The organism is Streptomyces resistomycificus (genome assembly GCF_001514265.1).
In the GTDB taxonomy this organism is placed as follows: domain Bacteria; phylum Actinomycetota; class Actinomycetes; order Streptomycetales; family Streptomycetaceae; genus Streptomyces; species Streptomyces resistomycificus.
This window is the reverse complement of record NZ_KQ948989.1, coordinates 809,936-867,606: the sequence shown is the minus strand read 5'-3', so window position 1 is coordinate 867,606 and position 57,671 is coordinate 809,936. Positions and strand designations below refer to the sequence as shown.

Genomic DNA, 57,671 nt, shown 5'->3' with positions numbered 1-57,671 from the left:
ACCCTCACCCATCACCCATCAGAGGAATCCCCCATGCTCAACGCCTTGTGGAACCCGACCGTCGTCGGAGAGATCGCCCTCCCGCACCGGCTGGCCATGGCCCCCCTGACCCGCAGCAGGGCCACCCCGGACGGCGTACCGACCGAGCTGAACGCCGAGTACTACGCCCAGCGCGCCTCGCACGCGCTCATCATCACCGAGGGCACCCAGCCCTCCGCCGACGGCCAGGGCTACCCGGTGACCCCGGGTATCTACACCGAGGAACACATAGCCGGCTGGCGCAAGGTCACCGACGCCGTACACAAGGCCGACGGACGCATCGTCATCCAGCTGATGCACACCGGGCGCATCTCCCACCCGGACAACACCCCCCACCACCGGCAGCCGGTGGCACCCTCCGCGATCAAGCCGGCCGGCCAGATGTTCACTCCGTCCGGGCTCCAGGAGATGCCGGAGCCGCGCGAGCTGTCCACCGAGGAGGTCGCCGCGACGGTCGACGACTTCCGGAGCGCCGCCGCGGCCGCCATCGCGGCCGGCGCCGACGGCGTCGAGATCCACGGGGCCAACGGCTACCTGGTCAACCAGTTCCTCTTCCCCAGCGCCAACCAGCGCACGGATCAGTACGGGGGCTCCCTCGACAACCGCATCCGTTTCGCTGTGGAGGTCGCCACGGCCGTGGCCGACGAGATCGGCGCCGGCCGCACCGGCATCCGGATCTCTCCCGGCAACCCCTTCAAGCTCAACGACCTCGCGGAGAGCGACCCGCACGAGCTCTACCCGCACCTCCTGCGCGCCCTTGCCCCCCTCAACCTCGCCTACCTGCACATCGGCCACGGCGGCGACGAGGAACTCCTCTTCACCCTCCGCAAGTTGTGGCCGACCACGCTGATCCTCAACCGGGCCGGTGCCGACATCGCCACCCGCGCCAAGGACGTCGAAGAAGGTCTGGCCGACGTCGTCACCGTCGGGACCATGGCCCTCGCCAATCCCGACCTCGTCGAGCGCGTACGCGCCGGCGCCCCTCTGAACACCCCCGACCCCGCCACCTTCTACGGCGGTGGCGCGGCCGGCTACACCGACTACCCCACCCACGCCGCCTGACGAAGAGCACAGCGCCCGAAGGAATCATGCCCTTCGGTCGTCTGGGCACGACTGCGGCGCACGGCGGCCGGCGACCCGAGGAGTCATCGGGCTGCCACCGACGTGCGCCGCAGTCGTTTCACCTCGCACTCCGGCGTTCTGCGCCGAGATCGAGGGAGTCCGGCATCACGACCCAGACCGATACCGGTCGCCGCCGAGGCTCACCTCTGCGAGGGAGGCACCGGGAAGAGCATGCAGCTGCTGGTGGCGTGGGCGAGCAGACGGTCTTTCGCGTCGACCAACTGCGCCTGAGCGAGGGCGGTTTGACGGCCCTTGTTGACGACCGTACCGATGGCGCGCACCGTGCCCGTGTCCACGGTGATCCGTCGCAGGAACTTCACCGTGAGGTCGAGCGAGGTGTACGCAACACCCTGGGGAAGGGTCGACTGGACTGCGCAACCAGCCGCCGAGTCGAGCAAGGTGGCAAAGATGCCGCCGTGCACGCTGCCGATCGGGTTGTAGTGCTCCTCACCCGGTGTCAAGGAGAAGACCGCCCTGCCGGGCTCCACCTCGCTCAGAGTGAAGTCGATGGAGTAGTTGATGGGCGGCCCCGGCAGTCGCCCCGCCTGCAACTCACGCAGGAAGTCGATGCCGGCCATGCGTCCGGCGGCTTCCGCCAGGATCGCGGGATCTTCCCATTGATACGTACGCGTTCGTCCCACGACCGGGCACCTTCCGTCTGACTTTTGAAAACGAAGCTAGTTTCCCGCTCGCCTGACTGTCAATGACGAAGCCAGAACCTTACGATGGCGGGATGGAGTGGCTTGAGGCGAGCACGGAGAACTGCCCCGTCCAGCGCACGCTCGACGTGGTCGGAGAGAAATGGACGTTGCTGATCCTGCGTGACGCCGTCAACGGAGTCCGCCGCTTCGACGACTTCCACCGCCACATCGGCCTGTCCGAAGCCGTCCTCAGCGACCGCCTCCGGAAGCTGATCGCGGCCGGCGTCCTGAAGACCGTTCCCTACCAGGAGCCGGGCAGCCGCTCCCGCAACGAGTACCGCCTGACCCGCAAGGGCTGGGATCTGTGGCCTGTCCTGATGGCGCTGAGCCAGTGGGGCGAGGCGTACGCCCTCGGCCCCGAGGGGCCCGTACTGGACATCCGTCACACCGACTGCGACGCCCCGGTCCGCGTCATTGTCGAGTGTTCCGCGGAGCACTCCACCCTTACCGCCTCGGAAGTCACCGCCCGACTCGGACCCGGTGCCCGCGTCCGGACGTGAGCACGCCGGTCATGCGGACGCCGGACATGGGCACGCCGGTCATGGTATTACGCGCGTCAGGCCATGGATTACCCTTGAGTGCGAAGCATCGGCCTTACGGAGCGAACGGAGGAAGCTCGTGGTGCGCTACGCCAAGGAGCACAAGCAGGTGACGCGGCGACGCATCATCGAGAAGGCCGGCCACCGGTTCAAGCAGGACGGCATCGACGGCTCGGGCATCTCCACGCTGATGGCGGACGCGGGGCTCACCAACGGAGCCTTCTACGCCCACTTCGCGTCCAAGGACGACCTCGTCACCCATGTCGTGGCCGAGGAACTGCACACGCAGGTCGCGAGGTACGGCACCCTGCGACCCGGCCGCCCGGGACTCGAGGACCTCATTCGCGAGTACCTGTCCCCCGAGCACCGGGACCACCCCGGCCTCGGATGCCCCTCCGCCGCCCTTCTCGACGAGATCGGCCGCTGCGAGGACGGGACCAGGCAGGCCTACAGCGACGGCGCGCGGGCCATCCTGGAGGAGATCTCCGCCCGCCTGACACCCGAGGACCCGCGGTCCGCTCAGGCCAAGGCCATCGGCCTCTTCACCATGCTGGTGGGGACGTTGCAGCTGTCCCGCGCCCTGTCCGACCAGAAGCGCGCCGACGAGGTCCTTGAGCTGGGGATCGAGAACGCTCTCGCGTTCATGGGGTGAGGCGGAAGGCGAGGTCGCGTCAGTGAACGGGCGCCTCGAGCCGCTCACCCAAAGGGCGCCACGACCCTGAGGCACGCCCTCGGGGCCGGTGTGGTCAGGCGGCGAGGAAGTCGGCCACCTGCCTGGTGAAGGCCTTGGCGTACTGGAACAGGAACGCGTGGCCGGCACCGGTGTAGAGCACGAAGAGTGGCGTGCACCGGCACGACCAGGTCACACAGCGGCGGGTGCCGACCCATGCCTCGTTCCGATCACCCAGGCGTCCACCTCGCCGAGCACTGAGGCTGCGCTGACCGGCCCAATTGAATTACGTTCATAATACTGTGTACGGGGACGAAGGGACGCAAGCGAGCCTCACAGCCGGCCATACTCCGCGACGCGTGATGAACACCCCCGAGCGAGGGGGTGCCGCGCCACCCGGCACGACACCTCGCCACCGAACGGGCAGTCACTGGAGCCTCGGATCTATTGAAGTACGATCGGAATACAATCATGACGAGGGCGCCCCAAGAGCAAGCAGCCCCTCCGACGAGCAGAGGAGCGCGCGGTGCGCTACGGGAAAGAGCACAAGCAGGCGACCCGGCAGCGGATCATCGAGGCGGCCGGACGCCGGTTCAAGCGGGACGGCATCGACGGCTCGGGCATCTCGACGCTCATGACGGACGCGGGGCTGACCAACGGCGCCTTCTACACCCACTTCACATCCAAGGACGACCTCGTCGCCACCGCGATCGCCGACCAATTGCAGGCGCAGAACGCGAGCATCGTCGCGCAGGCGGAACCCGGCCGCGCAGGACTCGAGCAGATCGTGCGCTGGTACCTGTCCGCCCAGCATCGCGACAGCTCCGACGACGGCTGCCCCTCCGCCGCCCTGCTCGACGAAATCCGGCGCTGCGCAGACCCGACCAAGCGGGCTTACACCGACGGCGTACTGATGGTCATCGACGGCATCGCCGCCCGCCTGGCACCCGACGATCCCCTCTCGGTCCGCACCAAGGCGCTCGGCGCCTACGCCATGATGGCCGGGACACTCCAGCTCTCCCGAGCCCTCACCGACCGGCAGCTTGCCGACGAACTGCTCGAACAGGGCATCCACAACGCCTTCGCCCTGCTGGGCGTGGAACACGGGCACTCCAGACCCGCGATGTGACACACCCGATCTCGCCGCCCGTAACGCAATCCGAGCAAATCCACAGATCCGCCTGACCACGGTCCCACGAAGAGTCGAGGACCCCGAGGCACTGCGTGAGCTTGTGCTCTGCGCCTGGATCTTCCTTGGCCGCCGACAGCCATTCGGCCCGGACTTGGGTCAAGCCGTCGTCCACGAGTCCTCATCCCCGCCACTCAAGTCGGCGTGAAGATCCCCGTCTCCTCAGACGGTGACGTCGGGCAGATCCGCACCACCACACGCTTGATCGCCCCGGGCATCGGCTGCATGTGGTGCAACGGCCTCATCGACCCGACCGAACTCGCCATCGAGATGCAGCCCGAGACCGACCACCGCCGTATCCGACTCGGGCTCCGTCTAGTCATTGTGGTTGTCCTGGAGCCTGTGGCGACGTTCCTGTTCGCGCTTGGAGTAGGCGGCTGCCCGGATCGCGTCGTCGCTCTCCAAGCCCGATCCCAGCGCGCCGCCCACTGTGGCGACCGAAGCGACGAACCAGGACAGCGTCAAGTACTCCTCGGCGTTCAGTGGGGTTCGTGTCACGGCCGCGAACGCTTGGTCGTTGAGGATGAACAGCGCCCACACCCAGTTGATGACCATCAAACCCACGTAGCAGACGAGCACGCCGATACCCACGGTCACGACCGTCGAGGCGTTGTACAGCCGCGCCCTCTGCCTCGCCTCCGGAGAGCTCTCTGTTGCTCGATGCCACAGCTCCGCGTCTATGATCAGCCAGCCGATCATGATCGCGACAGATCCGACCGTGGCAATCACGAGGCGTGGCGTGCTGAGGGACGCGGCCAGGGTCCAGACGGTGGAGTTCACGGTGGCGACTGCTCCCGTGGCGAGTGCGGCCGCCAGGGCTTTCGACAAGCCCGGCACCAACCGCCACGGCCGGTTGGCGCGGACCATACCGGCGAGCACCCGCAGGTAACCGCGCGGCCCGCTGACGACGTACCGAAGATCGTCGGTCTCCTTCTCATCGGTTTGGCGCGGATAAGAAGGGGCGAGACGATTGACGGAGGGCCCCGGAAGCGGCTGACTTCGCGGAGTTCCTTCAGCCCCATTGGTTTGCGGACTGGCCATGCCGAGCACGGCTTCTTCGACGGCCCGCCGGGCTCTTGTCTGCAGCCGCAGGCCCCCCAGTGAAGGAAGAGAGAGCAGCGCCAAGCCGCGTTCGTGATTCAGATTCACAGCGAGCTTGCGCCCGTGAGAGTGCAGCGGAAGGTCGGTGAGGGCCACGACGATGTCCCAGTTCTCCGCACTCCCACGGTCCATGATCCTGCGCATCAAGGTGGGCGGGTCCTCTGTCCCCGAGGTGAAGGGCTCACTGACCACCTCGACGTCGAACCGTCGTGCCTGACCTGACTTGTCGGTGAGCCGATCAGGAAGTGTCCGGGCCATGCGCTGCGCGATCTCCGTCGGCGCGTCCGGATCCGCCAGGAGAGCCACGACCGTAACGCCCTGAGACGACACCTGCATGAACGGACCCTCCTCGTCGGCTGCCCCGCCGATCCCGAGTGCCCACAGACGCCGCCGCGGTAACGTCCACGCCACGTGACACGCCGGCCTCCGCCTGCGGGTGCAGTACGGCCGGATCTCCCGGGCATCGCCCTGGTACGCACCGCACGCCGCGCCACCCGCCACCCCGCTTCGGTATCCGCCCGGGAGCCGGAATCCCCGCAAAGCCCTGCCACGCGGGAGAATCCAGAACGCCTTGGGGGGCAAAGCGCCACGTCCCGCCCGGCGCCGGGGCAGCTGGTGGGCGGGATGGGCCGCGTCAACCGGTCCTGGCTGCTGCTCACCGGCTCTCCCGAGCGCTCTCTGGCCGTGCTTTCGGTCCGCACGCCCGTCCGACAACCCGGGCAGGCGGACGCATGGGCCTGGCAGGGCAATACAGGGAGGTTGATTGGGCCCGGCATGCGCATGCGTTCGCGCGCCCCCGTCGGCCAGGCTGACTGTGAAGCCCAGGGGCCGGGAGCCACCCGGCCCCCGCAGCCGGAGGTTGCCGTCATGACCGTGATGTCCATCGCCAGGTTCGAGAGGTTCTTCCGTGCGGCCGCAGGGCTGGACGTCGACAAGAACGATCTCAAGCGCTACAGCGACTTCGTCGATGCCAAGCTCTACGATCTGCTGACCGTCGCCCAGGCCACTGCCAAGGCCGACCGGCGCGACATCATCCGGACATCTGACCTGCCGATCACGAAAGGCCTGCAGGAGAGCATTCACCACTTCCGGAAGATCGACCAGGAAGTCGAACTCAAGCCGATCCTGGAACAGCTCGCCACCCATCCCGCCCTGGACCGCACGCCCGATGAGGAGACCGAGGCGGCCTATCCGGACATCATCGGCGGACTCAGCCTGGCCCTTGCTCAGAGCTTCAAGATCCTCCACCCCGACCTGAAAAATCCCCAGACCCAGCACTGGGACGAGGCTCGGGCCGTCTTCGACCTCCTGCTGTGAGCGGCGACCGGAACAGGCGGTGAAGGCCACGGCCGAACAGCGTCAGTGCGTTCTGCTTGCTCGGCTGCCGCAACGACGTGCTCCAGCTCGAGAGTCGGGGAGCTCGGATTGTGACGGCCCGTCCTCGAAGGGATCATCGAAGGCATGGACAGGAACGTGTCCGTCGGGTCCGGGGAGCGGCTGCTGGATGAGCTGGTCAGGGCGGCCCAGCCGGCATCACCTGCGGAACTGCCCGTGGTCCTGAACCGGTATACCGAGGCCATGGGCCTGGGCAGGGCCGTCATCTATCTGGTCGACATCCAGCAAAGACTGCTGGTGCCGTTCGTCGAAGGCGAGCCGGAACTTGAGCTCGACACGTCGCTGGCCGGATGGGCCTACCGCACCGACTCCCCCCGAGTGGAAGAAGCGCCCTCCGGAGACCTGAACGTGTGGCTGCCCCTGGCCGACGGAGCAGAGCGGCTGGGCGTCATGGAGCTGAACATGAGCACCCTGGACGGGCTCAAGCTACGGCGCTGCCGAACGGCGGCGCTTCTCCTCGCGCTGATCATCACGTCCAAGCGCGCCTACAGTGACACCATCGCGCAGCGCATGCGTACCCGGCCGATGCACCTGCCCACGGAGATGGTGAGGGCCTTTCTCCCTCCCCGGTCGATCGGCACCGGACGGGTCGTGTCGACGGCGGTTCTGGAGCCTGCGTACGAACTGGGCGGCGATGCTTTCGACCACGCGTTCACCGAGGACGTTCTGCACGCCGCAGTACTCGACGGCATGGGACACGATCTGGCGTCCGGACTTGCCACCTCTGTCGCCATGGCAGGCTGCCGTAACGCCCGGCGCAGCGGGGCAGACCTGAACGAACTCGTGGGCACCATGGACGATGCGTTGGCGAAGTGGCTTCCGGATCAGTTCTGCACGGGTGTCTTCACCCAGTTGCACAAGCCCACCGGTGTGCTGCGCTGGTGCAATTGCGGCCACCCGCCTCCGTTGCTCATACGTCGCCACCGCCTGCTCCACAATGCCTTGGAGCGGCCACCTGAGCCGCCTTTGGGTCTGCCCGCCACTCTCGCCGGGACCGCCCGTCAAGTGCACGACGTCAGCCTCGAACCCGGTGACCGAATACTGCTCTACTCGGACGGCGTCGTGGAATCACGCGACGAGGCGGGCGAGGAGTTCGGCCTGGAGCGCTTCACCGACTACGTCATCCGGTCGACCGCAGCAGGGCAGAGCGCCCCGGAAGTGCTGCGCCTGCTCATCCATGCCATCCTCGAGCATCAGCACAACGAACTCAGCGACGACGCCACGATCTTGATGCTCGAGTGGCAGCCCCCTGATCCGTGAACCGCCCGCGACCTGGTACTGCCGCGGCCGGGGCGTCGCAGGCCTGATCGGCGCGTCGGACCGCACTCATGACCTCCTCCACCGGGGTCACGGCAGGAGCGCGGCAAACGAGTTCGGCACCCGGATTCGAGGTTCCGCTGACGATGGTCGGCAGTTAGGCGCCGAACGTACGGCCATCTCGACCGGGAGACGATCCCGAAGCGGGTGCAGCACGGCCACAGTTGCCGCTTACGGCTGCCTACGCCGTTCACGAGCTCAGTCCGCGAGGTCGGCCTTTCCGAACAGGACCGCGTAACTGGAGGGGAGTTGGCTGATGATCTGATTCAGTTCTCCGCCAGTCACAGCGTCGGCCACGGTGGTCAGGATTGCGCTGGCGTCCCACTGTGCCGTACGCGGCCGGGCACCCGTGCGCTCGGCGACCCGGCGGTAGAACTCTTCGATCCCGAAGCTCTGCGCCTGCTGGGGCGTTGCATGGTTCAGAACCTGTCCCAGCGGGCCGGGCATCTGGGATGCGAGGTCCTTGACCTCTCCCGGGCTGATCCGTTGGGCCAGCACTTCCAGCACGGCGTTGGTGACATCCGCGGCTTCGTCCTGGTCCTTGTATTCGCCTCGCTCGCGTACGTGGGCGAGGAATCCGTCGTATTTCATCGCTGACTCCTTCTGCGCCGGTCATCGCTGGTCATGGGGGTCGCCCGGTGCGCTGTCGGACCGGCCGGGTGCTCTCGCCATGAGGGCGACGCGATGCTCTGGCACTGCGCGCGTGGGTGCGGAGCAGCGGGAAGCAAGCGATATCCGACGGCCCAGGACGCCGAGCGTTACGCACGGGCATTCGACCGCGAGGACCAGACGGACATGGGCCGACGAGCCCCGCTGGGTCTGCTCCCCCTTCCGCTGCTGCGCGCCTGGCGTCTGCGGCGCCGAAAAGAAGCCGGCGGCGAGCCACATGCCGAGTCTCCGCCGCCGTGAGGGGCTGGGATACGGGACGTCGTTCATGAGTCACCCCGGATGTCGGGCCTCGCCGGCCCGGCCGCGGTGCCGGACGGGGGTCCGGAACCGCGGCGTTCGCGTCTCAACCGCTGCTCCCGGTGCTTTCACTCGTCTCGCTGATCTCGACGTGCCGGGGCTTTGCGACCTCGGCCTCGGGGACGGTGATGGTGAGCACCCCCTCCGACGTCTGCGCATTGATCTTTTCGGTGTCGACCTCTCCGGGCAGCCGCAGCCGGTCCGCTCATCCCGCTGAGCAGTTGATCGAACTCCGTCAGCGGATTGCGTGCCCAGCCAAGCGGCCTGGCCTGCATTGCGGCACCCCGCTGGTACCGGACGGGCGTAGTCATTACCGTCGCCTCACTCTCCTTCTCGTGATGTCGTCTCTCTTGAAGTCATCCGAGCCAAGCGGACTCCCTCGGGCGGGTGTGCGGGAAGCTGTCGGTGCCGCCGGGCGCGGCCGTGTGGCCCAGGTAGCGGTGCACGAAGTGGATGCTCATCGCGCCTTCGCCGACCGCGGAGGCCACGCGTTTCACCGAGCCGCTGCGGACGTCTCCGGCGGCGAATACGCCAGGCAGGCTGGTCTCCGACGTCAGGCAGTCGCGGCCCTGGCTCTGCCACAGCCCGGGGACGGAACAGGCCTGCGCCTCCGCCCCGGTGAGCACGAAGCCGCGCGCGTCGAGGGCGAGCGCGTCGGACAGCCACTCGGTGTGGGGCTCGGCGCCGGTGAAGACGAACAGGGCGCGCACCGCGAGGTGCCGATGCTCGCCCGTACGGTGGTCGACCACGGTGACCGCCTCCAGCACCTTGTCGCCGAGTGCCTCGGTCGTCTCGGTGTGCAGCAGCACGCGCACCCGCGGGTGGCGCTCGACCTGATCGATCAGGTAGCGGGACATGTGTGCCTCGAGGCTCGGTCCACGGACGAGCAGATACACCTGCGGTGCGTACCCGGCCAGGAAGAGCACGGCCTGGCCCGCGGAGTTGCCTCCGCCGACGACGGCCACCGGGTCGGTGCGGCACTGCTGGGCCTCGTAGACGGTCGCCGAGTAGTGGACGCTCGTTCCCTCCAGGCGTTCGATGCCGGGCACCTGGAGGCGGCGGTAGCGAGCGCCGGTGGCCAGGACGATGCTACGGGCGGTGATCTCGCTGCCGTCGGCGAACCCGACGGCGTAGTGCCCGTCCCGCGGTTCGAGCCGGGCCGCCTCCGCCGGGACGCTGATCCTGGCGCCGAACTTGTCGGCCTGGAGCACAGCGCGTTCGGTGAGTTCGGCGCCGGAGATGCCGGAGGGGAAGCCGAGCAGATTCTCGATGCGGGACGACGTGGCGGCCTGGCCGCCGCTGGCCATGGCCTCGACCACGGTCGTGTCCAGGCCCTCCGAGGCGGCGTTCACCGCGGCGGCGAGACCCGCGGGTCCGGAGCCGACGATCAGGAGATCGCCGTGATGGTTTCCGGCAGGCAGCGACGGCAGGCCCATGAGCCGGGCCAGTTCCGCGTTGCTGGGGTTGCGCAACAAAGTGGTGTCCCGCCAGATGACGAGCGGTGTCTCCTCCGGGCCGACGCCGAAGCGGCGCAGCAGTTCCTCGGCCTCCTCGTCGGTCTCCAGATCGATCCAGCGGTGCGGCAGCCGGTTGCGGGCGGCGAACTCGCGCAGCCGCCGGGTGTCAGGCGAATAGCGCGAGCCGATGATGCGGAAACCGGCGCCCTGCCCGACGAGCAGGGCACGGCGGCCCAGGCAGGCGCGCAGCACCACATCGCCGAGGACGGAGTCCCGGGTAACCAGGTCACGCAGCTGATCCATGGACAGGGCGAGTGCCTCACCGGGGTCCCTGACCACGGCGGTGTAGAAGGCCACCTGCCCGTTCAGGAGGCCGAGTTCGCCGATGAAGCGGCCGGGGCCGTGCACACGCAGCAGACGTTCGTCGGGCGTGCCGTAGCCCTCGACGATGGCGACCGAGCCACTGAGGACGACGTAGAACGTCTCGCACCGCTCCCCTTCCCGGATCAGCACGTCACCGGCGTGGACCGCGCGCCGCCGGCCATGCTGCGCCAGGCGGGCCATCTGGTCGTCCGGCAGGCGGGGATAGGCGCCGTAGATGTCGGCGGTCTCGAAGGGGACGCTCTCCTCCGCCTCGTCCGGCACGGGCGCCGGGCCTGGTCGCGTCTCGTCGCGGGCCATCACACGAGCGCCTCGTGGACGAAGCACCACCGCCAGTCCTCGCCGGGCTCCAGCGACGCCACGATCGGATGGCCGTCGGCGGCGGCGTGACGGCGCGCGTGCCGGTTCGGAGAGGAATCGCAGCAGCCGACGTGGCCGCAGGTCAGGCAGAGCCTGAGGTGGACCCATGGAGAGCCGAGCAGCAGACACTCCTGACACCCTTCGGGGGTCCGTGGCTGGACCGGCCGCACGAGCGCGAGGTGGGGGTCTGTTCGTACGGTCATGGCTGATCACCCTTTCCCGGCCGGTTCGCGGCCAGCGATCGACTGCTCCACCCACCGCTGCAGGGCAGGGGCAGGTGCGGCACCCGCCTGCCGGGCGATGGTCTGCCCTTTGTCGAGGACCAACAGCGTCGGTACCGCCTGGACCTCGAACCGCTGCGCCAGGCGCGGGTTCTTGTCGATGTCGACCTTGACCAGCTTGATCTTTCCCGCGAGATCGGCGGCGACCTTCTCCAGCGCGGGGCTCACCATGCGGCAGGGGCCGCACCAGGTGGCCCACAGGTCGACGACGACGGGCACGGTGGCCTGCTCGACGACCTCGGTGAAGTCGTCGTCGCCCGCGTCTGCCATCCACGGCAGAGGCTGCTTGCAGTTGGCGCACCTGGGGCGGCCCTCGGCGGCCACGGGTACCCGGTTGGTGCGCCCGCAGTGCGGGCAGGTGACGTTGGTGGCTTGCACGGTACTCATGCCGCCCTCGCTCCCTTCACGTCCTCGGGCTGGTCGTAGGTGACCACCAGCTCTCCGTGCTCGGCGTCGACGCGGATCTTCGCGCCGTCCTGGACGTCGCCGCGCAGCAGGGCGCGCCCGACCAGCGTCTCGACCTCGTGGGAGATGAAACGCCGCAGCGGCCGTGCGCCGTACACCGGGTCGTAGCCCTGGTGGGCGATCAACTCTCGGGCCGCCTCGGTGAGTTCAACGGTGATGCGACGCTCGGCGAGGCGGCTTCGCAGCTCGTTGAACTGCAGATCCACGATCCGCTCGATCTGCCGCTCACCGAGCGGCTTGAACAGCACGATGTCGTCGACGCGGTTGAGGAACTCCGGACGGAAGTGCCCCCGCAGCTCACCCATCACCAGGGCGCGGGCGTCCGGCTTGATCTCACCCTCGGCGGTGGCGCCGTCGAGGAGGTGCTCGGAGCCGATGTTGGACGTCATGATGATCACGGCGTTGCGGAAGTCGACGGTGCGGCCCTGGGCGTCGGTGATGCGGCCGTCGTCGAGGATCTGCAGCAGGGTGTTGAAGACATCGGTGTGCGCCTTCTCGATCTCGTCGAACAGCACGACCGAGTACGGCTTGCGGCGTACGGCCTCGGTGAGCTGGCCGCCTTCCTCGTAGCCGACGTACCCGGGCGGGGCCCCCATCAGCCGGCTGACGGTGTGCCGCTCCTGGTACTCGCTCATGTCGAGGCGGACCATGTTCTCCTCGGAGTCGAACAGGGCCCGGGCGAGGGTCTTGGCCAGCTCGGTCTTCCCCACGCCGGTGGGGCCCAGGAAGATGAACGAGCCGATGGGGCGGCGCGGATCCCGGATGCCGGAACGGGCGCGGATGATGGCGTCGGCGACAAGCTGAACGGCCTCGTCCTGGCCGATGACGCGCTCGCGCAGGATCTCGTCGAGGCGAAGCAGCTTCTCGCGTTCGCCCTCCTGGAGGCGGGCGACGGGAACGCCGGTCCAGGCGGCGACGATCTCGGCGATCTCCTCCTCCGTGACGACCTCGCGCAGCAGCCGGTTCTCCCCTTGCTTCGCGGCCAGTTGCTCCTCCTCTGCGGCGAGCCGGCGCTCCAGGTCCTGGAGGCGGCCGTAGCGGAGTTCGGCGGCGCGGTTGAGGTCGTAGGCGCGTTCTGCCTCCTCCGCCTCGTGGCGGACCTGCTCCAGTTCCTGGCGCAGTTCCTGCACGCGGCGGATGGCCTGCCGTTCGGCCTCCCACTGGGCGTGCTTGGCGTCGGCCTCGCCGCGCAGGTCGGCCAGTTCCCTGCGCAGCTCCTCCAGGCGGGCTTCGCTCGCCGGGTCGGTCTCCTTGGAGAGGGCGGCCTCCTCGATCTCCAGGCGGGTGACGCGGCGAGTGATCTCGTCGAGTTCGGCCGGCATCGAGTCGATCTCGGTACGCAACCGGGCGCACGCCTCGTCGACGAGGTCGATGGCCTTGTCGGGCAGGAACCGATCGGTGATGTAGCGGTGGCTGAGGGTGGCCGCGGATACCAGCGCGGTGTCCTGGATCTTCACGCCGTGGAAGATTTCCAGACGTTCGCGCAGTCCGCGCAGGATGGAGATGGTGTCCTCCACGCTCGGCTCTTCGACCAGGACCTGCTGGAAGCGGCGTTCGAGGGCGGCGTCCTTCTCGATGTGCTTGCGGTACTCGTCGAGGGTGGTGGCACCGATCATGTGGAGTTCGCCGCGGGCGAGCATCGGCTTGAGCATGTTGCCCGCGTCCATGGCTCCCTCGGCGGCGCCCGCCCCCACGACGGTGTGGAGTTCGTCGACGAAGAGCAGGATGTGCCCCTGGGCGGCCTTCACCTCGGACAGCACGGCCTTGAGGCGTTCCTCGAACTCGCCCCGGTACTTCGCCCCGGCCACCAGGGAGCCCATGTCGAGTGCGAAGACGGTCTTGTCGCGCAGTCCTTCGGGCACATCGCCGCGGACGATGCGCTGGGCGAGGCCCTCGACGATGGCGGTCTTGCCGACGCCGGGGTCGCCGATGAGGACCGGGTTGTTCTTGGACTTGCGGCTGAGGATCTGGGTGACGCGGCGGATCTCGGCGTCCCGCCCGATGACCGGGTCGAGTTTGCCGTCCCTGGCCTCGGCGACCAGGTCGCGGCCGTACTTCTCCAGCGCCTCGTAGGCCACTTCGGGGTTGGCCGAGGTCACGCGCTGGTTGCCGCGGATCTGGGTCAGCGCGCTCAGGAACGAGTCCCGGGTGACGCCGTGCTCCTTGAGCAGCCGTCCGGCGGCGGTGGACGAGCCCTCCTCGGCCAGGGCCAGCAGGAGGTGCTCCACGGACACGTACTCGTCCTTCAGACGTTTGGCCTCCCGCTCGGCCGTGTCCAGCAGCCGGGACAGGCGCTGGGTGACGAACACCTGGCCCGGTGCCGCACCCGGGCCGGTCACCTTGGGCCGGCGGGACAGCTCCATACGCACAGCCGCACTGAGCTCCTCGGGCTCCCTGCCCGCCTGTTGCAGCAGACGGGGGATCAGACCGTCCTCCTGGTCGAGGAGCGCGAGCAGCAGGTGCTCACCGTCTACCTCGGTCTGGCCCATGCGAACGGCGGCAGTCTGCGCCTCCTGGAGCGCTTCCTGTGACTTCTGGGTGAGACGGTTCATGTCCATGAGGGTGAGTCACTCCTCCCGCCGCGGTCGCGCAGTGCGGCTTCGAGCAGGCTGATGCGGTCGAGCAGGTCGAGCACCAGACCGATGGATGCGTAGTTGAGGCAGAGTCCGGAGCGCAACCGCTGGACGCGGGCGAGGATCGCCGGAGCCGCGGGGTCGAACACGAGGTGCCCCGCGGCGTCGCGTTCGGCGTCGACCAGGCCGAGGGCGACGAACCGGCGGACCAGGTCGGGGTGGAGGCCCGAGCGGCGGGCCACGGTGTCCAGGGAAAGCCTGGGCACGGGGACGAGCGCGTACCGCACGGCCGTGGAGCCGGCGCTCGTCCGTACGGGACGCCCGCCTGCCTCGGCCCGGGCGGGCCGGCCGCCGGCCGCAGCCCATGAGGGTCGGTCGCTCATCACGTCCTCCTGGGGTCGTATGAAGAGGTGGCGGCGAGCTCCTCGAACAGCTCGCGCTCCCGGTCGCCGAGGTCAGGCGGCACCATGACGCGGAGTTCGGCGTACAGGTCACCGTTCGCGCCGCGCGGGTTCGGCATGCCCTCGCCGCGCAGCCGCAGTCGCCGGCCGCTGGACGAGCCCGCGGGCACCGTGACCTTGGCCGTGCCGCCGCCGGGGGTGGGCACCGGCACGGTCGCACCCAGGGCCGCCTCCCAGGGGGTGACGGGGACCTTTACGTGGACGTCGCGGCCGTCCAGCCGGAACCGGGGGTGGGGCTGCATACGCACCCGCAGATACAGATCCCCAGCGGCGGCGTCACCACTGCCCCGCCCGCCCTCGCCCGCCAGCCGGATGCGCTGCCCATCGGTGACGCCGGGCGGTACGTCGACCTCGTACCGTCGCGGCTGCCCGGTGGGGCCGGCGAGCATGACGGTGCGGCGGCCGCCCCTGTACGCCTCCTCGACGGTGAGCGGCAGCTCGGCCTCCTGGTCGGCCCCCGGTACACCGCCGGCGGCGCCGCCGGCTCCGAAGAGCGAGCCGAGCAGGTCCTCGATGTCGACGCCCTCCGCTGCGAAGTCGTCGCCGAAGCCGGTGGTGTACCGGACACGAGGGCCGCCCGCGCCCGCGGTCCTCCGGCCGCGGAAGCCGCCCCCGGGTCCCGCGCCGGCACCGACCCGCTCCTCCCAGTCCTCGGGGACCTTCCTGAAGTCCTCGCCGAAGCGGTCGTAACGGGCCCGGGTCTTGGGGTCCGACAGGACGCTGTACGCCTCGTTGAGGTCCTTGAAGCGTTCCTCCGCGCCCGGGTCCTTGTTGACGTCGGGGTGGTACTTGCGGGCGAGTTGGCGATACGCCTGCTGGATCTCGTCCTGGCTCGCGGTCCGTGACACGCCCAGCACCTCGTAGAAGTCCCGTGCCATGACCGGTCACTCCCGCTTCGCGACAGTCACGGCGGCGGGCCTGAGCTGGCGTTCGCCGTCACCGTAGCCCGGGCGCAGCACCTCGACGACCGTGCCCGGTGGGGCGTCGGGGTCCTGGACGACGCCGACCACCTCGTGCCGGGCCGGGTCGAAGGCGACGCCGGTCTCCGCGTGCCGCGGGTAGCCGAGCAGTTGGAGGACGTTCACCGCCTGGTCGCGGACCGCCCGGACGCCCTCGACGATCGCGCCGGGGTCGGATCCGGCATGGGTCAGGGCGAGTTCGAGGTTGTCCAGGACGGGCAGGAACGCGGCGGCCGTGCGGGATCGCTCGGACGTCCGCTCCCGCTCCAGTTCCCTGGTGTGGCGTTTGCGGAGGTTGTCGAGGTCGGCGAGCGCGCGCCGCCAGCGGTCCTCGAGTTCCTTGAGCTCGGCCGTGTGCTCGTCCTCGGCCGGTGCGGGGCCGCCGGCCGCGTCGGGGCCGGGTTCCTCGCCGGTGTCAGGCCCCGGTCCGGTCGGCGGGCCCGAGCGCGGAAGATCCCCTCGGGGAGGGCGTACGGCGCCCTCCGGAGCCGGGTCGGCCGGGTCCGGCACGGCCGGGTCGGAAGCCCTTGGGTGGATCGGCATGGCGGTTCCTCAGTCCTTGTCGAACTCGGCATCGATGACGTCGTCGTCACCGCCACCGCCGCTCGGGCCGCCACCGGTCGCACCGCCTCCGGTGGTGTCCTGGTCGGGACCGCCCGTGGTGGCGCCGCCCTGATGCGCCGCCAGCCCTGTCAGCACCTGCTGGAGTTCGGAGGTCAGAGGCCGCACCCGCTCCACGCCCGCCTCCTCCTTGACCGCCGCCCGGGCATCCGACACCAGCATCTCGGCGCGCGCCTTCTCGTGCGCGGGTGCGGCGTCGCCCAGCTCGGCGAGGCGCTTGTCGACCTGGTACGCGACGGCGTCGAGCTCGTTGCGGGCGTCGACGGCCTCACGCAGGGCCTGGTCCTGGCCCTGGTTGCGCTCGGCCTCCTGGACCATGCGCTCGACCTCGCTCCGGTCGAGGTTGGAGCTCTCGGTGATGGTGATGCCCTGTTCCTTGCCGGTGTCCCGGTCTCGGGCCTTGACGTTGAGAATGCCGTTGGCGTCGATGTCGAAGGTGACCTCGACCTGCGGTTCGCCGCGCGGCGCCGGACGGATGTCGGTGAGCTGGAAGCGGCCGAGCACACGGTTGTCGGCGGCCCGTTCGCGCTCGCCCTGGAGGACGACGATGTCGACGGCGGGCTGGTTGTCCTCGGCGGTGGAGAAGGTCTCGCTGCGGCGCACCGGGATGGTGGTGTTCCGCTCGATGATCTTCGTCATCACTCCGCCGCGTGTCTCGACACCCAGCGACAGGGGCGTGACATCGAGCAGCAGGACGTCCTTGACCTCGCCCTTGAGCACCCCGGCCTGGATCGCGGCGCCCAGGGCCACGACCTCGTCGGGGTTGACGCTCATGTTGGGTTCCTTGCCGCCGGTCAGCCGGCGCACGAGGGCCTGGACGGCGGGGATGCGGGTGGAACCGCCGACGAGGATGACCTCGTCGATGTCGCTCTCGCCGACCTTGGCGTCGGCCATGGCCTGCTGGACCGGTTCCAGGCACCGCTCCACCAGGTCGCTGGTGATCTGATCGAACGTGGACCGCATGACCGAGTCGGTGAGGTGCTTGGGTCCCGAGGCGTCGGCGGTGATGAACGGCAGGCTGACCTGCGTCTGCGTCACCGAACTCAGCTCGGTCTTGGCCTTCTCCGACGCCTCGAACAGACGTTGCAGGGCCTGCGCATCCTTGCGCAGATCGATGCCGTTCTCCTTCTGGAAGTCGTCCGCGAGGTGATCCACCAGACGCCGGTCGAAGTCGTCACCGCCCAGGTGACTGTCGCCCGCCGTGGAACGCACCTCCACCACGCCGTCGCCCACGTCGAGGATGCTCACGTCGAACGTGCCGCCGCCGAGGTCGAAGACCAGCACTGTCTCGTGCTGCTTCTTGTCCATGCCGTACGCGAGGGCGGCCGCGGTCGGCTCGTTGATGATCCGCAGTACCTCCAGTCCGGCGATCCGGCCGGCGTCCTTGGTGGCGGTGCGCTGGGCGTCGTTGAAGTAGGCGGGCACGGTGATGACCGCCTCCGTGACCCGTTCCCCGAGCTGCTTGGACGCGTCGTCGGCGAGTTTGCGCAGCACCTGGGCGCTGATCTCCTCGGGCGCATGGAGCTTGTCGCGCACCTTGAAGCGGGCGACGCCGCCCGGGCCCTCGACGACGTCGTACGCCACCGCTCTGGCCTCGTCCGGGATCTCGTCGAAGTGCCGGCCGATGAACCGCTTGGCCGAGTAGATGGTGCCCTTGGGATTGAGGATCGCCTGGCGCCGGGCCAGCTGGCCCACCAGCCGTTCCCCGGTGTCGGTGAAGGCCACCACGGACGGTGTCGTACGGTTGCCCTCGGTGTTGGGCACGACGGAAGGTTCGCCGCCCTCCCACACGGCGATCACCGAGTTCGTGGTGCCCAGGTCGATGCCCACTGCCTTGGCCATGAGGAACTCCTCCCGTGCGGCGGCAAGCGCCGGCACTGCGGATCCGATCGTTCAGGTATGGGCGGGACGTCCACCGGCACCGGCGGTCCGCAACCCGCCGAGCAGCCGTACCGCCTCGTCGGCGACCGCTTCGTCCACGACGACGTCGTACCGGCTGGGCTGCATCGAGCGGACGGAGGCGAAGTCCCGTCGGCCGCCCTGGAGGGCGTACAGCAGCAGGCCGAACAGCGAGCCCACTACCGCTCCGAAGATCAGGCCGTAGAGGGCGACGAGCAGGGCGGAGACGAGCGGGTCCACCCAGTCGAGCAGGCCGAAGAGCCAGCCGATCAGCGCTCCGGGAAGGGCCCCGCTCGCCGCTCCGTGCAGGGCGGCCCTGCCATGGTCCATACGGCCGACGACCTGCTCGACGAGGCGGACGTCCTGGCCGATGATGGCCACCCTCTCCACGGGAAATCCCTGGTCCGAGAGGTGGTCGACGGCGCGTTCGGCTTCCTGGTACGTCTCGTACATGGCCACGGGCCTGCGAGGCTGCTCGGTCATCGCCCAGTCCTTCCTGCCGGTGTGCACGGCGGCCCCCGGCACGCCCCAGACTCGCGAACCGAGCAGCTCTGCGCCTGCGCCCGGGAGGTCAAAGAACAACGGAGCCCGTCCCCCCGCGAGCACGAGACGAAGACTCCGGACATCTCGGGTAAGTTGGTCGGGGGAGGCGTGGAGGAAGAAGCGCTGTCACCTCTCCGGGGGCTCAGGGAAGGGAGTAATCCCATGGCCGGCTGGAGGGGTCGGAGCGTGTACCGACGCCGTCCCGACCGGGAACGCAGCCTGCCGCCGGCAAGTCTGGGACAGCACCCCACGATCTCGCGGAGAGGGGCTCGCCCGCCCCTTTCCACCCTGGCGTCCCGCAAAATGCCGGCAGTCTCTCGCGCCCTGTTCGACACTCGGGACGAAAGCGAGATCCTGCGCCTGGCCATGGGCCACGTGTCGGCTGTCGGCCCGTACAGAGCCGAGGCCGGATACCTCAGAGTGCACGGCCATATGGTCCCCAGCCCGCAGGTCGGGCCGGGTCAGGCGTCAGCCGTCGACCGGACGGTGCGAGAGCTGACAGGGCGGGACGTCCCCGTAACCGTTCCCGGCCGGTCCAGGGGCCGGGCCTTGGCCCTGCACGGACCCGGTGGACTGCACGGCTACCTCGTGGTGACGTCTCGCTCCCGGCCCACCGAGGCCCAGCACTTCCTGCTCGCCACGCTCGTACGCCTCACCGCCGCGGCCCTGTCGGTCGCCGTCGCGCACCGCCGCGAGCGGGAAGACGCCCTGGAGCTGCACCGACTGCGACGGGAACGGGCAGCCTTCCAGCGGCGGCTGATCTCTCTCGTGGTCGAGCAGGGATATCGGCGGGCCGTGCACGAGGCCCTCGCCGAGGTCGCGGCCTCGGGCGGCGGCGAGGAGGCCATCACCAGCGCACTGCATGAGCTCACCGGGTTTCCCGTGCTGGTGGAGGACCGCTACGGCCGACTGCGGTCCTGGACCGGTCCCGGCCGGCCCGACCCCTATCCGGAACCGGACCTCGCACGCCATGAGGAGATGCTCCAGGCGATCGCCCGGAGAGGCGGACCCGTGCGCATCAAGGACCGGCTGATCTCCCTGGTACGCCCCCGCGGTGAGGTCCTCGGAGTACTTGCCCTGGTCGATCCCCAGGCAGACGCCGACGAGTACACCGTGTTCGCGCTGGAGCACGCCGCCACGTCACTCGCTCTGGAACTGTCGCACCTGCGCCGTTTGGCGGAGGTCGAGCTGCGACTTCGCCGCGAACTGGTCGACGATCTCCTGGGGGGCACGGACGAGGCGAGCGCCTACTCCCGGTCCGAGGCGTTCGGACACGACCTGCACCGCATCCAGTACGTGGTCGTCGTGCAGTGGAGGAACCGGGCCGCGGACGACGCTTTCGCGCGGACCGTGGGCCGGGCGGCTTCGGCCGTGGGCATGCCGTCGCTGGTGACTCAGCGTTCCGACCACGTGGTCCTGGTCGCCGAGGGCAGCCCCCACGACCACGCCTTGTACGAGACGCTCACCCGGGAGACCGGAACACCGGACGGGACGATCGGGGTGAGCGCCCGCTGCGACACCCCGGACGGTATCCCGGGCAGCTACCAGGAAGCACTGCGTGCCCTGGAGGTACGCCGCCGGTCCCGAAGGCGTTACGGCACGACGCTCTTCGACGATCTGGGCCTCTACCGCATCCTGGGGCCTGGAAACGAATACCAGGAGCTGGAGGCGTTCGTTCGGGAGTGGCTCGGACAGCTCGTCGACTACGACGGCCGGCACCGTATGGCGCTCGTGGAGACCCTGTCCCGGTACTTCGACTGCGGGGGAAACTACGCCGAGACCGCCGAGTCCCTCGCGATCCACCGCAGCACGCTGCGCTACCGGCTCCAGCGCATCCGCGAGATCAGCGGCCATGACCTCACGAACGTGGAGGACCGCCTCAACCTGCAGGTCGCGACCCGGGTGTGGAAGATCATGCTGGGCGGACCCGGTTGAGGCGACCACGCACCGCAGGGCCGGCTCCACATCCCCATCGCCGTGGGAGCAGGCTTCCCCTCCGTCGAATCGGCTCGTCGACGGCGCCCTCTGCATCTGGCACCCGCTCGACCCTCAAGAGCGACGCTGGACCAGCGCCAAGGGCCTTCTGGACCTCATCGAGATAGTCCGCGCACACTTGTTCCTCGAACACCACTGGTCAGCAGTCTGCTGGCGCGAACGGTCTTTCACCAGGCATGGCTCCAGATCGAGGCCACAACCGTCGCGGGCCCCTACGCGACCCTCGTGGCCACGGCACGAGCGGAAGCCGGCGCGCAGATGAGCCTCGCCTGGCAGCAATCACCGATCACCACCGACAGCGGCATGAACCTCGGAATCCCCCAATCCTCGTCACAACAAGCGGGCTAACGCCGTACCCGGGGCATCCCCAGGCCGATCCACGAGATGATCTCCCGCTGGATCTCGTTGTTGCCGCCGCCGAACGTGAAGATGACCGCGGAGCGGTAGCCCCGTTCCAGCTCGCCGTGGAGTGCCGCGCCCGCCGAACCCTCCTTCAGCGTGCCCGCCGCCCCGACGATCTCCATCAGCCAGGCGTAGGCGTCCCGGCGGGCCTCGGAGCCGTACACCTTGACCGCGGAGGCGTCCTGCGGGGTGAGGGTGCCGTCCTGGACGGCCCCCACCATGCGCCAGTTCAGGAGCTTGAGCGCGTCGAGCCTGGCGTGGGTGCGGGCGAGGAGGCGGCGCACCCAGGGCAGGTCGACGACGCGGCGGCCGTCGGCGAGCTTGGTCTCGATGGCCCAGCGCTGGACGTCGTGCAGGGCGCGGATCGCCATGGTGCCGTGCGCGGCGAGGGTGACGCGTTCGTGGTTGAGCTGGTTGGTGATCAGCCGCCAGCCCTGGTTCTCCTCGCCGACCCGGTGGGAGACGGGCACGCGGACGTTCTCGTAGTAGCTGGCGGTGGTGTCGTGCGAGGCGAGGGTGTTGATGACGGTGCAGGAGTAGCCCGGGTCGGTGGTCGGCATCAGGAGCATGGTGATGCCCTTGTGCGGCGGGGCGGCGGGGTCGGTGCGCACCGCGAGCCAGACCCAGTCGGCGGTGTCGCCGTTGGTGGTCCAGATCTTCTGGCCGTTGACCACGTAGTCGTCGCCCTCGCGTACCGCCCGCGTCTTCAGGGAGGCCAGATCGGTGCCGGCGTCGGGCTCGCTGTAGCCGATCGCGAAGTCGATCTCCCCGGAGAGGATCCGGGGCAGGAAGGACGCCCTCTGCTCGTCCGTGCCGAACCGCATGATCGTCGGGCCCACGGTGTTCAGGGCCATCAGCGGCAGGGGGACACCGGCCTGGGCGGCCTCGTCGAAGAAGATGAACTGTTCCATCGCGGTCAGGCCGCGGCCGCCGTACTCCTTCGGCCAGCCCACGCCGAGCCAGCCGTCGGTGCCGAGCCTGCGGATGGTGTCGCGGTAGAAGCGCTTCTGCGCGGCCCGGTCGGTGAAGCGAGCGTGCGCGTTGTCCGGGACCAGCTCGGCGAAGTAGGCGCGCAGTTCGATGCGCAGCCGCTGCTGTTCGGGCGTGTGGTCGAGGTGCACGGCGCCTCCAGGCTCCCAGGCCGGTCCTGACGGCGCACACGGTAGAACGTGTTGCAGAAATTGGGAATGGGTGTGCGCCGGGACGTCAGACGAGGGTGGCCATGAAGTCCGAGCACGCCTGTGCGCACTCCCGGCACACCTTCGCGCTGTCCTCGGCGCCCGGGTACTGGTCGAAGACGTGAGCGCTCTCCAGGCAGACCGACCGGCACCACTCCAGCTGGACGCGGATGCTCTCCTCGTCCAGGTGGTTCTGCTCGGAGAGCACCCGGCAGGTCGCGTCGCAGACCTCCGCGCACATGATGCCCTTACGCCGAACGAGTTCCTGTTCCGGGGTGCCGTCAGGATCCACGAGGCTGGCGCGCAGGGCACACGCCCGCGCGCACTCGGTGCACGCCTGGGCGCAGGCGAACCTGTCCTCCAGGAATTGGAAGAGCTCCCGCTGGGATGTCGTCGCTGTCACAGGGGCCGGGTAGCCGCCGTGGAGGACGCCAAACCCCGGTGTTCCCCGGGTGCTGCCGCCGTTCGGGGGACCTGCGGTGAGGCACAGGTTGGTCGCCGGAGCCGGGGGTACTCGCGTGCCATGAATACCTCATGGATGGACATCGCCGCAGGTCGGGGCGCTCTCGGCGTCGGCCTGGTCGTGGCGGGTGTGGTGGTCGTGGCGGTACTGATCGGCGCCTTCGTGCTGGGGTCCCGGGTCAAGCGCCGGGAGCCGCCGCCGCCGACGCCCGCCGAGCAGCCCCGGCTGCCGAAGGACGGTCCGGTACGTGAGGTCCGGGAGAACCGGGAGGCCGACGAGGTGCCCCGGAGCGACCAGCGACTGAACCCGCACGACCTGCCCGGCCACGGCAACGCCGGGACCCGGACCGGTTCGTCCACGGAGCGGCCCCGCTGGGACGAGGGCAGCAGCGGGTCCTTCGGCAGCGGCGGAGCGGGGGGCCGCTGACCGTCCTCCAAGTGACGGCCGGACCCGCCCGAGGCACCGCGGTCGCGTTCCGACCGGCGACGCGCCTCGGCGGTCCGGCCTTGGGGTGAACCTCGGCGGTCCGACCTGGTGGTACCGGCCTGGTGGTTCAGGCCAGCTTCTTGAGCAGCTCCGCGGCGAGCGGGGCGGAGGATGCCGGGTTCTGGCCGGTCACGAGGTTGCGGTCGACCTCGACGTGCGGTGCCCACGGCTCACCGACCTCGACCTTGACGCCCGCCTCGGTCAGCCGGTCCTGGAGCAGCCACTTGGCACGCTCGGCGTTGCCGGCGAGCTGCTCCTCGGTGTTGGTGAAGGCGGTGACGCGGTAGCCGGCGTAGGCGTTGGTGCCGTCCTCCTTGACCGCCGCGAGAAGCGCGGCCGGGCCGTGGCAGACCACGCCCACCGGCATGCCGCTTCCCACCGCCCGCGTGAGGAGGGCGCCGGAGTCGGTGTTCACGGCCAGGTCCTCCATGGGGCCGTGGCCGCCGGGGACGTACACCGCGTCGTAGTCGCCGAGGCGTACGTCGGTGAGCGCGATCGGAGACCGGAACTCGAGGGCCGTCTCCACCACGGCGCGGATCCTGGCGGCCTGCTCCGGGCCGCCGTTGGCGTCGGAGGCGAGGCTGCCCTCGTCGACGGGCGGGACGACGCCGCCCGGGGTGGCGACGGTGACCTCGTGTCCCGCGGCCTTGAACGCCTCGTACGGGACGACGGCTTCCTCCGCCCAGAATCCGGTGGGGTGGGCGCTGCCGTCGGCCAGGGTCCACCGGTCGGCGCCGGTCATCACGAAAAGGATCTTCGCCATCGTCATCTCCTAGGGCACGGTCCGTCTCGGTCAGGGGGCCCTGTCGTGACAGGTGGAGGTGGCACGGCTTCCCGGGTGCTTCATCCGTACCCGCGCCCCGACGCCGCCTCCCGGCCCCGCTCTCGACCATAGGCGCCCTGCCCACCGGGGCCGAAATCGGAAGATCCGTCGGCGCGGCCGGATTCCCGGTGCCGCCGATCCGGCCGACGGCTAGGACGCGCTGGGAGGCGGGCCTACGGCCCGGAGCTGTCGGACGGTCCCGCCGACCTTGGGACGCAGTTCCTCCAGCACCTCCGGCTTCGCGCCGATCGCCCAGCGCGGGCCCACCAGGTACTGACCGCCGTAGACGGCCGCGGCGTCCAGCCAGGTCTCCTTGTACTTCTCCTCGGGGAACGTGGTGATGACGTACTTGGCCTCCTTCGTCCGGCACAGGCCCTCGCGCAGTTCGTCGGCGTCGATGCGGATCTCGGCCTTGCAGCCGGTCAGGTTCGCGATCACCTCGACCTTCGCCGGTGCCACCACCCCGACGGCGGGAGCGGCCGTCACGGAGGCCCGCTCCTTCGCTCCCTGTGGGGCGGCGCCCTCCCCCGCTGAGCCGCACGCCGCGGACAGGGCCAGCAGCGCGAGGCCCCCGGTCAGTGCGGCGCCTCGCGCCAGGCGTTCGGTGGCCGGGGTGCGTTCGGCCGGACCTCGGAATGACTGCTGAAGCACGTGCCTCTCCGGATTCGCGTTGTGCTGCCCGGACGGACAGCCGGGTGTACGCCCCGGGATACGGATGGGCGTGGGCCCCCGTTCACCCCGCGTCGCCGCGTTCCGCGACGGATCGGACACCTACGCGCACGGACGACCCGGATAGTCGTCGCTCTCCGGTACGCCCGCCGCCCGCATCCGGTCCAGCACCACCCGGCGGACCGTCTCGTCGCCGATGGGCACGGGGCAGTTGGTCTCCCGGTCGAAGACCTCGGCACCGCCGGCGGTGTTCCAGATGACCCAGCGGAGCTGGTGCTCGTCGTCCCTCCAGAGGTGCGCGTAGCCCTCGACGCCGTCGTGACGCCCGCCCTCCCCCCGGCTCGTCACGGCGCCGCCTTCTCGGTCTCGCGGCCTTCGACGTAGGTCGCCACCACCTCGATGTCCCCGATGCGCGAGGGGGCGACCGCGTGCGGGTCGTCGCCCAGGACGACCAGGTCGGCGCGCTTGCCCGGGGCCAGGGTGCCCGCGCTGTCCTCCCAGTGGCAGGCGAAGGCCCCGGCGACCGTGTACGCGTGGAGGGCCTCGTCGACGGTGACGGCCTCCTCCGGGCCGATCGACCGGCCGGTGACGGAGGCGCGTTCGACCATGAACTGGATGGCCCGCAGCGGCGCGCCGTCGGTGACGGGACGGTCGGAACTGCCCACCAGCGGGATGCCGTGGTCCAGGAATCCCCTGCCCCGGTAGAGCCACGGGGCCCGTTCCTCGCCCATGATCGTCGCGTAGTCGTCGCCGAAGTAGCGCAGGAAGTTGGGCTGGACGACCGCGCTGACGCCCAGCCGTGCGAATCGGGCGAGCTGGTCGGGGCGGATCAGCCCGGCGTGCTCGATGCGGTGCCGTGCCTCGGGGCGTGGCCGGATGCGCTGGGCCCGCTCCAGGGCGTCCAGCGCGACGTCGGCGGCGCGGTCACCGATGGCGTGGACGGCGAGCTGCCATCCGGCCAGGTGGCCGTCGACGATGGTGTCCGTGAGTGTCCGCGGGTCGTCCTGCAACTGCCCGGCGTGCTCCAGCCCCTCGTACGGGCTGCTCAGTGCGGCGGTGCGGGCCATCATGCCGCCGTCGGTGTAGATCTTCAGGGCGCCGACGGAGAGCCTTTCGTCGCCGAACCCGGTGCGCAGCCCGAGGTCGAGGGCGCGCGGGATGCCGTCGGCGTCGTGGGCGGCGACCGGGCGCAGGGTGTCGGCGGACACCATGAGCTGGACCCGCAACGGCAACCGGCCCTGGTCGCGCACGAGTTGGTAGGCGCCGAGCTCGACGGGGCTGTGGCCGAACATCGCCCCGCCGATGCCCGCCTCGGCGCAGCCGGTCACCCCTTCCGACAGACAGGTGCGGGCGGCCCGCGCGATGGCGTCGGCGAGTTCCTCCTGGGAGTACGGCAGCCGCAGCGCGCGGGCCGCGCCCATGGCCCGCTCGGCGAGGAAGCCGTCCTCGTGCGGGACGTCGGCCGGAAGCCGGTGCAGGACGGCACTGTTGACGACGCAGCCGTGTCCCGAGTCGTGCAGGAGGTACACCATCCGGCCGTCGCTGACCGTGTCCAGTTCGGCGGCGGTGAGATGACGGCCCAGGGCGCGCTGGTCGTAGCCGGCGATGCTCACCCAGGAGCCGGGCGGGGTGGCGGCGACGGCCTGGGCCACGTCCGTGAGCACGTCCTCGACGCGGGTACGGCCCGCGATGCTCGGAGTGGCCGCTTTGAAGCCGGTCCACGCGAGGTGCACATGGGCGTCGACGAACCCGGGCAGCACGGTGGCGCCCCGCAGGTCGACGACGCGGCGGGCGGGCAGCGAGGTCACGGCCTCGTCCAGGCCGACGATCCGGCCCCGCCAGATGCCGAGGTCACGGGCGACGGGGTGGTCCGGGTCCATGGTGAGGAAGCGGGCGTTCGTCAGCCTCGTACAGAGCATCAGCGACGTCCCTGGGAGTCGGCCATCACGGTGGTGGGCGGCTGGTCGTCCGGGTCGTCGGAGCCGCGGCGCGGGGCGGCGGGCACCATCAGCGGGGTGCCGGTCTCCGGGTCGTCGATGATCCGGCAGGGCAGACCGAACACGTCCTCGACCAGGTCGGCCGTCATCACGGTCGCCGGGTCGCCCTCGGCCGCGACGACCCCGCCGGCCCGCATCACCACGAGGTGGGTGGCGTACCGGCAGGCCTGGTTGAGGTCGTGCAGGACGGCGACGACGCTGTGTCCCTCGCGCGCGTGCAGGTCGGCGCACAGGTCCAGCACCTCGACCTGGTGTGCGATGTCGAGGAAGGTGGTGGGTTCGTCGAGCAGCAGGATGGGTGTCTGCTGGGCGAGCACCATGGCGAGCCAGACCCGCTGGCGCTGGCCGCCGGAGAGGTCGTCGACGGGCCGGTCGGCGAGTTCGAGGACGCCGGTCCTGCGCATCGCCCGGACGACGGCGGTCTCGTCCTCGGCGGACCACTGCCTGAGCAGCCGCTGGTGCGGGTAGCGGCCGCGGGCCACCAGGTCGCCGACCGTGATTCCGCCGGGCGCGGTCGACGTCTGCGGGAGCAGTCCGAGGCGGCGCGCGACCTCGCGGGTGCGGTAGGAGGCGATGGCCGCGCCGTCCAGATGGACCTGACCCGCCTTGGGCCTGAGCATCCGGGCCATGGCCTTGAGCAGGGTGGACTTCCCGCAGGCGTTGGGCCCGACGATCACCGTGAAGGAGCGGTCGGGGATGTCGACGCCCAAGCCGGTGGCCACGGTCCGCTGGTCGTAGCAGAGGGTCAGGTTCTCGGCCCGGAGCCGGGACGCCGGGATGTTCGTTCCTGTCATGCGCGGCTCTTTCGCGACTCGGTGACCAGTAGCCAGATGAGGTAGAGCCCGCCGACGGTGCCGGTCGCCGCGCCCACCGGGAGGAGTGTGGGGGCGAAGAGGCGCTGCACGGCGAGATCGCTCGCGGTCAGCAGGACGGCGCCCATGAGGGCGGTGGGTACCAGGGCGGGGTCGGATGACCTGGTCAGTCTGCGGGCAACCTGGGGTGCGGCCAGGGCGACGAACCAGATGGGCCCGGCCACCGCGGTGGCGACCGCGGCGAGGGCGACGCTGACGACGAGCAGGGTGGTGCGGGTACGGGACACGTCGACGCCGAGCGCCGTCGCCGTGAGGTCGCCCATCTCCACCATGGCGAGGCGGCGGGCGAGAACCAGGGCGAGCGGCAGGAGTACGGCTACGGCGAGGCCGATGGCGCTCGCCTGTGGCCAGCCGCGGTTGTTGAGACTGCCGAGGAGCCACGCCTGCGCCTCGAGTGCCTCCTGGAAGGTGGCTCTGGTGATGAGGTAGGAGTTGACGGCCAGCAGCAGCGCGCTCACCCCGATGCCGATGACCACCAGCCGGAATCCCTGCAACCCCCGCCCCAGGACGAGCAGAGAGACGGTGGCGGCCGTGGCGAGGCCGCCGATCAGGGCGCCGAGCGCTATCTGGGTCATGCTGCCGTGCAGCACGATGATGACGATCAGGGCACCGACGGCCGACCCGTTGGTGAAGCCGATGACGTCCGGGCTGCCGAGTGAGTTGCCGGTCAGGCTCTGCAGGATCGCCCCGCTGACCGCGAGGGCGGCGCCCACGCACACGGCGGTCACCAGGCGTGGCATGCGCAGGGTGTTGACGATGAAGTCGGCGCCGGGCGAGCCGGTGCCGGTGAGTGCCTGGAGGACCTCCTTGACGGACAGTTCGAAGTCCCCGGTGGTCAGGCTGACGCCCATGACGGTGACGAGCACGGTGAGCAGTGCCAGACTCACGGCCACGGATCGGCCAGGGACGCGCAGAGAGAGGCTCTTCGTGCGGACGACCATGCCGCTGACCACCCGGGGCGGTGCGGCGGCGGCCGGGGGGCTGTCCGGTTCGGCGGGCGCCGCCTTACGGACCGGGCTCACAGCATGGCCAGCTTCCGGCGGCGGCACAGCGCGATGAACAGGGGGGCGCCGAGGAAGGCGGTGATGATGCCGACCTGCACCTCGCCGGGGGCGCCGATCACCCGGCCCAGGACGTCGGCGCCGATCAGCAGCACGGGTGCGAACAGCATCGAGTAGGCCATCACCCACCGCTGGTCGGGGCCCACCACGAACCTGGCCAGGTGCGGGACGGCGAGGCCGACGAAGCCGACCGGTCCGACGGCGGCCGTGGCGGCACCGCACAGCAGCATCACGGCGACGGCGCCCAGGACGCGTGTCCGGCCGACGTCCACACCCAGCGCGCGCCCCAACTGGTCTCCCAGCGCAAGGGCGTTGAGGGCGGGGGCGAGGAGCAGGGCGATGACCACGCCGACGGCGACGAACGGCAGGACGACGTACAGCACGTCGAGGTAGCGGCCGGCGAGGGAGCCCACCGTCCAGAAGCGGAACTGGTCGAAGGCACGCGGACGCAGCAGCAGCACCGCCGAGTTGAAGGCGTACAGCACGGCCGTGACCGCCGCGCCCGCGACGACCAGTCGGTCGGGGGTCGCCAGCGTCCGCCCCGAGGTGCCGAGCACGTACACCACCAGCGTCGCGACGACCGCGCCGAGCAGGGCGAACCACACGTGGCCCAGGACCGAGCCTACGCCGAGGAACGCGATGGCCACGACCACCCCGGTGGAGGCACCGAGGCTGACGCCCAGCAGGCCGGGATCGGCGAGCGGGTTGCGGGTCAGGGCCTGCATCAGCGCGCCGGACAGCCCGAGAGCGGTGCCGACGAGGAGCCCGAGGAGGGTACGCGGGATGCGGTAGTCGTGGATGATCACCGAGGCTTCGGAGCCGTCGGGGTGCCAGAGCAGGCTCCAGGTCGAGGTGAACGGGATGCCTCGGGTGCCCACCCACACACTGAGCAGCCCGACCAGCAGCAGGGCGCCGAGGGTGAGCACGAGCCCGAGGCCGCGTAACGCGACGACCGACGGCCGCGCCGCGGGCACGGCCGGAGCGGGGTCCTGGTTCTGTGGCACCGCCCGGGTTTCGACCGACAACGACAACTCCCCCCGGCGGTGGTTCGCGATGCCGGCACGGGACGAGGTCTTCGCCTGGAGAACACGTCGTGCGACCAGCGGAGCGCGGAGTGCGACTTAGGTGAGGCTAACCGACCGCGAAGCCGGGGGTCAACGCACCGCGGCCCCCTCCTTGTCGATGTCCGTTCAGAGTAGCCTTACCTAACCAATCGACCGTCCGCGGAGGTGGCGCATGCCAGACGGAGGACCGACCGGGAGGCACGTCCTCCGTGGCGCGATCACGGACCAACGCCGACACGTCGTCGCCGCGTCGCTCCTCGGCATGGGGCACCAGGCCTGCGAGGCCTTGGTACCCGTCGTCGTCGGCGTGATCATCGACGACGCGGTGGCCAAAAGCTCCACCGACACCCTGCTGCGTTGGTTGCTGGTGCTCGCCGTCCTGTTCCTCGTCCTGTCCACCTGCTATCGGACCGGCGCCCGGATCACCGAGGGCGTCGGCGAGCGCGCCGCGCACCGGCTGCGTCTCGACCTGGGCGCCAGGGTGCTCGACCCGCGCGGCGGCGCCGACGCCGACCGGCTGCCGGGCGCGCTGACCAGCATCGCCACCAACGACGCCCGGCGCGTGGGCTCGGCGGTCACCGTCCTGTCGTACGGTGCCGCGGCGCTCGCCGCGCTCGCGGTCAGCGCCGTGGCCCTGCTGCGTATCTCGGTGCCGCTCGGGCTGCTCGTGCTGCTCGGCATCCCGCCGCTGCTGTGGCTCGGCCATCGCATCAGCGGGCCGCTGGAGCGGCGCAGTGAGACCGAGCAGGAACGGGCCGCCCACGCTTCCGGTGTCGCCGCCGACCTGGTTGCGGGACTGCGGGTGCTCAAGGGCATGGGGGCGGAGCCGGCCGCCGTGTCGCGATACCGGCGGACCAGCCAGGACTCCCTGTCCGCGGCGCTGCGGGCCGCCCGCAGCAGGGCCGGGCACGAGGGCGCGGTCCTGGCGCTGACCGGCGTCTTCATCGCGGTCATCGGCATCGTGGGCGCGTATCTCGCGATGGACGGCCGGATCAGCATCGGTGAACTGGTGGCGGCGGTCGGGCTCGCGCAGTTCCTCCTCGGGCCGTTCCAGCTGCTCACCTACGTCAACGCCGAGTTCGCCCAGGGCCGTGCCTCGGCCCGCCGGATCGCCGAGGTGCTCGCGGCGCCGGCGGCCGTGGAGCCGGGCGGGGCGGCGCTGCCCACGCCCGTCGCCGGACGACTGCGGCTGCGTGGCGTCACCCTCGGCACGCTGCGCGGGATCGACCTCGACTTCACTCCGGGCACCCTCACCGGCGTCGTGACACGGGATCCGGCCGCCGCGCGCGACCTGCTGCTGTGCCTGGCCCGCGAGTCGGACCCGGTGGAGGGGGTCATCGAGCTCGACGGCGTGGCCCTGACGGGCCTCGACCCCGACGACGTGCGCCGTGCCGTCCTGGTCGCCGCCCATGACGCGGACCTGTTCGAGACCAGCCTGCTGGACAACGTGCGCGCCGGCAAAGACGCCGGCGTGGCCGAGCTCGAACCGGCGCTCACCGCCTCGGCGGCCGACGACGTCGCCGGGCTGCTGCCCGACGGTGTGGACACGGTCCTCGCCGAGCGCGGCCGGTCCCTCTCCGGCGGACAGCGGCAACGGGTCGCGCTGGCCCGGGCGTTGGCCGCCGACCGTCCCGTCCTCGTCCTGCACGACCCGACCACCGCGGTGGACACGGTCACCGAGTCGCGGATCGCGGCCCGGCTGCGCGAGGTCCGTCGGGGCCGCACCACGGTCCTGGTCACCACCAGTCCCGCGCTCCTGGCGGTGACCGACCGGGTGGTGGTGCTGGACGGGGGCACGGTGACCGCCAACGGGCGGCACGCCGAGCTCGTCGCCGGTGACGAGGCCTACCGCGCGGCGGTCCTGGCATGAGCAAGGACTCCGCGCACTCCACCGCAACCGGCACCGACGGACGGAGCGACGACACCATGAGCCACGCCGGCCCCGCCGACCGCGCGCTGCTGCCGACCGCCACCGGGGCCGAAACGCTGGCCGCGCTCCGCGCGTTGCTGCGCGGTCACCGTCTCCTCGCGGTGACCGCGGTGAGCGTGCTGGTCACCGGAACCGGCATCGGCCTGCTCACCGCGCCCCTCCTCGGTCATGTCGTCGACCTGGTGGTGGAGCAGAAGGGCAGCCGGGCGCTGACCGTGCCCCTGGTCCTGCTCGTGGTGGTCGCCCTGGCGCGCGGGGCCGCCACCGCGGTCGGCAGCGCCCTCGTGGCCCGGCTCGGTGAGACCGTCCTGGCGGCCCTCCGCGAACGGTTCGTCGAGCGGGCCCTCCACCTCCCGCTGGAACGCGTCGAGGAGGCCGGCTCGGGTGACCTGGTGTCCCGGGTGACGGGCGACGTCAGCATGATCGCCAAGTCGGTGCGCCAGGCCTTGCCGGAGTTCACCCGCTCCGCCTTCACGATCGTGCTGACCTTCGTCGGCCTCGCCGTTCTGGACTGGCGGTTCCTGCTCGCCGCCCTGCTGGCGATGCCGGTCCAGGTGCTGGCCGCGCGCTGGTACCTGCGCCGGGCCGCACCCGTGTACGCCGAACACCGGGTGGCCACCGGGGCGCTCCAGCACCAGCTCCTCGACAGCGTCGGCGGTGTCCGCACGGTCCGTGCCTTCCGGCTGAACGGGCTGCACGTGGACCTGGTGGAACAGCGGTCGCGTACGGCCGTCGACCTCGCGCTGCGCGGCATCCACGTCGTGACCGGGTTCTTCTCCAGGCTCAACCTCGCGGAGTTCATCGGACTGAGCGGGGTTCTCGTCACCGGCTTCGTGCTGGTCGAGAACGGATCGGTGAGCATCGGTACGGCGACCGCGGCCGCCCTGTACTTCCACAGTCTGTTCAACCCGGTCAACGCCGCCCTCTTCCTCCTCGACGACGCCCAGTCGGCGGGCGCGAGCCTCGCCCGCCTGGTCGGCGTGTCGGACCTCGCCGTCCCTGCGGACACCGACGGGCGGGAGGTGCCGGTGGACGGGGCGGTCAAGGTCTCCTCACTCGACTACGCCTACGTGCCGGGCCGCCCGGTGCTGCGGGACGTCGACCTGGAGGTGGCCGGCGGCGAGCGGATCGCGCTGGTCGGCGCGAGCGGGGCGGGCAAGACCACGCTGGCCAAGCTGATCGCGGGCGTCCACCGGCCGTCGGGCGGGACGATCACGCTGGGCGGGGCCGACGCCGGTGAGCTGGGGCCGGCGGGTATGCGCCGGACGGTGTCGCTGATCAGCCAGGAGATCCATGTCTTCGCCGGTCCGCTGGCCGACGACCTGCGGCTGGCACGCCCCGAGGCGAGCGACGACGAACTGCGGGCGGCGCTTTCGAAGGTGGACGCGCTGTCGTGGGTGGACGCGCTGCCGGACGGGCTCGCCACGGTCGTCGGCGAGGGCGGGCACCGGCTGACGGTGACTCAGGCCCAGCATCTCGCCCTGGCCCGGCTGGTCCTCGCCGATCCGCCGATCGCCATCCTGGACGAGGCCACCGCCGACGCGGGCAGCGCCGGCGCGCGCCTGCTGGAGACGGCCGCCCTCAAGGCCCTGGAGGGCCGCACGGGTCTGGTGGTGGCCCACCGCCTCCCCCAGGCCGCCACCGCCGACCGTGTCGTCGTCCTGGACGGGGGCCGCGTCGTCGAGACCGGCACCCACGAGGAACTGGTCACGACCGGCGGCCGCTACGCCGAACTGTGGACGGCGTGGTCGGACAGCCGACCGGGGATCGCGCGGCGAGGAAATGAGGACGGGGACTAGGCACGGAGGTCCGGCGGCCGGGGCGCCGGTCGTCCGACGCCGGGCCCTGAGGCCCGGACTCACGAGACGACCGGCGTGCGGCCCGTGCCTGGAGGACGGTCGGCATCCGGCCGTGTGAGGACTTCCGGCGTGCGGCCCCGTGCCTGGAGGACGGTCGGCATCCGGCCGTGTGAGGACTTCCGGCTTCCACCGCTTCTCACGGCAGCCGCCGCCCGGCTGTGTCGAGTGGGCCGCCGACGCCGGAACGCGCCCGCCGGTGACCGGCGCACCGCCGACGCCCCATCGCGCGTCCGGCGAACCCGGCAGCGCCTGACCGCGTCGCCCGGCTCGCGGCCAGCGGGCGCCCGTCCTCGCCCGCCCTCGCCCGCCCTCACGCCTGCCGCACGCTGGTCACCCCCGCCCGTCGACCAGGCTCGCCGGGCGCAGATCGGTCCAGTGGGACTCCACATAGGTGAGACAGGCTTCGCGGGTGGCCTTGCCGAAGACGGACCGCCAGCCGGCCGGGACCTCGGCGAAGGACGGCCAGAGCGAGTGCTGGTTCTCGTCGTTGACCAGGACCAGGAAGCTGCCCTGCGGGTCCTCGAACGGGTTCGTGGTCATGCGCGGTCACTCCTCGTGGACACGGTGGACTTGGCGGTGAACAGTTCCGACAGGGGCGACTCCGGCGCGGCCACGGCCCTCCGCAGCAGCGTGGTGAGTTCGTCGGTGAGGCCCCGCACCGTGGCGGTGTCGAGCCGGTCGGTCGCGTGGATCAGCGCGCAGTGCACCGGTCCGTCACCGCGCGGCTCGTGGAAACCGAGGGTCAGGTCGGCCCGTGCCGCGCCCGTGGGTACGGCCTGCAAGGAGCCCATGCCGCCCTCCAGGGCCTCCAGGTCCGCCTGTTCGTGCTGGACCACCATCACCTGGGGCCCCCGCGCGGGCAGTCCGGTCTCGCCAACCACCCGGTCGAACGGGACGTCCTGCCGGTCCAGGGCACCGAGTGTCGTCTCCCGCACCCGGCTCAGCAGTCGCGCGAACGTGGGGTCGCCCGCCGTGTCGGTCCGCAGGACGACCGTGTTGAAGAAGCAGCCCACGAGATCGGCGAGTTGGTCGTCCGTGCGGCCCGCGACCAGGGTGGCGATCGGCAGGTCGGTGCCGGCGCCGTGCGCGGTGAGCAGCGCCGCCAGGGCTGAGTGCAGCACCATGAACATGCTGGTTCCGGTGGCGCGCGCGAGCAGGTCGACCTCCGTGTGCAGCCCCGCGTCGAGCACGAACCCCACATGCCCGGCCGCCCGCCGCGAGCCGTCGACGGCGTCCGGGCGCGGCCGGTCCCCCGGCAGCGGCAGTTCTCCCGGAACGCCGCTCAACGCCTGTCGCCAGTAGGCCAGTTGGCTCCCCGCCCGGCTCTCCGGGTCGGTGGCGTCGCCCAGTACCTCGTGTGCCCACCGGGCGTAGTCGGCGTACGTCACCGGCAGCGGATCCCAGCCGGGGTCCCGGCCCTCGACGCGGGCCGCGTACGCGGTGGTGAGGTCGCGGAGCAGCGGGACCACCGACCACTCGTCCACGGCGAGGTAGTGCAGGGTCAGCAGCACCGCCTGACTGCCGTCCGCGCCGGTGAGCAGCCGGACCCGCAGGGGCGCCTCCCGCCGCACGTCCGGCACTTCGGCGACGAGTTCGGCGATTCGGGCGTCGAGGTCGACGCACCTCTCGACGGCCAGGCGGGGCCCCTCGACGTCCTGGGGCGAGACCGTGCCGTCGTGTTCGGTGAACGCCGTGCGCAGCGGCTGGTGCCGGGCCGTCACGTCGGCGAGCGCCGCCCGGAGCGCGTCCGCGTCCAGGCCCCCCGGCGAGCGCAGCACCAGCGCGTGATCGAAGCCGGGGGTGTGCCGGTGAACGTCCCACTGCCGACGCTGGACGGGGGCGACGATTCGGACGGGGTCCGTCGCGGCGGGGCGCAACGCGGGCCGGGCGGTCGCCGCTCCGTGGAGTTTGGCGGCGAGGCCCGCGACGGTCAGCGCGTCGAAGACGTCCCGGATGCTCAGTTCGGCCCCGAACTCGGTGCGGATCCGGCCGAGCAGCCGCATCGCGGCCATCGAGTGGCCGCCCAGCGCGAAGAAGTTGTCGTGGACCCCGACGTCGTCCAGCCTGAGGATCTCCCGGAACAGTGCGGCCAGCCGGGCCTGGGTCGCGGTGGCCGGGCGGGCGTCGCCGGTCATGGCGGTCCAGTCGGGGGCGGGCAGCGCCCTGCGGTCCAGTTTGCCGTTGGGGGTCAGCGGCAGCGGTCCGTCCAGCGCCGTGACGAGGGCCGGGACCATGTACTCGGGCAGCAGCCCGGCGACATGGGCCCGCAGCGCCTGGGGGTCGAGTTCCTGGCCGCTGTCGGGTACGGCGTAGCCGACCAGGCGCACGATGTCGCCGTCGCGGTGGGGCAGCACCGCGGCCTGGCCGACCGCCGGGTGGCCGGTGAGGGCGGCCTCGATCTCCCCGAGTTCGATACGGAAGCCGCGGATCTTCACCTGGGTGTCGACCCGTCCGAGGAAGTCGAGGTTGCCGTCGGACTGCCAGCGGGCGCGGTCGCCGGTGCGGTACATACGGTTGCCGGGCGGGCCGAACGGGTCGGCGACGAACCGTTCGGAGGTCAGGGCTGCCTTGCCGAGATAGCCGCGGGCGAGTCCGCGTCCGGAGACGTACAACTCCCCGGGCACGCCCGGCGGTACGGGGCGCAGCCGCTCGTCCAGCACGTAGCAGCGGGTGTTGGGGTCGGGGCGGCCGATGGGCACCCGGCCGGGCGGGCGGCCGCCGTGCTCCCGGGAGGGCCACAGCGTGGAGTTGACGGTCGCCTCGGTGAGCCCGTAGGCGCAGATCAGGTGGGCGGTGGCGCCGAAGCGCTCGAACAGGTCCGGCGGCACGGTCTCGGTGCCGACCAGGACGGTCGATCCGTCGGGGAGCCGGCAGCCTTGGGGTAGTGCCGAGACGAGGGACGGCGGCAGGATCATGTGCGTGACGCGCTGCTCCGCGAGGAAGTCGGTGAGTGCCGGCCCCGCGACCCGCGCCTCGTCGGAGACGAGGACCAGGCGTCCGCCGTGGCACAGCGCCATGGACAGTTCGAAGGCGAACACGTCGAAGCCGATCGAGGCGAACTGCAGGACCCGGCTGTCGCGTCGCAGGCCCATCCGGTCCACGGCGGTGGCGACCAGGCTGGAGATGCCCTCGTGCGGGACGACTACGCCCTTGGGGCGGCCCGTCGAGCCGGAGGTGTAGATGACGTAGGCGGCCCGGTCCGGTGGGACGGCGGCCGTGGCCGGCGGGGTGCCGGGCAACCGGTCGAGGTCCGCGGCGGTCCCGGGCGCGTCGAGCAGCAGCACGGGGACGTCCGGCACGTCGGGGATCTTGCCGGCCACCGGCTCGCTGCCGACGACGAGCGCGGCACCCGAGTCCTCGATCATGTAGGTGAGCCGGTCGGCGGGGTGGACGAGGTCCAACGGCAGGAACGCGGCGCCGAGTTTGAGTGTGGCGAGCACGGTGGCCACCATGTCGACGGAGCGGGGCACGGCCACGCCGACCACGCTCTCGGCCCGCACGCCGTGGGCGGTGAGAAGCCGGGCGATCCGGTTGGCGCGCGCGTCGAGCTGCGCGTACGTCAGCGACCGGGAGCGCTCCACGACGGCGACGGCGTCGGGCTGTTCGGCGAGCCGACGGGCGAACAGGCCGGGCAGGGACGCCTCCTCGACGTCCCTCGCGGTGGCGTTGAAGTCCTCCAGGACGAGCCGTCGTTCCTCCAGGGTGAGGATCTCCGCCTGGGAGACGGGCCGTTCGGGCGCGGCGGCCAGCGCGGCGACCAGCCCGCGCAGGCGTTCCCCGATGCGTACGGCGGTCTCGTGGTCGTACAGCTCGGTGGCGTACTCCAGTCGGCAGCCGAGGGATCCCGGGCCGCCGTCGGTCGCCGGCCGCTCGGTGAAGGCGAACACCAGGTCGAACTTGGCGGAGTCGACCCGGAAGGGCAGGAACTCGGCCTGCAGACCCGGAAGTTCGAGGCCGTCACCGGTGCGGGCGTGGTAGCCGACCATCACCTGGAACAGCGGGTTCCGGGAGAGCGAGCGCGTCGGGTTGATCGACTCGACGACCGCCTCGAAGGGCACGTCCGCGTGGGAGAAGGCAGCCAGGTCGGTCTCGCGGACACGGGCCAGGAACTCGGTGAAGGAGGGGTCGCCGCCGAGGTCGGTACGGAGCACGAGCGTGTTGACGAAGAACCCGACGAGGTCGTCCAGGGCCTCGTCGCCCCGGCCCGCGATCGGTGCGCCGAGGGGGATGTCGGTTCCGGCGCCCAGCCGGTGCAGGAGGGCGGCGACGGCCGCGTGCACCACCATGAACATGCTGGCGCCGGTGTCGCGGGCCAGTCGCCTCAGCCCTTCGTGTGTCTCCGCGTCGAACTCGATGCCGAACTCGGCTCCGGAGAACGTCGGCCGCGCGGGCCGGGGCCGGTCGGCGGGAAGGTCGAGCTCCTCGGGCGCTCCGTCCAGGTTCCCGCGCCAGTACTCCAGCTGCCGGGCGGCGAGGCTGCCCGGGCCGGCGGGGTCGCCGAGCAACCGCCGCTGCCACAGCGCGTAGTCGGCGTACTGGACGGGCAGCGGCTCCCACGCAGGGGCGGTCGCCGAGGTGCGGGCGCGGTAGGCGGTGGCCAGGTCGCGCAGGAACGGGCGGTCGGACCACTCGTCGGTGGTGATGTGGTGCAGCAGCAGGACGACGACATGGTCCTCGGGCGCGATCTCCACGAGCGTGGCGCGGACCGGCAGTTCCGCTGCGAGGTCGAACGGCCGGCGTACGGCGGTGTCGACGACGTCGGTCACCTCGTCCTCGGCGGCGTGCAGGAGCTCCACCACCGGGCGGGCTTCGTCGGCGGGCAGCACGCGTTGGAACACCTCGCCGTCGCGCTCGGTGAACAGGGTGCGCAGCGCCTCGTGGCGGGCGGTCACGTCGGCGAGGGCGGCACGCCAGGCGTCCACGTCGAAGGCTCCGCGCAGCCGCAGCACCAGGGGGAAGTTGTACGCCGCCGAGGTGCACTCGATCTGCTGGATGACCCACAGGCGCTGCTGGGCGTGGGACAGCGGCAGTTCGCCGGGCCGGTCCGCCGGTGTCAGCGCGGGCCGTCCGCCGGTGTCTGGGCGGCCGGTGCGCCGCACCAGCTCCGCGACGGTCGGTGCCTCGAACAGGTCGCGGATCGCCAGTTCGGCGTCGAGTGCGGTGCGGACGCGGCTGACGAGTCGGGTGGCCAACAGGGAGTGCCCGCCCAGGTCGAAGAAGTCGCTGTCGATGCCGACGGCCTGCTCGGGCAGGCCGAGCACCTCGGCGAAGAGCGCGCGGAGGGTCTCCTCCTCGGGTGTGCGAGGCGGGCGGCTGGCGGCCGTGCCGCTGAGGTCGGGGGCGGGCAGCGCCCTGACGTCGAGTTTGCCGTTGACGGTCAGCGGCAGGGTGTCCACCGCCATGAAGGCGGCCGGGACCATGTAGTCGGGCAGGACGGCCTTGAGGTGGTCGCGCAGTCGCCGTGCGAGGTCCTCCCCCGCCTCGGCGCCGGCCTCCGGCACCACGTATCCGATGAGGCGCTTCGTCCCGGCCGACGGCGCCACCACGACCGCGGCGTGCGCGACCTCCGGGTGCCCGGTCAGGGCGGTGGCGATCTCGCCCGGTTCGACGCGGTAGCCGCGGATCTTCACCTGGTCGTCGGTGCGGCCGAGGAAGTCCAGCAGGCCGTCGGGGCGCTGCCGGACCAGGTCGCCGGTGCGGTACATGCGCTCGCCGGGCGCTCCGAACGGGTCGGCGACGAAGCGTTCCGCGGTCAGGCCGGGCCGGTCGTGGTAGCCGCGGGCCAGGCCGGTGCCCGCGATGTACAGCTCTCCGGGGCAGCCCGGCGGGACCGGGCGGAGCATCGCGTCCAGCACATGGGCGCGGGTGTTGCGGATGGGCAGGCCGACCGTCGGGGTCGCGCTGTCCGTGGTGGATCCGCCCAGCGTGTTGATGGTGTACTCGGTGGGCCCGTACAGGTTGTAGCCGTACGTGCCCTCGGTGACGCGCAGCCGGGTCCAGACCGCGTCGGACACCGCCTCGCCGCCGAGCAGGACCAGGGCCGGCCGGTGCCTGCCCGTGGCCTCGTCCTGTTCGAGCAGGCCCTCCTCGATCAGGAGTTGGGCGTACGTCGGGGTCACGTTGACCACGTCGACGCGATGCCGGTCGCAGTAGGCGACCAGCGCCTCGGCGTCGCGGCGCAGTTCCTCGTCGCAGACGTGCACCTCATGGCCCTCGACGAGCCAGAGCAGTTCCTCCCAGGACATGTCGAACGCGAAGGACACGGTGTGGGCGATGCGCAGACGGCGTCCGCCCGCGGACGCGATCGCCGGGTCGAAGATCTCCCTCTGGTGGTTGAGCTGCATGTTCGTCAGGCCCCGGTACGGGGTGACGACGCCCTTTGGCCGGCCGGTGGAGCCGGAGGTGTAGATGACGTACGCCGGATGTTCCAGCCGGTCCGGCACGTCGTGGGCGAACGCCGGCCGCTCGGCGTCGGTGATCTCGCCGTCCGGGAGCGCGGCGAGCTCGGCTGCCACGGCCGGGTCGTCCAGGAGGAGTTCGGGGGCGGGCGGGCCCGCCTCGCCGCGCAGCGCGGGGGCGACGGCCGTGGTGGACACCAGCGACACGGGGCCGGTGTCCTCGACCATCAGCCGCAGCCGGTCGGCTGGATGGTCGAGGTCGAGCGGCAGATAGGCGGCGCCCGTGCGCAGCACGGCGAACAGAGCGGTGACCATCTCGATGGAGCGCGGCAGCGCGAGGGCGACGACCTTCTCGGGCCCCGCACCCCGGGCCAGCAGCAGCCGGGCGAGCCGGTTGATGCGGGCGTCCAACTCGGCGTAGGTGAGGGCGTGTTCGCCGAAGACGAGGGCGACGGCGTCAGGGGTGCCGGCGGTCTGGACGGCGAGCATGTCGGCGATGGTGGTGTTCGGCAGGGGCGCGCGGCTGGTCTCCCACCGGGTGGCCAGCGCGGTCCGTTCCGCCGGCAGGAGCAGGTCGACGCGGGCGGTCGGGGTGGCGCCGTCGGCCGGTGCGTCGAGGGCCTCTGCCAGCTGTTCCAGTACGGCCGTGAAGCGGGCGAGGATCAGCGTCGCGTCCTGGGCGTCGAACAGGTCGGGCCGGGCGGCCAAGGTCACCCGCAGCCTGGATTCCGGCGTGACGATCAGGGTGAGCGGGAAGTGCGTGCCGTCCACGTTCGTCACGTCGGTGATGCCGTGCCGTCGCCGTAGGGTGGCGGCCCGCTGCTCGCCGTCGGCCGAGCGGAGCACGAACAACGTGTCGAACAGCCTGCGGTGGCCCGTCTCCTGCTGGAGGCTGCCGAGCCCCACGTACTCGTACGGCATGACCGCCGCGCGTTCGGCCTGTGTCCTGCGCAGCAGGTCGAGCAGGGGCTCGTGCGGGTCGAGGGCGACACGGGCGGGGACGGTGTTGAGGAACATGCCGATGATGCCGGACGCGTGGGGCACGTCGGCGGGGCGTCCGGCCACCGCCGTGCCGAAGACGACGTCACCGCGGCCAGTCATGGCGCAGAGCACCAGCCCCCAGGCCGCGTTCAGCACGGTGTTCAGGGTCAGGCCGTGCCGTCGCGCCACGGTGCGCAGCCGGTCGCCGGTCGCCTGCGGCAGGACGGCGTCGAAGTCCGCCGGTATCACCGGCCCGCTGTCGCGCCCCGTCGGCGCGACCAGGGTCGGCTCGTCGAACCCGGCGAGCGCCCCGCGCCACGCGGCCAGGGCCGCGTCGGTGTCCTGCCGGTCCAGCCAGGCGAGATAGTCGCGGTAGGAGCCGGGGGCCGGGAGCCCGGTGGCGTCGCCGGCCCGGTCGTACAGCGTGAACAGCTCCTCCAGGAACAGCCAGGCGGACCAGCCGTCCCACACGATGAGGTGGTGGGTGACGACCAGCCGGTCCCGGCCGTCGCCGAGGCGGATCAGCAGCAGACGGGCCAGCGGGGGCACGCTCAGGTCGAAGCGCCGACGGCGGTCGGCGGCGAGGAGCGCGTCCGTACGGGCCCGCTGCTCCTCGGCCGGCAGCGCGGAGAGGTCCTGCTCCACCAGGGGTATCTCGGCGCCGTCCGCGATGAACTGGACCGGGCGGCGCATGCCGTCGCTGACGAACCCGGCGCGCAGACTGGTGTTGCGCTCCAGCAGGGTGCGGCAGGCGGCCCGGAGCCGGCCGGCGTCGACGCGGTGGTCGAGGTCCAGGGTCTCCTGGGACAGATAGACGTCGAGTGCCTCGCCGGCGTCGTAGGTGGCGTGGAAGTACATGCCCTCCTGGAGCGGGGACAGGGGCCAGATGTCCGCGACCGTCAGTCCCCCGGCGGCCTCCTCGACACGGGCGGTCTCCTCGGGCGTGAGCTCCGCCCCGCCCAGGGGCGCGGGCGGCCGGGGCTCCCCGGGTGGGCCGGCCGCGGCGGTGAGCTGGTCGAGCAGTGCGCGCAGGGCAGGGTCGACGGCCGCTCCGGATCGCTCCTGCTGGAGGAGTACGGCCTTCAGGGCGGCCGCGGCCTGTCCCGCCTCCTCGGCCCGCACGGTCACGCCGGCGCTGTCGGTGGCGTCGGAGCGGTCGGTGCCGTCGGAGCGGTCGGTGCCGTCTGCGGGCGTGGCGTCGGCCGGGACGGTCACGTCTGCGGGCGTGGCGTCGGCCCGGACGTCCCGGGCCGCGGCGGCGAGTGCGGCCGGAGTGCGGCGCTCGAACACGTCGCGCGGGGCGATCTCCAGTCCCCGTTCCCGGGCCTGCGTGGCGACGGCGATGGACGTGATGCTGTCGCCGCCCAGGGTGAAGAAGTCGTCGTCGGCGCCTATGCCCGGTACGCCGAGCACGATGGCGAAGATCTCGCACAGGGCGCGTTCCCGCTCGTCGCCGGGGCCCCGTCCGGCGGCGACGGGGGCGACGGCCGGTGCGGGCAGCGCGTTCTGGTCAAGCTTTCCGCTGGGCGTCAGGGGGAGTTCGTCGAGGACCACGACGGCGGACGGCACCATGGCGGGGGGCAGGGCGTCCGCCAGCGCGTCGCGCAGGGCCTCGGTGCCGGGCGCCTGGGGGCAGGGCACGGGAACGGCGTACCCGACGAGGGCGCCGTCCCGCACCACGACGGCTGCCCTGGCGACGCCCGGCAGGCCACCCAACAGTGCCTCGATCTCGCCGGGTTCGACGCGGTTCCCACGGATCTTGACCTGCCGGTCGGTGCGTCCCAGGTACTCGACCGCCCCGTCGGCCCGGCGCCGGACAAGGTCCCCGGTGCGGTACATGCGCTCGCCCGGCGCACCGGACGGGTCGGCGACGAAGCGTTCCGCCGTCAGGCCGGGCCTACCGTGGTAGCCGCGGGCCAGTTGCAGACCGGCGAGGTAGAGCTCGCCGGGCACCCCGTCCGGCACCGGGCGCAGGAACGCGTCCAGCACGTGCAGCCGGGTGTTCCACACGGGCCGGCCGATCGGGACGAGGCCTTCGCCGCCGCCCTCGTAGGGGAAGTACGTCACGTCCACGGCGGCCTCGGTCGGCCCGTAGAGGTTGTGCAGCGGCACCGGGGCGTGCCCCGCGCGGGAGGTCAGCTCACTCCACCGGCGGGCGTCGGCGCCGGTGAGCGCCTCGCCGCTGCAGAACACCCGGCGCAGACTCGACGACCAGTTGGGCCCGTCCGGCCTGCCCGTGCCGGTCTCCATGACCTGGAGGAACGCGGCCAGCATCGACGGTACGAAGTGTGTCGTCGTGATCCGCTCGGCGTGGATCAGACCGGCCAGGTAGGCCGGGTCGCGGTGGCCGTCGGGCCGGGCGAGGACGACCGCGGCGCCCTGGGTCAGGGGCCAGAAGAACTCCCACACCGACACGTCGAAACTCGACGGCGTCTTCTGCAGCACCCGGTCGTCCGCCCCGAGCCCGTACTCCCCCTGCATCCACGCGAGCCGGTTGACGATCGCCCGGTGGGTGACCTCGACCCCCTTGGGGCGTCCGGTGGAGCCGGAGGTGTAGATCAGGTAGGCGGGATGGTCCGGGCCGGCCGCCTCCCCAGGCGTGACGGGGAGGTCCGCCTCGTGTTCGGGTACCGGGCGATCCATCAGCAGCCGTTCCGGACCCGGCCCCTCGGGCAGCCGTCCGGCCGCCTCGGCGGTGGTGACGACGGTCCGCGCGCCCGAGTCGCCGAGCATGAACGCGATGCGGTCGGCGGGATAGTCGAGGTCGACGGGCAGGTAGGCGGCACCCGCCTTGAGGACGCCCAGCAGCGCCACCATCAGCTCCGCCGAGCGCGGAACGGCGACCGCGACGTACCGCTCCGGGCCCGCCCCGTGCGCGCGCAGCCGCCGGGCCAACGCCTCGGCGCGGGCGTCGAGTTCGGCGTAGCTGAGTTCGGTGCCCTCGAAGACGACCGCCGTGGCCCACGGGGTGCGTACCACCTGCGCGGCGATCAGCGACGCGAGGGTGGCGTCGGGAACCGGTCGCGCGGTGTCGTTCGACTCGGCGACGCGCCGGAGTTCCCGCCCGGACAGCAGGCAGGTCCGGGCGACCGGGCGGTCCGGGTCGGACACGAACGTCCGCAACAGGTCCACGAATCGGCCGGCGAGTGCTTCCATCGTCGGGCCGTCCAGCAGTGTGGCGTCGTGCTTGAACCTCAGCCGCAGCCCGGTGTCCCCGCCCGGGTCGACGATCAGTGCCAGGGGGTAGTGGACCGCGTCGTACACCTCGGCGCCGGTGACGCGTGGCGCGTCCGTGCCGTGGCCGGAATCCAGGTCTGCCGCTGGTTGGTTCTCGAACACGACGAGGGTGTCGAAGAGTTCGCCGCCTCCCGCGGTCCGCTGGATGTCGGCCAGACCGAGGTGCTGGTGGTCCAGCAGGGCGGCGTGCTCGTCCTGGACACGGCGCAGCAGCGCGGTGAGTGACTCCTCCGGACGCGGGCGTACGCGGGCCGGGACGGTGTTGACGAACAGGCCGACGGCGCGGTCGAGTCCGTCGACCTCGGTGGTCCGGCCGGACACCGTCGACCCGAACACCACGTCCTGAGAGCCGGTCAGGCCACCGATCAGCAGGCCCCAGAGGCCGTGGACGACGGTGCTCGTGGTGAGGCCGTGGGTCCGGGCGCGGTTCGTCAGGTCTGTGGTGAGGCCGGCGGGCAACGGAACGTCGAGGTGTGCCGGGCGGACGGGGCCCTCCTGCTCGTTCGCCGTGGCCAGGGACTCGGCGAGCAGGGTCGGCCCCGCCAGGCCGGCCAGGGTCCGCCGCCACGCCTCGCGCGCGGCTTCGCGGTCCCGGCTCGCCAGCCAGGCCAGGTACGGGTGCGGGCCGACGGGATCGGCGAGCTCCTCGCGCCGGAGGAGGGCGAGCAGCTCGCGCAGCAGGACGGAGACCGACCAGCCGTCGGCGATGATGTGGTGCAGGGTGAGCAGCAGGCGATGCCGTCGGCCGTCGCGCAGGAGCGCGGCCCGTAGCAGCGGGGGCCGAGCCAGGTCGAACGGCTCGGCTCGGTCCGCCGCCAGCACCTCGTCCCACCCGGTACCGGCGATGTCGGCCTGCCGCCACGGCAGGGTGGTGTGCTCGGCGAGCCGCTGGACCACACGTCCGTCGGGGAGTTGGCGGAAGGAGGCGCGCAGCAGGGGGTGCCGGTCGAGCAGCGTCTGCAGGGCACGGCGCAGCAGGTCCGGGTCGACCGGTCCGGTGAGCTCGAACAGCTCCTGGACCAGGTACACGTCGGTGGCCTGGTCGTCGAAGCGCGCGTGGAAGAAGAATCCCTCCTGGAGCGGCGACACGGGCAGGGCGTTTTCGTCCAGGTCCACACCGGTTGCCGGGGTCGTGGCGCCCGCGTCCCGGTCAGCGGCCCGGGCGAGGGCGGCCACCGTCCGCTGCCGGAAGACGTCCCGCGGTGTGATCGGCAGCCCGGCCGCACGGGCGCGGTTGACGAGCTGGATGGCCACGATGCTGTCGCCGCCGAGTTCGAAGAAGCTGTCGTGGACGCCCACCGACGGCAGGCCGAGGACCTCCGCGAACAGGTCCGCGAGCCGGCGCTCGACGGGGCTGGTCGGCGCGTCGGCACCGCTCAGGGCGGTCCAGCCGGGCGCGGGCAGGGCGCGGCCGTCCAGCTTGCCGTTGGGCGTCAGCGGGAGCGGGCCGTCGAGGACGACGACGGCGGACGGCACCATGAAGTCGGGCAGTATGTCCGCCACTTGGGCCCGCGCGGCCGCCACTGCGGCGTCGGCGTCCGTACCGTCCGGCTCCGTGACGAGGTAGGCGACCAGGCGTTTCACGCTCCGGTGGTCCTCGCGCAGCAGGACGGTGGCCTGGGCGATGCCGGGGCAGGCCATGAAGGCGCTCTCGACCTCGCCCGGCTCGATCCGGTGGCCGCGCACCTTCAGCTGACCGTCGGACCGGCCGAGGAACTCCAGGTTGCCGTCGGTGCTCCAGCGCACCCGGTCGCCGGTGCGGTACATACGGGTACCGGGTGCCCCGAAGGGGTCGGCGACGAAGCGCTCCGAGGTGAGGGCCGGCCGGCCCAGGTAGCCGCGGGCCAACCCCCGCCCGGCGACGTACAGTTCGCCCTCGGCTCCCACCGGTACGGGGCGCAGCGCGGCGTCGAGGACGTAGGCCCGGGTGTTGGGGTCGGGCCGGCCGATGGGCGCGGGGCCCGGCCTGCCGGGGTCGGCGAGCCACAGCGTGGAGTTGACGCTGGCCTCGGTCAGGCCGTACGCGACGACGACCCGCATGCGGCCCGACCAGCGGGCGATCAGTTCGCTCGGTACCGCCTCGGTGCCGACGACGAGAACCGCTCCGTCGGGCAGCGGGCAGTCCCGCGGCAGCGCGGAGACGAGCGAGGGCGGCAGGATCATGTGGGTGGCGCGGTGCCGGGCGACGTACTCGGTGAGGGCGGGGCCCGCGACCCGGCGTTCGGCGGGGACGACGACGATCCGGCCGCCCACGCACAGCGACATGATCAGGTCCCAGACCGTCACGTCGAAGCCGACGGAGGCGAACTGCACGACGCGGCTGTCGGAGTCGACGCCGATCCGGTCGGTGGCGGTCGCGATCAGACTGCCGACACCGTCGTGGGTGACCACGACACCCTTGGGGCGGCCGGTGGAACCCGAGGTGTAGATGACGTACGCGGCCTGCCCCAGCGGGATCGGCAGACCCGGGTCGGACGCGTCCTGCGCGGCGCACTCGGCCGCCGTGGCCGGGTCGTCCAGCAGTACCCGGGCGACCACCGGTTCCCCGGGGAGTTCGGCGGCCAGGTCGCGCACGGTGACCACGGCCCGCGCCCCCGCGTCGGCCAGCATGTAGGCGATGCGGTCCTGTGGGTGGTCGGCGTCCAGCGGAAGGTAGGCGGCGCCGGTCTTCAGCACCGCGAGCAGGCAGACGACGAGTTCGGGTGAGCGTGGCAGGGCCACGGCGACGATGTCCTCGGCCCGCACCCCGCGCGACACCAGGAGCCGGGCCAGCCGGTTGGCGGCGGCGTTCAGCTCGGCGTAGGTCAGTTCCCGGTCCTCGCAGACCAGCGCCACCGTCTCGGGTGCGCGGCGCACCCGGTCCTCGAACGCGGCGGGCCAGGACACCTCGGGCACCTCGCGTGGCGCCACGCCGAACTCGTCGAGCAGCAGGGCGCGTTCGTCCCCGTCGGTGAGGTCGATACGGCCGACCGGGCGGTCGGGGTCCTCGGCGAGTGCGTCCAGCAGCGACAGGAAGCGGCGCTCGTGGTCGTGCAGTGCCTGTTCGTCGCAGACGTCCGCGTCCGCGTCGAGGTGGAGGCGGACGCCCTGGCCCGGGGGCGCCTCGGAGAAACTGAAGGCCAGGTCGCTGACGGGGCCGAGCCACGCCGGGTGGAGTTCGCTCACGTGGTCGCCGAAGCGCAGGTCCGCGGTGCGGGGCAGGACGTTGACCGTCGGCCCGACCAGTTCCGCCACGCCGTCGGCCAGCCCCAGGTCCCTGGCCAGGTCCTCGGCCCGGTAGCGCCCGTGTTCGACGGCCTCGGTGACCGCCTGCCGCACGTGGGCGACGAGTTCGGCGCCGGTCGTGCCCGGATGGACGGACAGGCACAGCGGTACGACGTTGGACACCATGCCGGGCACGGCGGGCACGGTGTCGGGGCGGGCGGTGACCGGCAGGCCGAGGACGAGGTCGCGCGCACCGCTCGTGCGGTGCAGGTAGGCGGCGACCGCGGCGACCAGGAGCCGGGAGAGCCGGGTACCCGCACCGCGGGCCACGGCGTCCAGGCGGGCGACCGTGCGCGGGGACAGTCCCGTGGTGCGCCGCAGCCGCCGGGTCATGGGCGTCGGGGCGCGTTCGACGAGGCGCACCGGTTCGGGCCGGCCGGTCAGCCGGTCGAGCCAGTAGGCGCGGTCCGCCCGGTGCTGGGCGGACCGCCGGTACGCCTCGTCGGCGTCGACCAGGTGTGTGAGCGCCCAGTCGGGAGCCGCGGAGTCCTGGTCGCCCGCCGTGTAGAGCTCGCCGGCCCGCCGCGTGAGCAGTACGACGCCCAGGCCGTCGACGACGACGTGGTGGTAGCGCTGGTACCAGAGCACGCGGTCGTCGGCGAGCCTGAGCACCGCCTGCGCGAACAGCGGCCCGGCCTCGAGCGGCGCCGTCCGGCGCCGGTCGGTGTCCATCCACGCGGCCGCCGACTGCTCGGGGTCGGGCTCGCCCCGCAGGTCGAGGACGAGCACGTCCACGGGGAACCGGGCGACGGTCTGCCACGGTGTCCCCCGCTCGGCCGTGAACCGGACGTGGGGTGCCTCGGCCTCCCCGACCGCACCGCGTACGGCCGCGACCAGACGGGCCAGGTCGACGTCGCCCCGCAGTTCGAGGACGTAGGCGAGGTGGTAGGCCGAGCTGTCCGGTTCGATCTGCTGGGCCAGCCAGATGCCGGACTGCCCGCCCGTCAGGGGCATCCCGGCTGCGGTCGTCCGGTCCGACTCGGCGTGAGGCATGGTGGGTCGCCCTTCCCTGCTGGCACGTCAGTAGAGGAGTCGTACGGTGTGCCCGCGGCCGCGCGGCTGCGTCACGGTGCGGCTCGGGCGGCGGCATCGTGCTGCCGCCGCCCGTCACCTCACTTGACGGCCGTGAGCAGCGGAGTGATCTCGTCGATCGCGTACGGGATCGACAGGACCGTGTTGAAGGAGAACGCCGCGCCGATGTCCGGGTCCTGGTAGGGCACGAACAGGTCACGCTTGTCCTGGGAGACCTTCAGTTTCTTGTACAGCGGCTCCGCCTTGATGCGGTCGTTGGCCTCGGTGCTGGAGGTGACCCACACCAGGCGGTCGACGTCGAGCACGTTCAGCTTCTCCGCACTGAGTTCGGCCACGTTCCAGCCCGGCTTGGCCAGCTTGTCGATCTCCGGCTTCAGTGTGAAGCCGAGCTCGGTGAAGAAGATCGCCTTCGGGTCACCCTTGGTGAACGCCGAGTACTTGCCGGCCTCGAAGCTGTCAGCGACGGCGAGGGTCAGGTCGGCGAACTCCGGGTGCTCGTCACGGACGGCCTTGAACTGCGCGTCGATGTCCGAGATCAGCTTCTCGGTCTGGTCCTCCTTGCCGAGGGCCTTGCCGATCTGACGGGTCATCACCTCCCAGGGCGCCGCGTAGTCGTCGTACTCCTCGGGCTGGGCGACGACCTTGGTGAACCGGGAGAGGGTGTCGTACTGCTCCTTCTTCATCCCCGAGTACTGGGCGATGACCAGATCGGGCTTCAGCGCCGCGATCTTCTCCATGTTGTACTCGTCGCGCTCGCCCACGATCTCCGGTGCGTCGGAGCCCCACAGCTCCTTGGCCCACGGCCACTTGCCGTACGGGCGCTCCTTGAACCAGTCGACGGCCCCGACCGGCTTGACGCCGAGCGCCAGGACCGCGTCCTGGTCCGACAGACCCAGCGTGACGACCTTCTCGGGCTCCTCGTCGATGGTCGTGCTGCCGTACTTGTGCGCGACCGTGACCGGGAACGCCGCGGACTTCCCCGCGTCGGAAGCCGCCGAAGAGGTGGAATCGGAGGTGGAGTTGTCGGTCCCGCCCCCACAGGCGGCCAGGACGAGCGCGGCGACGACGGCCACGGCCGCCCGGGGAACGAGTCTGACGTACCGCGCCGGCGCAGGGCGTGTACCACTGAACACGTTGGTTCCTTTCACGGGATCTCACAGGGCTGCCGCGCCTGCCGGGTACGACGACCGGGCAGCGCGCGGCGATGTGGGGGGCTGGACCTCGGGACGGTCTAGCGGGGGGTGCCTATCCCGTCCGTGAGCGGGCGGGACTCGGTGGCTGCCCCCGGTCCCCGGTCGAGGATGGAGGCCAGGATCTCGCCGACTCTGATCGCGGTGTTGGACAACAGGTCGGAGGTGATGCCGTGGGTGTGCTCGGTGCCGCCCTGCAGGTAGATGCCGCAGCGCAGTTCGGGGCGTACGGCCACCCGGTAGTCCCGCTCCACCCGGACGCGGCCCTCTTCGTCACGGTGGCACAGGCCGCCCACCTCGCCCAGGAGGGCGAGGCCGTCGTCGGGCCGGTAGCCCGTGGCGAAGACGACGACGTCGGCGTCCAGCAGGGTCTCCTCGCCGGTGACCAGGGAGCGGACGGTCGCCCGGACCCTGTCCGGCGTCTGAACGACGTCGGTGAGCCGGGAGACGTTGTGGAACCTGAGCCGCTCGGTGCCCAGGACCTTCTCCTGGTACACCCGGCGGTACAGGTCGTCGATCAGATCGATGTCGACCACGGAGTAGTTGGTGTTCGCGTGATAGTCCATCAACTTCCGTTTGACGCCCTCGGGAGCGGCGAAGTACTCGTCCACCGCCTCGGGGTCGAAGATGCGGTTGGCGAAGCTGCTGTCGTCGGCGGGGCTGTAGCCGTAGCGGGAGAAGACTGCGTGGACCTCGGCGCCGGGGAAGCGGCTGTGCAGGTAGGCCACGTTCTCGGCGGCGCTCTGGCCGGCGCCGACCACGACGAGCCGGGTGGGGCTCGCGCCCTCCAACAGGTCCACCTTGCTCAGCAGGTCGGCGTTGTGCCAGATGCGGTCGGTGCGCTCGACGCCGTCCGGCATGCGAGGCTTCAGCCCGGTGCCGATCACGATGTTCCGGGCCCGGTGGACGACCAGTTCCTCCCCCGACCGGGCGGTCACGTCCAGGTACTCCACCACTCCGTCGCGCACCACGGGATCGACGGCGACTACCTGATGGCCGTAGGAGACCATGTCGTCGATCTTGGCGGCGGCCCACTCGAAGTAGTCGTGGAACTCCATCCGTAACGGGAAGAAGTTCTTGTGGTTGACGAAGTCGATCAGCCGTCCCCGGCTCTGCAGATAGCACAGGAAGCTGAACTCGCTGGTGGGGTTGCGGAGTGTCACCAGGTCCTTGAGGAACGACACCTGCATGGTCGCGTCGTCGATCAGCATGCCGCGGTGCCAGCCGAATCGGGGCTGCCGCTCGAAGAAGTGGGCGGTGACCGCCTGCTGCCTGCCGACGCCCGCGTTGTGCTCGCTGAGTGCTATCGCCATGGCCACGTTGGAAGGGCCGAAGCCGATGCCTATGAGGTCGTGTACCGGAGGTGTGTCGCCCGGAAGATCCTGAGCCATGTCACTCCCATCTTGCGGCGGCCGGTGAGCCCGGCCTCGGAGACAGCGGGAGGGGAGCACGCAACACTGCGAACCCCTAGAACTTAGGGAAGCCTAAGCTTATGCTGTGGAACTGTCGATAGGACGAAACGGACAGACAACCAGACGGAAAATGACTGACGAGTCGTCAAACAGCCACTGTGTGCGTGGTGTTCGAGTCCAACAGGACGCCTATTCGAACTGACGGCCCGTCAGCCTGCCCTGAGGAGGAACTTCATGCGGGTCGTCATGTTCGGCTATCAGACCTGGGGTCACCGCACCCTGCAGGCACTCCTGGATTCCGAGCACGACGTGGTGACGGTCGTGACGCACCCCAAGAGCGAACACGTCTACGAGAAGATCTGGAGCGACTCGGTCGCCGATCTGGCCGAGGAGCACGGCGTCCCCGTCCTCCTGCGCAACCGCCCCGACGACGACGAGCTGTTCGAACGGCTCAAGGACTCCGACCCGGACATCATCGTCGCCAACAACTGGCGGACCTGGATCCCCCCGCACATCTTCGGCCTGCCCCGCCACGGCACGCTGAACGTCCACGACTCCCTGCTGCCGAAGTACGCCGGCTTCTCCCCGCTGATCTGGGCCCTCATCAACGGCGAGAGCGAAGTCGGCGTCACCGCCCACCTCATGGACGAGGAGCTCGACGCCGGCGACATCGTCCTCCAGCGCGCGGTCCCGGTCGAGCCGACGGACACGGCCACCGACCTGTTCCACAAGACCGTCGACCTGATCGCGCCGGTCACCACCGAGGCCCTCGGCCTCATCGCGTCCGGACAGACGGAGTTCACCCGACAGGACCGCTCCCGGGCCAGCTTCTTCCACAAGCGGTCCATCGAGGACAGCCGCATCGACTGGACCTGGCCGGCCGAGGATCTGCAGCGCCTCGTCCGCGCGCAGTCCGCGCCCTACCCCAGCGCCTACACCTTCCACAAGGGCAAGCGGCTCGAGGTCCTGGCCGCGGTGGTGTCCCAGGGCCGCTACGGCGGTACCCCCGGGCGCATCTTCTACCGCGAGGGCGACGGCGTGGTGATCGTCGCCGGCGCCGACGCCCGTACCGGACGCAACCACGGGCTGGCCATCACACGCGTACGGACCGAGGAGGGAAGGGAGTTGACGGGAACCGAGTACTTCACCGCGATGGGCGGCTACCTCACGACTCACCCCTGAGCAGCAGACTCACGCCCCCGGCCGTGACCGGGCGCGCCGGGCCGGCGCGCCCCGGAGTACTCCGGACGCGCCGCGGCGAGGCCGAGCCGGGAGGATTCGGCGCGCAGCACGCCGATGAACGCGCCCGGGGGCCCGCACACGTGACCCGCGCTCCCTCAACGTCGATACTTCCCAGAGCAGGCATCCGAAACGGTCGGGTCGGACGCTCATCTGCCATCGCTCAGGAGGTACCCGTGAAGATGTTGATCAACGTCCCCGAGACCGTGGTCGCCGACGCGCTGCGTGGGCTGGCGGCCGCCCATCCCGAGTTGACCGTGGACGTCGAGAACCGGGTGATCGTACGGCGGGACGCGCCCGTGGCGGGGAAGGTCGCGCTCGTCTCCGGCGGCGGTTCGGGGCACGAGCCGCTGCACGGTGGTTTCGTGGGGCCCGGGATGCTGTCGGGGGCCTGCCCCGGCGAGGTGTTCACCTCTCCGGTGCCGGACCAGATGGTGCGTGCCGCGGCGGCCGTGGACAGCGGCGCCGGGGTGCTGTTCATCGTGAAGAACTACACCGGTGACGTGCTCAACTTCGACATGGCGGCCGAACTCGCCGAGGACGAGGGCATCCAGGTCGCCAAGGTGCTGGTCGACGACGACGTGGCCGTGACCGACAGCCTCTACACGGCCGGTCGGCGGGGCATGGGCGCGACGCTGTTCGTGGAGAAGATCGCGGGCGCCGCGGCCGAAGAGGGGCAGCCGCTGGAGCGGGTGCAGGCGATCGCCCAGCAGGTCAACGCGAACTCGCGCAGCTTCGGCGTGGCGCTCAGCGCCTGCACCACGCCCGCCAAGGGCAGCCCGACCTTCGATCTGCCGCCCGGCGAGCTGGAGTTGGGGGTCGGCATCCACGGCGAGCCGGGCCGGGAGCGGCGGGCCATGATGACCTCGCGGGAGATCGCCGACTTCGCGGTCGGCGCGATCCTCGACGACATGACCCCGCGCAACCCCGTACTCGTCCTGGTCAACGGTATGGGCGCCACCCCGCTGCTGGAGCTGTACGGCTTCAACGCCGAGGTGCAGCGGGTGCTCACCGAGCGTGGTGTCGGCGTCGCCCACACCCTGGTCGGCAACTACGTCACCTCGCTCGACATGGCGGGCGCCTCGGTCACCCTGTGTCAGATCGACGAGGAGCTGCTGCGTCTGTGGAACGCGCCGGTGAAGACGGCGGGGCTGCGCTGGGGAGTGTGAACACGCCGGGAGCCGGCGAACCGAACGTACCGACCACGCAAGGAGATCCAGTGCTCGACGCCGACTTCTTCCGCCGTTGGATGACGGCGACCGCCGCGTCCGTCGACCGTGAGGCGGAACGGCTCACCGCTCTCGACTCGCCCATCGGGGACGCCGACCACGGCAGCAATCTGCAGCGCGGGTTCACCGCGGTGACCGCGACGCTGGAGAAGGAGGCGCCGGACACGCCCGGCGCGGTCCTCACGCTCGCCGGACGCGTTCTCATCTCGACGGTCGGTGGCGCCTCGGGGCCGCTGTACGGCACCTTGCTGCGCCGCACCGGAAAGGCGCTCGGGGACGCCGCCGAGGTCTCCGAGGAGCGGTTCGCCGCGGCGCTGCGTGAGGGCGTGGACGCGGTCATGGCTCTCGGCGGTGCCGCACCCGGCGACAAGACCATGATCGATTCGCTGGTCCCGGCCCTGGACGCGCTCGGCGACGGCTTCGCCGCCGCCCGGGCCGCCGCCGAGGAGGGCGCTGTGGCGACCACGCCGTTGCAGGCCCGCAAGGGCCGGGCGAGCTACCTCGGGGAGCGCAGTATCGGGCACCAGGATCCCGGGGCCACCTCGGCGTCGCTGCTGGTCGCGGGGCTCGTGGAGGCCGCCGGTGAGTGACGCGGAGCTGGTCGGGATCGTGCTCGTGTCGCACAGCGCGGAGGTCGCCGCGTCGGTGGCCGAGCTGGCCAAAGGGCTGGTGGGCGGCGGCAACGCACCGCCGATCGCCCCGGCGGGTGGGACCGAGGGCGGTGGGCTCGGCACCAGCGCGGAACTGATCGCCGCCGCGGCCGCGTCCGTGGACCGGGGAGCCGGCGTCGCCGTCCTCGCCGACCTCGGCAGCGCGGTCCTCACCGTGAAGGCGCTGCTCGCCGAGGGCGACGAACTCCCGGACGGCACCCGCCTGGTGGACGCCCCGTTCGTCGAGGGCGCGGTGGCCGCGGTCGTCACGGCGGCCACCGGCGCCGACCTCCCGGCAGTGGAGGCGGCGGCCGCCGAGGCCTACACCTACCGGAAGGTGTGACGCCCGCCCGGACGGCCGGGTGAGCCCTTCCCTCTGACGCCCTGTCGGCTCAGGGGGCCACCGAGAGAGGGCCGGAGCATGTGCACGGCCCGAACCCCCGACGGGGGCCGGGGGCTCGGACCCACCAGAGGTCCCGGCCTCCCGGCCGCCCGCACCGGCGCGGGATCAGCGACGACAGCGGTCCGCGCGTCGCGGAGCGAACTCACCCTCTCCCAGGGCGAGTTCGGTCGCGAAGGGATTCAGCATACGAAACCCGCACAGAGGGTCGGCGAGCACCCCGGCGGGCAGGCGCCGACCGCGGGGGCCGCACGGCGCGCCGGGTGGCGCCCACCGGGCCCAGCGGCCCACAGGTTCCGATCGCCGCCCTCTTGATGTGATCGCGCCGGTCGCGCCATATTGGTCCGGACCATTGCTCTTCCCTCGCGTCCTCCGGGAGGCAGCCGTGCGACCTGTCCCCGCCCCCGCTGCCCTGTTCCGCCTCCTCGGGGTATGGGTGTCGGCGCTCGCGTTGGCCACGGCCTGCGGAGGGAGCGGCGGCGGGGAGCACGAGAGCGAGCGGCTTCCCGGGGCGCCGACGGGCGTCACCGCCGCCGCCGGCAGTGCCACCAGCGTGCACGTGATGTGGAACGCGATGGCCCTGAGCGCCGGGATCAGCCGCTACGAGGTGTATCGCGGCACCACGAAGATCGAGGAGGTGCCGGCTTCACGGCACATGGTCGACATCACCGGGCTGAAGCCGTCGACCCGGTACGTCTTCACCGTGCGGGCGCGCGACTCCGAAGGGCGCCGCGGGCCCCGGAGCCGGGAGGTGCGGGCGACGACCCCGGCGGCCGTGGCGGCGGACCGTTCGGCCCCCTCACGACCGGGGAGGCTGCGCGGGCGGACGGCCGGCAGCCGCGCCGTCCAGCTGTCCTGGGACGCCTCGACGGACGACCGGGACGTGGCGTCCTACGACATCCACCAGGGCCCGACGAAGATCCACAGCGTGGGCGGGGGCCAGACCGCGGCCGTGGTCACCGGGCTGCGGCCGGGCACCCGCTACTCCTTCACCGTGCGGGCGAGGGACGCGGCCGACAACGTCTCGTCCGCCGCAGGCCCGCTCCGCCTCACCACCACCGGCAGCGGCACCGACGACGGCCGGGCCACCGCCCCCACCCGCTTCGAGGCGACGACCCGCCGCGCCGACGGGGCGTACCACCTCGACCTCGCCTGGGTGCCGCCCCGCACGGACGGCGTGGTCACCGAGTACCAGGTCCACCTCGACGGCCGGCCGGCGACCTCGCTGGTGTTCGGCGGGTCCGCGCCGCGCGACCGGGCGACGTACGGCTTCTATCTGGGACGGGAGGCGGGCGTCACCCACCGGGTGCGGATCCGGGCGAAGCTGCCGGACGGCACCTGGGGCGGGTTCTCGGCGGAGCGGACGGTGACGACGGGCGTGAAACCGCGGCCGTGATCCGCGTCCGCTCACGCACCGTGATCCGCATCCGCTCACGCCCTCGCTTGCGCCGGACGATGGAATCCGTCACCTGGCCGGTGGCGGTCCGCATGCGGACCGGGCCGGGGGCGCGTTGGCTGCCTCTGAGGGCAGCACGGGCGTTCCCCGACCCTCGGCGGCGCTAGGGATGTACCGCCAACCGTGCCGCCGGAGGACAGGTCCATGCACACACATCAGCTACTCCTCCGCTCCGGCCTGACCGTGGCCGCCGCCGCGCTGCCGCTCACCCTGACCGCCATGCCGGCCGCCGCCGTCTCGGGCATCTCCGTGAGCACCACCGGCTCCACGGTCTCCGTGACGACCAGCGCCTGCACGCAGGTCAACGGCAGTTGGGGCACCGCCTCGCTCCTCAACAGCAGCCAGGCGAACTTCTCCCAAGGACGCCAGGTGGCGCTGTCGGGGGCGAGCAACCTCCAGTCGGCGGCCTGGTCCAGCGTGAGCGCGGGCACGTACACCGTGATCGTCATGTGCTCGAACGGCACCACCGCGGGCACCCAGTCGGTCATCGTCACCCCCGTGTCCACTCCCACGGCCTCCCCCACGGCCTCGCCCTCGCGCGGCGTCATGGGCGGCTTGGGCGGCGCCTCGAAGGACTACGGCACCCTGACGCTGGCGGTCGGCGGGAGCCTGGTGGGAGCGGGCGTCCTGGCCACGGCCTGGTTCCTGCGCCGCCGCTCGAAGCCCTACCGCCTCTAGCTCCAGGGGTGTCCGCAGCCTCTCCGGGCCCCGCTCCTAGGGCCGGTCGTCGGCAACGGGCGGCTGCGCGTCGGGCAGTTCCGCCAGCGCCTCGGCGAGCCACTGTGTCCAGAAGGTCTCCAGCTCGATGCCCGCGCGCAGGACCAGGTGCTGAAGCCTGGCCTGCGCGCTGTCGTTGCCGGGCGGGAAGTCGCGCTTCTCGATCTCCTGGTACTCCGCCAACTGCAGCCGGTGCAGGTCGAGATGGCGACGCAGGTCGGCCTCGAGGCCGGCCGTTCCGACGACCGCCGCGGCCCGCAGCCGCAGCAGCATCGCGTCGCGGTGCGGCTTGGGGTCCTGCGATGCGGCAGTCCACCGCCCGAGCTCGGCACGGCCCGCGGGCAGGACCTCGTAGCGCTTCTTCTGCCCGCGGGCCGGCTGCTGGGCGGGCAGCGCGCGGATGTGTCCCTCCGCCTCCAGTTTTCCCAGCTCGCGATAGATCTGCTGATGCGTCGCCGACCAGAAGTAGCCGATCGACCTGTCGAACCGGCGGGTCAGCTCGAGTCCGGACGACGGCCTTTCGAGCAGGGCGATGAGAATCGCGTGCGGGAGTGACATGGCCTCATCCTAGGGACGCCGCGCGGGGCCCCTACAGCGTCGCCGCCAGTTCGGTGCCCTGCTTGATGGC

44 protein-coding genes (1 of these 44 cut by a window edge) are annotated in these 57,671 nt (G+C 71.5%); 16 read left to right on the top strand and 28 right to left on the bottom strand.

Annotated elements, in window-relative coordinates; translation table 11 throughout:
• Positions 1–33 precede the first annotated feature (33 nt).
• Positions 34–1,101: an alkene reductase gene (locus AQJ84_RS08840; protein WP_030039822.1), complete on the top strand. Its 1,068-nt coding sequence runs from the start codon at positions 34–36 to the stop codon at positions 1,099–1,101.
• A 200-nt stretch (positions 1,102–1,301) separates the two neighbouring features.
• On the opposite strand, the gene AQJ84_RS08835 is transcribed toward AQJ84_RS08840, so the two are convergent.
• The gene (locus AQJ84_RS08835; protein ID WP_030039823.1) at positions 1,302–1,802 is read right to left on the bottom strand and encodes a PaaI family thioesterase; all 501 of its coding nucleotides are present in this window, start codon (positions 1,800–1,802) and stop codon (positions 1,302–1,304) included.
• A 92-nt stretch (positions 1,803–1,894) separates the two neighbouring features.
• Here AQJ84_RS08835 and AQJ84_RS08830 point away from each other — a divergent pair, with 92 nt between their 5' ends.
• The 3 genes from AQJ84_RS08830 to AQJ84_RS08820 all read left to right on the top strand — a co-directional run bounded on the left by AQJ84_RS08830 (position 1,895) and on the right by AQJ84_RS08820 (position 4,200).
• The gene (locus tag AQJ84_RS08830; RefSeq protein WP_030039824.1) at positions 1,895–2,362 is read left to right on the top strand and encodes a winged helix-turn-helix transcriptional regulator; all 468 of its coding nucleotides are present in this window, start codon (positions 1,895–1,897) and stop codon (positions 2,360–2,362) included.
• A 118-nt stretch (positions 2,363–2,480) separates the two neighbouring features.
• Positions 2,481–3,053 carry a TetR/AcrR family transcriptional regulator gene (locus AQJ84_RS08825; protein ID WP_030039825.1) on the top strand — a complete coding sequence of 191 codons (573 nt, stop codon included), beginning with the start codon at positions 2,481–2,483 and terminating at the stop codon, positions 3,051–3,053.
• A gap of 544 nt (positions 3,054–3,597) precedes the next feature.
• Complete coding sequence (locus tag AQJ84_RS08820) at positions 3,598–4,200, top strand: TetR/AcrR family transcriptional regulator (protein ID WP_030039826.1); 603 nt, start codon at positions 3,598–3,600, stop codon at positions 4,198–4,200.
• Positions 4,201–4,575: 375 nt separating this feature from the next.
• Here the strand turns inward: AQJ84_RS08820 and AQJ84_RS08815 are convergent, their stop codons facing one another.
• Entirely contained in the window at positions 4,576–5,697 is a 1,122-nt protein-coding gene (locus AQJ84_RS08815; protein ID WP_030039827.1) for a hypothetical protein, read from the bottom strand.
• A 288-nt stretch (positions 5,698–5,985) separates the two neighbouring features.
• Between AQJ84_RS08815 and AQJ84_RS43995 the strand changes: the two genes are divergently transcribed.
• Complete coding sequence (locus AQJ84_RS43995) at positions 5,986–6,678, top strand: DUF1931 family protein (RefSeq protein ID WP_225877196.1); 693 nt, start codon at positions 5,986–5,988, stop codon at positions 6,676–6,678.
• A gap of 144 nt (positions 6,679–6,822) precedes the next feature.
• Positions 6,823–8,016, top strand: a complete 1,194-nt coding sequence (locus AQJ84_RS08805) for a PP2C family protein-serine/threonine phosphatase (RefSeq protein WP_030039829.1) — start codon at positions 6,823–6,825, stop codon at positions 8,014–8,016.
• Positions 8,017–8,271: 255 nt separating this feature from the next.
• Here the strand turns inward: AQJ84_RS08805 and AQJ84_RS08800 are convergent, their stop codons facing one another.
• From AQJ84_RS08800 to AQJ84_RS08755, 11 genes are all read right to left on the bottom strand, one after another.
• Positions 8,272–8,664: a DUF2267 domain-containing protein gene (locus AQJ84_RS08800; protein WP_030039830.1), complete on the bottom strand. Its 393-nt coding sequence runs from the start codon at positions 8,662–8,664 to the stop codon at positions 8,272–8,274.
• A 421-nt stretch (positions 8,665–9,085) separates the two neighbouring features.
• Positions 9,086–9,202, bottom strand: a complete 117-nt coding sequence (locus tag AQJ84_RS43990) for a hypothetical protein (RefSeq protein WP_259294264.1) — start codon at positions 9,200–9,202, stop codon at positions 9,086–9,088.
• 193 nt (positions 9,203–9,395) lie between these two features.
• The gene (locus tag AQJ84_RS08795; RefSeq protein ID WP_030039831.1) at positions 9,396–11,177 is read right to left on the bottom strand and encodes an FAD-dependent oxidoreductase; all 1,782 of its coding nucleotides are present in this window, start codon (positions 11,175–11,177) and stop codon (positions 9,396–9,398) included.
• Complete coding sequence (locus AQJ84_RS08790; RefSeq protein WP_030039832.1) at positions 11,177–11,440, bottom strand: UBP-type zinc finger domain-containing protein; 264 nt, start codon at positions 11,438–11,440, stop codon at positions 11,177–11,179. Before AQJ84_RS08790 ends, AQJ84_RS08795 begins: the two co-directional genes overlap by 1 nt.
• Positions 11,441–11,446: 6 nt before the next feature.
• Positions 11,447–11,905, bottom strand: a complete 459-nt coding sequence (trxA, locus tag AQJ84_RS08785; protein WP_030039833.1) for a thioredoxin — start codon at positions 11,903–11,905, stop codon at positions 11,447–11,449.
• Positions 11,902–14,541, bottom strand: coding sequence for an ATP-dependent chaperone ClpB (gene clpB, locus AQJ84_RS08780; RefSeq protein ID WP_030039834.1), 2,640 nt, complete (start codon positions 14,539–14,541; stop codon positions 11,902–11,904). The genes trxA and clpB overlap by 4 nt, the downstream gene beginning before the upstream one ends.
• Entirely contained in the window at positions 14,532–14,939 is a 408-nt protein-coding gene (locus AQJ84_RS08775; RefSeq protein ID WP_030039835.1) for a chaperone modulator CbpM, read from the bottom strand. The genes clpB and AQJ84_RS08775 overlap by 10 nt, the downstream gene beginning before the upstream one ends.
• Positions 14,939–15,895 (bottom strand): DnaJ C-terminal domain-containing protein, encoded by a 957-nt coding sequence (locus AQJ84_RS08770; protein WP_030039836.1) that lies wholly within the window; start codon positions 15,893–15,895, stop codon positions 14,939–14,941. Before AQJ84_RS08770 ends, AQJ84_RS08775 begins: the two co-directional genes overlap by 1 nt.
• A gap of 6 nt (positions 15,896–15,901) precedes the next feature.
• Complete coding sequence (gene grpE / locus AQJ84_RS08765) at positions 15,902–16,519, bottom strand: nucleotide exchange factor GrpE (protein ID WP_030039837.1); 618 nt, start codon at positions 16,517–16,519, stop codon at positions 15,902–15,904.
• A gap of 9 nt (positions 16,520–16,528) precedes the next feature.
• Entirely contained in the window at positions 16,529–18,439 is a 1,911-nt protein-coding gene (gene dnaK / locus AQJ84_RS08760; RefSeq protein ID WP_030039838.1) for a molecular chaperone DnaK, read from the bottom strand.
• A gap of 51 nt (positions 18,440–18,490) precedes the next feature.
• Entirely contained in the window at positions 18,491–18,979 is a 489-nt protein-coding gene (locus AQJ84_RS08755; RefSeq protein ID WP_030039839.1) for a general stress protein, read from the bottom strand.
• 222 nt (positions 18,980–19,201) lie between these two features.
• On the opposite strand from AQJ84_RS08755, the gene AQJ84_RS08750 reads away from it, so the two are divergent.
• Complete coding sequence (locus AQJ84_RS08750) at positions 19,202–20,974, top strand: PucR family transcriptional regulator (RefSeq protein ID WP_030039840.1); 1,773 nt, start codon at positions 19,202–19,204, stop codon at positions 20,972–20,974.
• 404 nt (positions 20,975–21,378) lie between these two features.
• On the opposite strand, the gene AQJ84_RS08745 is transcribed toward AQJ84_RS08750, so the two are convergent.
• Positions 21,379–22,557, bottom strand: coding sequence for an acyl-CoA dehydrogenase family protein (locus AQJ84_RS08745; protein WP_030039841.1), 1,179 nt, complete (start codon positions 22,555–22,557; stop codon positions 21,379–21,381).
• A gap of 85 nt (positions 22,558–22,642) precedes the next feature.
• Positions 22,643–23,017 (bottom strand): ferredoxin, encoded by a 375-nt coding sequence (locus tag AQJ84_RS08740; protein WP_030039842.1) that lies wholly within the window; start codon positions 23,015–23,017, stop codon positions 22,643–22,645.
• A gap of 120 nt (positions 23,018–23,137) precedes the next feature.
• On the opposite strand from AQJ84_RS08740, the gene AQJ84_RS08735 reads away from it, so the two are divergent.
• The gene (locus AQJ84_RS08735; RefSeq protein ID WP_030039843.1) at positions 23,138–23,503 is read left to right on the top strand and encodes a DUF6479 family protein; all 366 of its coding nucleotides are present in this window, start codon (positions 23,138–23,140) and stop codon (positions 23,501–23,503) included.
• A gap of 127 nt (positions 23,504–23,630) precedes the next feature.
• Here the strand turns inward: AQJ84_RS08735 and AQJ84_RS08730 are convergent, their stop codons facing one another.
• The 7 genes from AQJ84_RS08730 to AQJ84_RS08700 form a co-directional block, all read right to left on the bottom strand.
• Positions 23,631–24,326 carry a type 1 glutamine amidotransferase domain-containing protein gene (locus AQJ84_RS08730; RefSeq protein ID WP_030039844.1) on the bottom strand — a complete coding sequence of 232 codons (696 nt, stop codon included), beginning with the start codon at positions 24,324–24,326 and terminating at the stop codon, positions 23,631–23,633.
• Positions 24,327–24,536: 210 nt separating this feature from the next.
• Positions 24,537–25,037: a hypothetical protein gene (locus AQJ84_RS08725; protein ID WP_030039845.1), complete on the bottom strand. Its 501-nt coding sequence runs from the start codon at positions 25,035–25,037 to the stop codon at positions 24,537–24,539.
• A gap of 120 nt (positions 25,038–25,157) precedes the next feature.
• Entirely contained in the window at positions 25,158–25,403 is a 246-nt protein-coding gene (locus AQJ84_RS08720) for a hypothetical protein (protein ID WP_030039846.1), read from the bottom strand.
• The gene (locus AQJ84_RS08715) at positions 25,400–26,974 is read right to left on the bottom strand and encodes an amidohydrolase (RefSeq protein ID WP_053190123.1); all 1,575 of its coding nucleotides are present in this window, start codon (positions 26,972–26,974) and stop codon (positions 25,400–25,402) included. Before AQJ84_RS08715 ends, AQJ84_RS08720 begins: the two co-directional genes overlap by 4 nt.
• A complete protein-coding gene (locus tag AQJ84_RS08710) occupies positions 26,974–27,846 on the bottom strand; it encodes an ABC transporter ATP-binding protein (RefSeq protein WP_053190122.1) in 873 nt (290 codons plus the stop codon). The genes AQJ84_RS08715 and AQJ84_RS08710 overlap by 1 nt, the downstream gene beginning before the upstream one ends.
• Positions 27,843–28,946, bottom strand: a complete 1,104-nt coding sequence (locus AQJ84_RS08705) for a FecCD family ABC transporter permease (RefSeq protein ID WP_053190121.1) — start codon at positions 28,944–28,946, stop codon at positions 27,843–27,845. The genes AQJ84_RS08710 and AQJ84_RS08705 overlap by 4 nt, the downstream gene beginning before the upstream one ends.
• Positions 28,943–30,010, bottom strand: a complete 1,068-nt coding sequence (locus AQJ84_RS08700; protein ID WP_107082590.1) for a FecCD family ABC transporter permease — start codon at positions 30,008–30,010, stop codon at positions 28,943–28,945. Before AQJ84_RS08700 ends, AQJ84_RS08705 begins: the two co-directional genes overlap by 4 nt.
• A 211-nt stretch (positions 30,011–30,221) precedes the next feature.
• Here AQJ84_RS08700 and AQJ84_RS08695 point away from each other — a divergent pair, with 211 nt between their 5' ends.
• On the top strand, positions 30,222–31,919 hold the full coding sequence (locus AQJ84_RS08695; protein ID WP_079022578.1) for an ABC transporter ATP-binding protein: 1,698 nt from the start codon (positions 30,222–30,224) through the stop codon (positions 31,917–31,919).
• Positions 31,916–33,778, top strand: a complete 1,863-nt coding sequence (locus AQJ84_RS08690; protein WP_198536250.1) for an ABC transporter ATP-binding protein — start codon at positions 31,916–31,918, stop codon at positions 33,776–33,778. The genes AQJ84_RS08695 and AQJ84_RS08690 overlap by 4 nt, the downstream gene beginning before the upstream one ends.
• 390 nt (positions 33,779–34,168) lie before the next feature.
• On the opposite strand, the gene AQJ84_RS08685 is transcribed toward AQJ84_RS08690, so the two are convergent.
• The 4 genes from AQJ84_RS08685 to AQJ84_RS08670 all read right to left on the bottom strand — a co-directional run bounded on the left by AQJ84_RS08685 (position 34,169) and on the right by AQJ84_RS08670 (position 51,331).
• On the bottom strand, positions 34,169–34,378 hold the full coding sequence (locus tag AQJ84_RS08685; RefSeq protein WP_030039857.1) for an MbtH family protein: 210 nt from the start codon (positions 34,376–34,378) through the stop codon (positions 34,169–34,171).
• Entirely contained in the window at positions 34,375–48,711 is a 14,337-nt protein-coding gene (locus AQJ84_RS08680) for a non-ribosomal peptide synthetase (protein ID WP_053190120.1), read from the bottom strand. The genes AQJ84_RS08685 and AQJ84_RS08680 overlap by 4 nt, the downstream gene beginning before the upstream one ends.
• 119 nt (positions 48,712–48,830) lie before the next feature.
• Complete coding sequence (locus AQJ84_RS08675; RefSeq protein WP_051869783.1) at positions 48,831–49,883, bottom strand: iron-siderophore ABC transporter substrate-binding protein; 1,053 nt, start codon at positions 49,881–49,883, stop codon at positions 48,831–48,833.
• Positions 49,884–49,981: 98 nt separating this feature from the next.
• On the bottom strand, positions 49,982–51,331 hold the full coding sequence (locus AQJ84_RS08670) for a lysine N(6)-hydroxylase/L-ornithine N(5)-oxygenase family protein (RefSeq protein WP_053190119.1): 1,350 nt from the start codon (positions 51,329–51,331) through the stop codon (positions 49,982–49,984).
• 255 nt (positions 51,332–51,586) lie between these two features.
• Here AQJ84_RS08670 and AQJ84_RS08665 point away from each other — a divergent pair, with 255 nt between their 5' ends.
• From AQJ84_RS08665 to AQJ84_RS08640, 6 genes are all read left to right on the top strand, one after another.
• Positions 51,587–52,534 carry a methionyl-tRNA formyltransferase gene (locus AQJ84_RS08665; RefSeq protein WP_030039862.1) on the top strand — a complete coding sequence of 316 codons (948 nt, stop codon included), beginning with the start codon at positions 51,587–51,589 and terminating at the stop codon, positions 52,532–52,534.
• Between the two features lie 233 nt (positions 52,535–52,767).
• Entirely contained in the window at positions 52,768–53,760 is a 993-nt protein-coding gene (gene dhaK / locus AQJ84_RS08660) for a dihydroxyacetone kinase subunit DhaK (protein ID WP_053190118.1), read from the top strand.
• Positions 53,761–53,810: 50 nt separating this feature from the next.
• The gene (dhaL, locus tag AQJ84_RS08655) at positions 53,811–54,410 is read left to right on the top strand and encodes a dihydroxyacetone kinase subunit DhaL (RefSeq protein ID WP_030039865.1); all 600 of its coding nucleotides are present in this window, start codon (positions 53,811–53,813) and stop codon (positions 54,408–54,410) included.
• The gene (locus AQJ84_RS08650) at positions 54,403–54,813 is read left to right on the top strand and encodes a PTS-dependent dihydroxyacetone kinase phosphotransferase subunit DhaM (protein WP_053190117.1); all 411 of its coding nucleotides are present in this window, start codon (positions 54,403–54,405) and stop codon (positions 54,811–54,813) included. Before dhaL ends, AQJ84_RS08650 begins: the two co-directional genes overlap by 8 nt.
• Before the next feature lie 442 nt (positions 54,814–55,255).
• Positions 55,256–56,266 (top strand): fibronectin type III domain-containing protein, encoded by a 1,011-nt coding sequence (locus AQJ84_RS08645; RefSeq protein WP_030039867.1) that lies wholly within the window; start codon positions 55,256–55,258, stop codon positions 56,264–56,266.
• Between the two features lie 204 nt (positions 56,267–56,470).
• Positions 56,471–57,004: a hypothetical protein gene (locus AQJ84_RS08640; protein ID WP_030039868.1), complete on the top strand. Its 534-nt coding sequence runs from the start codon at positions 56,471–56,473 to the stop codon at positions 57,002–57,004.
• A 36-nt stretch (positions 57,005–57,040) separates the two neighbouring features.
• Here AQJ84_RS08640 and AQJ84_RS08635 read toward each other — a convergent pair whose 3' ends face one another.
• Complete coding sequence (locus tag AQJ84_RS08635; protein ID WP_030039869.1) at positions 57,041–57,601, bottom strand: PadR family transcriptional regulator; 561 nt, start codon at positions 57,599–57,601, stop codon at positions 57,041–57,043.
• 31 nt (positions 57,602–57,632) lie between these two features.
• On the bottom strand, positions 57,633–57,671 hold the final stretch of the coding sequence (locus AQJ84_RS08630) for an NADPH-dependent 2,4-dienoyl-CoA reductase (RefSeq protein WP_053190116.1). It continues 1,977 nt past the right edge of the window; 39 of the gene's 2,016 nt are visible here — the last part of the coding sequence; the start codon falls outside the window, past its right edge; it ends in the stop codon at positions 57,633–57,635.

Bases quoted from the DNA above. Each gene is read 5' to 3' on its own strand.
- AQJ84_RS08840 (WP_030039822.1), top strand. From the start codon at position 34: ATGCTCAACGCCTTGTGGAACCCGACCGTCGTCGGAGAGATCGCCCTC.
- AQJ84_RS08830 (WP_030039824.1), top strand. From the start codon at position 1,895: ATGGAGTGGCTTGAGGCGAGCACGGAGAACTGCCCCGTCCAGCGCACG.
- AQJ84_RS08815 (WP_030039827.1), bottom strand. From the start codon at position 5,697: ATGCAGGTGTCGTCTCAGGGCGTTACGGTCGTGGCTCTCCTGGCGGAT.
- AQJ84_RS43995 (WP_225877196.1), top strand. From the start codon at position 5,986: ATGGGCCGCGTCAACCGGTCCTGGCTGCTGCTCACCGGCTCTCCCGAG.
- AQJ84_RS08805 (WP_030039829.1), top strand. From the start codon at position 6,823: ATGGACAGGAACGTGTCCGTCGGGTCCGGGGAGCGGCTGCTGGATGAG.
- AQJ84_RS08800 (WP_030039830.1), bottom strand. From the start codon at position 8,664: ATGAAATACGACGGATTCCTCGCCCACGTACGCGAGCGAGGCGAATAC.
- AQJ84_RS08795 (WP_030039831.1), bottom strand. From the start codon at position 11,177: ATGGCCCGCGACGAGACGCGACCAGGCCCGGCGCCCGTGCCGGACGAG.
- AQJ84_RS08790 (WP_030039832.1), bottom strand. From the start codon at position 11,440: ATGACCGTACGAACAGACCCCCACCTCGCGCTCGTGCGGCCGGTCCAG.
- trxA (WP_030039833.1), bottom strand. From the start codon at position 11,905: ATGAGTACCGTGCAAGCCACCAACGTCACCTGCCCGCACTGCGGGCGC.
- clpB (WP_030039834.1), bottom strand. From the start codon at position 14,541: ATGGACATGAACCGTCTCACCCAGAAGTCACAGGAAGCGCTCCAGGAG.
- AQJ84_RS08775 (WP_030039835.1), bottom strand. From the start codon at position 14,939: ATGAGCGACCGACCCTCATGGGCTGCGGCCGGCGGCCGGCCCGCCCGG.
- AQJ84_RS08770 (WP_030039836.1), bottom strand. From the start codon at position 15,895: ATGGCACGGGACTTCTACGAGGTGCTGGGCGTGTCACGGACCGCGAGC.
- grpE (WP_030039837.1), bottom strand. From the start codon at position 16,519: ATGCCGATCCACCCAAGGGCTTCCGACCCGGCCGTGCCGGACCCGGCC.
- dnaK (WP_030039838.1), bottom strand. From the start codon at position 18,439: ATGGCCAAGGCAGTGGGCATCGACCTGGGCACCACGAACTCGGTGATC.
- AQJ84_RS08755 (WP_030039839.1), bottom strand. From the start codon at position 18,979: ATGACCGAGCAGCCTCGCAGGCCCGTGGCCATGTACGAGACGTACCAG.
- AQJ84_RS08750 (WP_030039840.1), top strand. From the start codon at position 19,202: ATGGCCGGCTGGAGGGGTCGGAGCGTGTACCGACGCCGTCCCGACCGG.
- AQJ84_RS08735 (WP_030039843.1), top strand. From the start codon at position 23,138: ATGAATACCTCATGGATGGACATCGCCGCAGGTCGGGGCGCTCTCGGC.
- AQJ84_RS08730 (WP_030039844.1), bottom strand. From the start codon at position 24,326: ATGGCGAAGATCCTTTTCGTGATGACCGGCGCCGACCGGTGGACCCTG.
- AQJ84_RS08715 (WP_053190123.1), bottom strand. From the start codon at position 26,974: ATGCTCTGTACGAGGCTGACGAACGCCCGCTTCCTCACCATGGACCCG.
- AQJ84_RS08710 (WP_053190122.1), bottom strand. From the start codon at position 27,846: ATGACAGGAACGAACATCCCGGCGTCCCGGCTCCGGGCCGAGAACCTG.
- AQJ84_RS08695 (WP_079022578.1), top strand. From the start codon at position 30,222: ATGCCAGACGGAGGACCGACCGGGAGGCACGTCCTCCGTGGCGCGATC.
- AQJ84_RS08690 (WP_198536250.1), top strand. From the start codon at position 31,916: ATGAGCAAGGACTCCGCGCACTCCACCGCAACCGGCACCGACGGACGG.
- AQJ84_RS08685 (WP_030039857.1), bottom strand. From the start codon at position 34,378: ATGACCACGAACCCGTTCGAGGACCCGCAGGGCAGCTTCCTGGTCCTG.
- AQJ84_RS08680 (WP_053190120.1), bottom strand. From the start codon at position 48,711: ATGCCTCACGCCGAGTCGGACCGGACGACCGCAGCCGGGATGCCCCTG.
- AQJ84_RS08670 (WP_053190119.1), bottom strand. From the start codon at position 51,331: ATGGCTCAGGATCTTCCGGGCGACACACCTCCGGTACACGACCTCATA.
- AQJ84_RS08665 (WP_030039862.1), top strand. From the start codon at position 51,587: ATGCGGGTCGTCATGTTCGGCTATCAGACCTGGGGTCACCGCACCCTG.
- AQJ84_RS08640 (WP_030039868.1), top strand. From the start codon at position 56,471: ATGCACACACATCAGCTACTCCTCCGCTCCGGCCTGACCGTGGCCGCC.
- AQJ84_RS08635 (WP_030039869.1), bottom strand. From the start codon at position 57,601: ATGTCACTCCCGCACGCGATTCTCATCGCCCTGCTCGAAAGGCCGTCG.